This window comes from Iodobacter arcticus, assembly GCF_042664895.1.
Lineage (GTDB): Bacteria > Pseudomonadota > Gammaproteobacteria > Burkholderiales > Chitinibacteraceae > Iodobacter > Iodobacter arcticus.
This window is the reverse complement of the sequence record NZ_JBHTBQ010000044.1, coordinates 341873-399543: the sequence shown is the minus strand read 5'-3', so window position 1 is coordinate 399543 and position 57671 is coordinate 341873. Positions and strand designations below refer to the sequence as shown.

Genomic DNA, 57671 nt, shown 5'->3' with positions numbered 1-57671 from the left:
AAAACTCCGGGCCACCACACGATTTTGCACCCACCGCTACCGTGCGGCACTGGGTGTCCTGAGTACACTGAGCCGTGCCGATTTCTGCCTTAAGCTTCAGCAAAACATCCCCCGCCAAAGCTGTAGTGCTGAGCAGAATTAACAAACTTGCAGCAAGTATCTTCATCATCCCTACCCCTTTTTATGGGCCGCCAATTGCGGATCAGCAGTACATTAAACACAAAAAAGCCCAACAAATGTTGGGCTTTTTCTCTCAACTTTAGATACCGGGCTTACGCCAGAAGTAGCGCCAGACAAATCCAGGCCAGGCAAATACGATAAACATCGCAAAAGTCGTGGCAAAGAAAGGCCAGTTTTGCGCATGAACCGGAGAAAGCCTCCCCTCCAGAACCCTTGCCAGCAAACCCAATGCCACATAAAGCAGAACCAGCTCTAGCAAGCGCCAATGAAAGCCCTTAACCTTTTTTGCCGGAATGCAAAAAATAATGCGTTCAAAGAAAAAAGGCAGATTGGCAGCAATCAGCGCCAATCCACAAAGCAGGTACACATTATTCATTACATGGGCACAGTAAGTGATGAACTAACGGCTTGCGAGAGCACAGACATCAGGCGATCAGGCATCAAGCCCATCACCAGCAACAAGATGCAGTTCACTGACAGCACTAGTCTAGTATCAAAACCAGCCACGATAGGCGCTGTATCTGTTGCTTCGTCAAAGTACATCATCTTCACGATACGCAAGTAATAGAACGCACCAATCAGCGAGAACATCACCGCAACCACCGCCAACCAGACATAGCCTAAATTCACCACGGCTTGTAATACCGATAACTTGGCAAAGAAGCCAACGAAGACCGGAATACCTGCCATAGAGAACATCACAAACATCATCATGCAGGCAAACCATGGGCTGCGTGCTGCTAAGCCTTTGAAGTCATCAATCTTATCGGCTTCAAAGCCTTCACGGGACAGCAACATCACCATACCGAAACCGGCTGCGGCAGTCAGTACATAAACCATAGCGTAGAAGAACGATGCGGCGTAACCAATCGGGCTAGCAACCAAGATGCCTAAGAGCAAGAAGCCCATATGCGAGATGGTGGAGTAAGCCATCATGCGTTTCATGCTAGTTTGAGCAATCGCAGTCAGATTACCAATACCCATAGAGAGTACCGACAATACGATCAACATACCGCGCCAATCAAAGGCGTAGCCTTCCATGCCTTGCGCCAGCAAGCGGATTACAAATACAAAAGCCGCTAATTTAGGCGCAGAACCAATCAACTGAGTAACCGGTGTTGGCGCACCTTCGTAAACATCGGGCACCCACATATGGAACGGGACAGCGCCTAACTTAAAGCCAATACCGGTTACCAGGAACACCAAACCAAAAGCGGCCAACATACGGTTTGCTTCACCACTGGCGATTTTTTGTGCGATGACAAAAACATCCAGCGAAGCAGTTGCGCCGTAAATCATCGACATACCGTAAAGCAGCATCCCTGAAGCTAAAGCCCCAAGAATAAAGTACTTCATCGCCGCTTCTGTGGATTGCACTGAATCGCGCTGTAATGCCACCAAGGCATACAAGGACAAGGACAGCAGCTCAAGGCCCATATAAAGCGTTAAGAAATTAACACTAGAGGCCATGACCATCATGCCTGCCAAGGCAAATAAGGTCAGAGTAAAAAGTTCGCCACGGAACAATCCGCGAACCATGCTGTATTCACGGCCATAAATCAGCACCAAGGCCACGCCCAAGATCATGCCGATCTTGGCGAAATCAGCGATTGGATCACTAATAAACAGGCCATTAAATGCCAGACGCGGGAAGGGCTCATAGCCATTTACAACAAGAAAGGCGGTTATGCCCAACACAATCAGTGTGAGCACATAAGTAATATGGCGCTTGGCATCTGACACAAACAAATCAAGCAGAAGTACCGCACAGCTGGCACATAGCAGGAAGATTTCCGGCATTGCCACCCAAGCATTAAGGCTGGTCCAGGTCATTATTCAACCCTATCAAATAATAGTATGGTGGTCCGAAGGTATGCTCTACCTCTGGATAAAATCGGGGGTTGATCGATAAACCCCCGACTATCTCTAATCAGTGCAATTTGCTTTGTGAAACATGCCAGATCAAATCATTAACCGACACATGCATCACATCCACAAATGGCTTCGGATACAGACCCATGCCCAGCACGGCAACGGCTAACACAGCAAGGATCAGGAATTCACGCGAGTTAACGTCTTTCAGATGCTCAACATGATCATTGGCGACCTCACCGAATAACACCCGTTTATACATCCACAGGGTATAGGCTGCACCAAAGATCAAGGTTGTAGCACCGGCAAAGGCGTACCAGAAGTTCACTTGTACCGCCCCCAGAATCACCATAAATTCACCGGCAAAACCAGAAGTACCAGGTAGACCCGAATTGGCCATCGCAAACAACATCATAAAGCTAGCGAAGATCGGCATTTTATTAGCCACGCCGCCGTAATCGGCAATCTTGCGGCTATGCACTCGGTCGTACATCACACCGATACAGAAGAACATCGCGGCAGAAACAAAGCCGTGCGAGATCATTTGCAGTAAAGCACCTTCAACCGCGTACTGGTTCATTTGCGTGCCACCGGCAAACATAAAGAAGCCCAGTGTTACAAAACCCATATGCGAGATCGAAGAATAAGCCACCAGCTTTTTCATATCAGTTTGCACAAGCGCCACTAAACCGATGTAAATCACCGCCACCAAGGACAGCGCCACAAATACCCATGCATATTCACGTGAAGCATCAGGGGCAATCGGTAGAGCAAATCGCAAGAAGCCGTAAGCACCTAGCTTCAGGGTAATCGCCGCCAACACCATCGAACCACCGGTAGGCGCTTCAACGTGGGCATCTGGCAACCATGTGTGAACCGGCCACATTGGCACTTTCACAGCAAAAGCAAAGAAGAAGGCAATCAGCAGATACGTTTGTACCGACATATCAAGCGGCAAACGCTGGAAATCGGCGATTTCAAAACTACCACCGGTTTTTTGATACAAGTAGATAAAACCAACCAGCGTCAACAAAGAACCGAGCAAGGTATACAAGAAAAACTTAATCGACGCATATACACGGCGTGGACCGCCCCAGATACCAATAATCAGGTACATAGGGATCAGCATGGCTTCAAAGAATACGTAGAACAAGATTGCATCCATGGCGGCAAATGCACCATTGATCAAGCCCGACATAATCAGGAAAGCGGCCATGTATTGCGCGGTACGCTTTTCAATAACCTGCCAACCCGCGAGGATAACCATCAGGGTGATAAAGCTATTTAAAATCACAAACAGCATCGAAATGCCATCAACCCCAAGATGGTAGTTGATATTAAAAGAAGCGATCCAAGGCTTCATTTCTTCGAACTGCATGCCGCCATGCAAAGACTCAAACTGCGTAAAGAGCGGTATGGTTACCAAGAAACTTAGCAAAGCGCCGACCAGCGCCAACCAGCGCGCCGCCGTGGCGTTTTTGTCCCCGCCTGTCGCGAGTACTACAAGGCCTGCCACGATCGGCAGCCAGATCGCGAGGCTTAGAAGATTACCCGTCATAGTCAACCTACTTGTTAATTTAATTCGTAAGGGGGATTCGATCTATTCAAGACCTTCCCCCCCGATCCCCGGCTATAAGCCGGCCATCTAATTAGGCCAGCAGGCCAGCAATCCACCATGTCATCAGGCCAATTGCACCGATAATCATGGCAAAAGCGTAGTGATAGATATAACCCGTTTGCAGCTTACGTGCAGCTGCTGAAAACATGCCCACCAACTTGGCCGTACCATTGACAAGCAAACCATCGATGATAAAGGTATCGCCAACTTTCCAGAACAAAGTACCCAGAACTCGGCCACCTGCTGCAAAACCATTGATATACAGATGATCCATGTAGTACTTCTCATCCAGCAGCTTCTTGATGCCGATCGAGCTAAAGAAGCGATCGAGTGCCGCAGGAATGCTAGGCTTCACTAAATAGAAGTACCAAGACACCACCACACCCGCCAAGGCTAACCAGAATGGCATAGTAGTCAGTGAATGGATCCCCATTGCAACCGCACCATGGAACTCTTCTTTCATGACTTCCATTGCTGGATGCGCTTCGTGATTCACAAAAATCACACCCTTGAAGAAGTCACCATAAAGCATAGGATCGATAGCAAAGTAACCAATCACCAGCGACGGAATCGCCAGCATCACCAATGGCAAGGTTACAACCCAAGGTGTTTCATGCGGTTTCTGTCCCGGAGCCAAACCATGGTGCTCATCTGCATGCCCATGATCATCGTCATGTGCATGAGCGGCATCGTGACTGTGGTGATCATGCGCCTTACCGAAACGCTCTTCACCGTGGAACACCAAGAAGTACATACGGAAAGAATAGAAAGCCGTTACAAACACACCCGCCACAACCGCGAAGTAAGCAAAACCAGCGCCTGGCAAGTTAGAAGCGTGTACCGCCTCAATAATTGAATCTTTAGAGTAGAAACCCGACAAGAACGGCGTGCCGATCAAGGCCAAGGAACCAATCAAAGAAGTAATCCAAGTAATCGGCATGTATTTACGCAAGCCACCCATTTTGCGGATGTCCTGATCGTGATGCATACCAATAATCACCGAGCCTGCAGCAAGGAATAACAGCGCTTTAAAGAATGCGTGCGTCATCAGGTGGAATACCGCTACCGAGTAAGCCGATGCGCCTAAGGCAACCGTCATATAACCCAGTTGCGATAGCGTTGAATAAGCCACAACCCGCTTGATATCGTTCTGGATAATCCCGAGGAAACCCATAAACAGCGCAGTGATCGATCCAATCACCATCACAAAATTCAGCGCCGTATCGGATAGCTCAAACAATGGCGACATACGTGCCACCATAAAGATACCTGCCGTCACCATCGTTGCCGCGTGAATCAGCGCAGAAATCGGTGTTGGGCCTTCCATCGAATCTGGCAACCAAACATGCAGCGGGAACTGAGCCGATTTACCCATCGCGCCGATAAATAGCAAGATGCAAGTCACCGACATCAACGACCAAGTCACATTCGGGAACAGGCTGATGGTGGCGTCTTTTAGCTCAGGCGCTTTAGCAAACACATCCACATAATCGAGCGAGCCAAAGTAAGCCAGTACCAAACCAATCCCGAGTAGGAAACCAAAGTCACCCACACGGTTGATCAAGAAAGCCTTCATATTGGCGAAAGTGGCCGTTGGCTTTTTGAACCAGAAACCGATCAAGAGGTAAGAAACCAAACCCACCGCTTCCCAACCGAAGAAGAGCTGAACGAAGTTATTCGCCATCACCAGCATCAACATCGAGAACGTAAACAGCGAGATATAACTAAAGAAGCGCTGATAGCCTGGGTCTTCTGACATATAGCCGATGGTATAGATATGCACCATCAAGGATACAAAAGTCACCACGCACATCATCATTGCGGTGAGCTTATCAACCAAGAAACCAACGTTAAAATCGACGCCATTAACAGTCAGCCAAGTGTAAACCGTACCGTTAAAGTTATCGCCACCTGAAACCAAGTGGTTCAGCGTATAAGCCGACAACAAGAAGGAAACCGCCACACCACCAATGGTCACGACGTGCGATGCACGTCGCCCAATCGCCCAGCCAAACAGCCCTGCGACCAGCGCACCAAATAGCGGCGCCAGCGGGATTAAGAGATAAATCGTTTTCATATCCATTTGTAATCTAGTCCCCTTAACCCTTCAGGCTGTCGAGATCTTCGACGTTGATCGAACGCAGATTGCGGAATAACACAATCAGGATCGCGAGCCCAATGGCCGCTTCTGCCGCGGCTACCGTCAAGATAAAGAATACGAAAACCTGCCCTGCTGAATCGCCTAAAAACTGCGAGAAAGCAATAAAGTTCATATTCACCGCAAGCAACATCAACTCAATCGCCATCAAGAGCACGATTAAGTTTTTACGGTTCATAAAGATACCGAAAATACTGATGGCAAATAAACAAGCCGCCAGCACAAGATAATGCGTCAACTCAAGCATAGAAACTCTTCCTTAGGCAGCCGGTTTATCGTCACTCGCAGGAACATCTGCAAGCACTTTTACTTCTGCAGCCATCTTCACGATACGCAGACGGTCACTGGCTTTAACACGAACTTGATCACCAGGATTGATGTACTTAGTGCTCTTACGCTTACGTAGCGTTAGGGCAATGGCGGCAATCATACCCACCAATAAAATCACCGACGCTAGCTGAAATGGTAAGAAGTACTGGGTGTAAATCAAACGGCCTAACTCATGCACATTGCTATAACCCGCAGGGCGATCTACCAAGCCAGCACTATCAATCTGACTTGCACCGTGTGTAATGACTAAGACCATTTCCACCAGCATCGTGCCAGCGACCACACCCGCAACCGGTGCAAATTTCCAAAAGCCCTTACGCAGCTCCTCGAAATTAATGTCGAGCATCATCACCACAAATAGGAACAGCACCATGACTGCCCCCACATAAATCAGCACAAGGGAAACAGCAAGAAATTCGGCCTTCATCAACATCCACAGCATGGCTGCGGTGAAGAAAGACAAAATCAGCAGCAAAGCGGCTTGTACCGGATTTTTGGTACTCACAACGCCCAGTGCAGAAGCCAGTAGCACAAAGGCGAAGAAACTAAATAGTGCGATTGTCATTGGACACCTATCAATATTTGACCTTTAACAGTCGATAAAAAACGTAGCGAGCAATCCAAGGGCAAGCCAAGCCGCCCTTGGAGTTCGCAGTAGTTTGGTATCGAGCTGTTAGCGGTATTTGGCATCTTGCGCTTTGCGTTCAGCAATTTCGCTCTCGTACTTATCACCTACAGCCAACAACATGGGCTTGGTGTAGTAGAGGTCGCCCCGTTTTTCGCCGTGATATTCAAGGATATGCGTTTCCACGATGGCATCCACCGGGCAAGCTTCCTCACAAAAACCACAGAAAATACATTTGGTCAGATCAATATCGTAACGGGTGGTGCGGCGTGTGCCGTCCTCACGTTTATCTGACTCAATCACAATCGCTTGAGCTGGGCAAACTGCTTCGCAAAGCTTACAGGCGATACAACGCTCTTCGCCATTGGCGTAGCGACGTTGTGCGTGTAGGCCGCGAAAACGCGGGCTGTACGGTGTTTTTTCTTCTGGGAACTGCACGGTGATCTTGGTCTGGAACATATGGCGGCCGGTAAGCATCAAGCCTTTTACCAGTTCCACGAGCAAGAACGTTTTAAAGAAATAAGCAATCTTTTCCATAATGGTTCCTGTTTATTTCCCTAGCGGCCAGATTGAGAACGGCGTCTGCATCCAAGCGCCCACGACCACAATCCAAATCAAGGTGACCGGGATGAAAATCTTCCAACCCAAACGCATAAGCTGATCGTAACGATAGCGAGGGAAAGTAGCGCGGAACCACAAGAAGCAGAACAGCATAAAGGCTACTTTTAATACCCACCACAGTACCGATGGCGCGCCCAAAATACCCCAGCTTGCTGGGAACGGGCTTAACCAACCGCCAAGGAACATGATCGATGTCATTGCTGAAATCAAAATCATATTGGCGTATTCGGCCAAGAAGAACAGCGCAAAGCTCATGCCCGAGTATTCGACCATGTGACCTGCAACAATTTCTGATTCGCCTTCGGTTACATCAAATGGCGCGCGGTTGGTTTCAGCCACACCAGAAATAAAGTACACAACGAACAAAGGCATCAAGGGGATCAGATTCCACGAAAGAATCGAGCCCCCCGCCATCCCTTGGCCTTGCTGATTGACGATTTCGGTCATATTTAAACTGCCCGAAACCATCATCACGCCAACCAAGGCAAAGCCCATCGCCAACTCATAAGAAATCACCTGAGCCGCAGCGCGCATTGCACCAAGGAAGGCATATTTAGAGTTAGATGCCCAGCCCGCCAAAATCACGCCGTAAACGCCCATCGAAGTAATGGCCATCACGTAAAGCAAGCCGACATTCACATCGGATAAAACATAGCCAGGATAAAACGGCACCACGGCCCAAGCCGCTAGTGCCGGTACCAGAACCATAATCGGCGCTAAAAAGAACAGACCGGTGCTGGCTGCAGATGGAGAAATAATTTCTTTCAGCAGCAGCTTTACACCATCGGCAATCGGTTGCAGCAAACCAAACGGACCGACCCGATTCGGGCCGATACGAATCTGCATATAACCGATGACTTTACGCTCGGCCAATGTCAGGTAAGCCACCGCGCCCATCAAAGGTGCAACGATGCAAACAATCTTGATGAGGGTCCAGAGGACAAACGCGATCTCTGCGCCAAACCACCCTTGTAACATTTCCATATTGGGCGCCCTTTAAGCTTTAGAAACCGAGAGAGGATCGAACATGCCAGCGAGCTCGCGCGTCGCAGCATGGCCTGACGCCACACGAATCACGTTATCTGCAAGGCCAGCATCCAGCTCAACAAACAGTGATGCGGCTTGACCGCCCTGCTCTACTCGCGCCAGATCATTTGTTGCCAGACCTAAAGCCGCCAGTGTTGCCGCATTGGCTTTCAGCGCCGGAGCAGCTTGAGTCGCTTGCAAGCTTGGCGCACGACGCACCAAGGCATCTGCCTGATACATCGCCACTTCACCTAAGCGAACCAAACCGGAAGCGGCCTGAGCTTTAACTGCCACAGCAGCCACGGCTGCATTATTCAAGCGGGCAGCAGTATCACCTGGCAAGGCTTCATCACGAATCTGTTCTGACGATTCGTAATCAAAGCCATTAAAACCAAGCACATTGCCTAAGACGCGGAATACTTTCCAGGCCGGACGAGTCTCGCCTAATGGACGTACCACACCGTTAAAGCTTTGTGGCTTGCCTTCCATATTGACGAAAGTACCGGAGGTTTCTGAGAACGGTGAGATCGGCAAGATCACATCGGCAAAATCTAGCGCACAGCTATTAAATGCCGACATCACCACGACCATTTCAGCCGCTTTCACTGCCGCCAAAGCTTGTGCGCCGTTATGCATATCAAACTCGGTTTCAGCATTTAAAAGAACATAGGCTTTTTTTGGTGTAGCGAAGACATTGCCACCAACCGTTGCACCGATCAACTGAGCACCCACGGTATTAGCCGCTTCGCTCATCACACCCAGTGTTGCGCCAGTTAGCTCGGCCAATGCAGCAGCTGCAGCGTGTAATTCTGCAGCGCGTGGATTGTGCGTTGCAATATTGCCCAGCAATACGGCCGATTTCCCTGCCAGTGTTGCAGCAATCACACGAGCCGAATCAGTGACTTCAACGCCAGCCAAATCGATGTTCGCAGGAGTGGCCTTGCTTGAGTCCGCTTCAACAACCGCCTTAATCACGGCCAACACGCCTTCCACCAACTGATCAGGGCGAACGACAGATTGCGCAGCTACTTTAGTCAGCAAATCATCGCTATGCACATTCACTAAGGAAAGCTTCAAGCCTTTCTTAACGGATTGACGCAGGCGTTGTGCCAGCAAAGGCTGCTCTTGGCGTAATGATGAACCAATCACCAACACCGCTTCAGATGCAGCCAGATCAGCAATCGATTGGCCCAAGTAAGTAGCACCTGCAGTATTCAGGCTGAAGTCTGCATTGCGTAAGCGAGTTTCGACGTTTTCTACGCCTAAACCTGCCATGAGTTTACGCAACATAAACAGCTCTTCAACTGTGCTGTTTGGCGTTGCCACGGCAGCAACAGAAGCAGCACCGTGGTCTGCAACGACTTGTTTCAAGCCATTTGCTACATATTCAAGCGCTGTTTGCCAATCAGTCACTTGCCAAACGCCGCCTTGCTTAATCATTGGCTTTTGCAGGCGATCCGCGCCGTTTAGGGCTTCGTAAGAGAAGCGATCACGATCCGCCAGCCAGCATTCATTAATGGCCTCGTTTTCCAGCGGCAATACACGCATCACCTTGTTGTTCTTCACTTGCACAACAAGATTGGAACCCAAGCCATCATGCGGGCTAACAGACTTACGACGAGATAATTCCCATGTGCGTGCTGAGTAGCGGAACGGCTTGCTGGTCAGCGCGCCAACCGGGCAAAGATCAATCACATTGCCGGAAATTTCCGATTTAACTGTCTTGCCAATAAAGGACATGACTTCGGTAAATTCACCGCGACCTACCATACCCAATTCTTGGAAACCGGCAATTTCTTCGGTAAAGCGAACGCAGCGGCTGCAATGGATACAACGCGTCATATCAGTAGAAATCAGCGGGCCAAGGTCTTTATTGGCAACAACACGTTTTTCTTCTGTATAGCGGGAGCCGGATTGGCCGTAGCCTACCGCCAGATCCTGCAACTGACATTCGCCACCTTGATCGCAAATCGGGCAATCGAGCGGGTGATTAATCAGTAAGAATTCCATCACCCCCTGCTGCGCCTTCACGGCCTGATCAGAGTGGGTCCAGATTTTCATCCCGTCGGTAACGGGGGTTGCACAGGCAGGTAAAGGCTTAGGTGCTTTCTCAACCTGAACAAGGCACATACGGCAGTTTGCGGCTATAGACAGCTTTTTGTGATAGCAAAAATGCGGGATATGTACGCCAACCGAATTGGCTGCGTCCATTACCGTGCTACCACCTGGCACTGTCAGTTTCTTACCGTCGATTTCAATTTCCAGCATGCTCTACTCAATGGCTATTGAATCAAACCCAAGCCTGCAACGCAGTCTTGTGTTCGATAAGGTATTCGAATTCGCTACGGAAGTGCTTTAGCATTCCGCGCACCGGGAAAACAGCTGCGTCGCCGAGGGCACAAATGGTTCGCCCTGCGATGTTATTACCGACACTGTCTAAGAGTTCCAAGTCTTCCGGAACGCCATGACCCTGTGCGATACGATGAACAATGCGATACAGCCAGCCGGTGCCTTCACGACACGGCGTACATTGGCCACACGATTCTTCGAAGTAGAAGTAGGACAAACGCTCAAGCGCTTGCACCATACTGACGGTTTCGTCCATCACGATCACCGCCCCCGAACCCAACATCGAACCCGCTTTAGCGATCGAATCGTAGTCCATTGTGCATTGCATCATGATGTCAGCAGGCAAGACTGGCGAGGATGATCCGCCAGGAATCACCGCCTTCAGTTTTTTGCCATCACGCATACCGCCGCATAATTCCAGCAGCTCTGAAAACGGCATGCCGAGTGGCACTTCGTAGTTTCCAGGGCGATTTACATGGCCAGAAACCGAAAATAACTTGGTGCCACCGTTATTAGGTTTACCTAGCTCAAGGAATTTCTGCCCGCCTTCGCGGATAATGTAGGGTACGGAGGCAAACGTCTCCGTATTATTAATAGTCGTTGGCTTGCCGTAGAGGCCATAGCTGGCTGGGAAAGGTGGCTTAAAGCGAGGTTGGCCTTTTTTGCCTTCCAAGGATTCAAGCAGCGCCGTTTCTTCACCGCAAATATAAGCACCATAGCCATGATGCGCATGCAGCTCAAAGCTAAACTCTGAACCCAGAATTTTATCGCCTAAAAAGCCTGCCTTGCGGGCTTCTTCGAGCGCTTCTTCAAATCGCTCGTAAGCTTCAAACACTTCACCATGGATATAGTTGTAACCCACGGTAATGCCCATCGCGTAAGCACCAATAATCATGCCTTCGATCAGCGCATGTGGATTAGACACAATAATGTCTAAATCCTTAAAGGTGCCCGGCTCGCCCTCATCGGTATTGCAAACGAGGTATTTTTGCCCAGGGAAGCTACGTGGCATAAATGACCACTTCAAGCCGGTAGGGAAGCCAGCACCGCCACGACCACGCAGGCCGGAAGTTTTCATTTGCGCAATGATTTCGTCTTGAGTGATATTTTCACTCAGGATTTTTTTGAGCGCATCATAGCCACCACGCTTAACGTATTCGTTAATACGCCAGCAGTTAGGATCTTCAAAATTGACGTCATCAAATACAACGCCGGTTGTGTAGACGGTCATTATTCGAGCTCCGCCAGTTTCTTATCGATCGCCTCAGGCGTCATATGACTGCACATGGCGTGGTTATTCACCAGCATCACCGGCGCGTAACCACAGGCTCCCATGCACTCCCCTTCCTTCAGCGTAAACTTGCCATCGGCTGTGGTTTCATTAAAACCAATGCCCAGCTTTTGCTTAATGTAATGCGCCGCAGTATAGCCGCCCGAAAGTGCACAGGGCAGATTGGTACACACGGTGATTTTGTGCTTACCAACTGGCTTTAAATCGTACATATTGTAGAAAGTAGCCACTTCAAGCGCCATCATTGGCGCAATGCCAAGATAGTTAGCTACAAATTCGATCATGTCATTACTAAGGTAGCGATGCTCGGTCTGCGCAATACGCAGCGCGCCCATCACGGCAGAGCGCTTGTGCTCTGCTGGGTATTTCGCTACTTCACGATCAATCAATGCTAGGGATTGAGTAGTTAACATCAGCGATCAATCTCCCCGAATACAACGTCTTGAGTGCCGATAATGGCTACCACATCGGACAACATATGGCCGCGCGCCATTTCATCTAAGGACGCTAAGTGGGCAAAGCCCGGCGCACGAATTTTCATTCGGTACGGTTTATTTGCACCATCGGACACCATATAGATACCAAACTCACCCTTAGGATGCTCAACCGCGGCGTAAGCTTCGCCCTCTGGAACATGCATCCCTTCGGTAAATAGTTTGAAGTGGTGAATCAGCTCTTCCATATTGGCTTTCATGCCGCCACGTGAAGGCGATGCCACTTTATGATTATCTACAATCACAGGGCCCGGATTAGCTTTCAGCCATGCCACACACTGCTTGATAATCCGATTGGACTGGCGCATTTCTTCCACGCGAACCAGATAACGGTCATAACAATCGCCGTTTTTACCCACTGGGATATCGAAGTCCATCGCACCGTAAACTTCATACGGCTGTTTCTTACGCAGATCCCACTCCACACCCGAGCCACGCAACATAGGACCAGTCAGCCCCAGTGCTAGAGCGCGTTCAGGTGTAATGATGCCAATACCCACAGTCCGCTGTTTCCAGATACGGTTATCTGTCAGCAGGGTTTCGTATTCATCCACATAAGTCGGGAAGCGATTGGTGAAGTCTTCGATAAAATCGAGTAAAGAGCCTTCACGGTTACCATTTAATTTTTTGATCGCAGCGGCGTTACGTACCTTAGAAGCTTGGTACTGCGGCATTTGATCAGGCAGATCACGGTAAACGCCACCTGGGCGATAGTAGGCCGCATGCATACGTGCACCTGACACTGCTTCGTAGCAGTCCATCAAGTCTTCACGTTCACGGAAGGCGTACAAGAAGATAGTCATCGCGCCACAGTCAATACCGTGTGCACCAATCCACATCAGGTGATTTAGAACACGCGTGATTTCATCAAACATCACACGGATATACTGAGCACGAATCGGCACTTCAATGCCGGCCATTTTTTCAATCGCCATACAGTAGGCGTGCTCATTACACATCATCGATACGTAATCAAGCCGGTCCATGTATGGCAGGGATTGAATATAGGTTTTTGATTCAGCTAATTTTTCAGTACCGCGGTGCAGTAAGCCAATGTGCGGATCAGCACGCTCGACCACTTCACCGTCTAGCTCAAGCACCAAGCGCAAAACGCCGTGTGCGGCAGGATGTTGAGGTCCAAAATTAAGCGTGTAGTTACGGATTTCAGCAGCCACCGTAGTTCTCCTCGCGGATGATACGCGGTGTTGTTTCTCGCGGATCGATAGTGACAGGCTGGTAGATAACACGGCCCTGTTCCGGGTCGTAACGCATTTCTACATAGCCAGAAAGCGGAAAATCCTTGCGGAAAGGATGACCAACAAAACCATAATCGGTCAGGATGCGGCGTAAATCAGGGTGGCCTTGGAACATAATGCCGAATAAGTCGAACGCTTCACGCTCAAACCAATTCAGGCCAGGCCAAACCAAGACCATAGACGGCACAACAGGGAAATCATCGTCGGTACAGAACACACGCACACGCAGGCGCACATTGTGTTTGTAAGACAAAAAGTGATATACCGCTGCAAAACGGTGGCCTTCCCATACTGCGTCTTTGTAAGTGCTGTAATCCACACCGCAGACATCCAGACAGGATTCAAAGTGCAATGCAGCATCATCACGCAAAGCTAAAGCCACTTCTGACCAGACCGCAGCGGGTACTTCGATAGTGACTTCATCCAGAGCACAGACCAGCTTGGCAATATTTGCGCCACCTGTCTCACCCAGAACGGCCTTCAGGCTGTCCATCAGGACGCTAAGTTTACGATCCACTGTTTACCCTCTCACTCGCCAATACACCTGAACGCGCAATCGTGTTAGTACGCTTAATCTTATTCTGTAGCTGAATAATGCCGTAAAGCAAAGCTTCAGCCGTCGGCGGACAGCCCGGCACGTAGATATCAACCGGCACAATTCGATCACAGCCACGAACAACAGAATAAGAGTAATGGTAGTAACCACCACCGTTAGCACAGGATCCCATCGAGATCACCCAGCGTGGCTCCGGCATCTGGTCATAGACCTTACGTAGCGCTGGCGCCATCTTATTGCAGAGCGTACCCGCAACAATCATCAAGTCAGATTGACGTGGGCTTGGGCGAAATACGATGCCGAAACGATCCAAGTCATAGCGCGCCGCGCCTGCATGCATCATTTCTACCGCACAACAGGCCAGACCAAAGGTCATTGGCCATAAGGAACCAGTACGGGTCCAGTTGATTACGGTATCAAGCGATGTGGTTACGAATCCTTTTTCTGAGGACCCAACACTTTCTAAGGATTGAGCATTCATTTCATTACTCCCATTCCAGTGCGCCCTTCTTCCATTCAAAGATAAAACCCACCACCAGTACGGTGAGGAAAATCATCATTGCAAGGAAGCCGAACATGCCGAGCTCTTTAAGCACAACAGCCCATGGCACAAGGAAGGCCACTTCGAGATCAAATAAGATAAACAGGATTGCAACGAGGTAGTAACGCACATCAAACTGCATGCGCGCGTCTTCGAAAGCTTCGAAGCCACACTCGTAAGGCGAGCGTTTTTCAGGATCAGGCCGATTGGTCCCGAGAATCTTGCCCACCCCCCAGCCAAGAACCAGCGGGGCTACGCCCACCAAGAGTCCTACAGCCAGAAACATCAGGATGGGGAAATAGTTAGCGAGCATGGCACTCCCCAGATTTGAAGGTTAAGGATATTTTTATATGTTGTATTCGCCCACATTGCGCGGGCGTTTTGTATCTGGTGCCGACAGAGAGACTCGAACTCTCACAACCGAAGTCACTACCCCCTCAAGATAGCGTGTCTACCAATTTCACCATGTCGGCATTAAAAACAAATTAATCATCCAAAATATTAAAAGCTTATTCCGGAATTTTACTCGGCTGAGCAGGCTGTTGTACCGCTGGTTTTTGCGTGCTCATCACACCCAAATCAGATTTCTTCGATGGGCTAACCAACAACACCAGAGCGAGGCAACTTGCAAAAAACAGTGTCGCTGTAACCGCAGTAGTACGGCTTAAAAAATTAGCCGAACCTGACGAGCCAAACAGACTACCCGCTGAGCCACTGCCAAAAGCAGCGCCCATATCGGCGCCCTTACCGTGCTGCATCAGTACCAAAACGATGGTAGCAATCGCTGAAACCACGTTCAAAATGAGCACGAGTGATTGAATAAGTTCCATTAATTTCTCATTTCTATGCGGCGCGCATTCTAGCCGTTTTTACTTACCTTGACTAGCGCGCTGCCATGCAGATTTCTAAAAACTCGGACGCTGATAAAGCGGCTCCGCCAACAAGTACACCATCTACCCCGTCCACCGCCAACACCTCTTCAGCATTACTGCCTTTTACACTACCGCCATACAGCACGCGGGTGCGAGGTTCTAAAGTTTCCTTGATAAATGCATGCATTTCAGCGATTTGCTCAGATGTTGCAATCACCCCGGTACCTACAGCCCATGATGGCTCGTAAGCAACGGCATAAAGCCCAATCGGCAAACCGCGTAATACGGCTAATTCTGCAGCAATAATTTCTTTATGCCGGCCACTGGCACGCTCTTCAGCATCCTCCCCAACGCAATAAACAGGGAAAAGACCCGCATCTAAGCAAGCACGCAGCTTACGCGCGGCATTTTCGCTGCTCTCGCCAAAGTAACGGCGACGCTCTGAATGCCCCACAATAACCAGCTCGCAACCAATGTCAGCCAACATAGAAGCAGAAACCGCTCCTGTGTAAGCCCCAACATGATACTCGCTGACGTCCTGAGCACCAACCTGAACCTGACTATCTTTCAGTAAACTTTTGGCCAACATGACATAAGGATAAGGGATGCACACTGCAACATTCGGCCCCAGCTTGGCGCGAGCCAACTCAGGCAATACCGAACGAACCTTACCGATGCTGCCATGCATCTTCCAGTTACCAATCACAAGCTGTCTTGTCATACGACGCGAAGCACCCACTTCAAAAGTCCCAGATTGTATTCCCACCCCTACCCCCAGTCAAACCGAGCCATTCGGTTTATTGATTTATGAAACTTGCAAACCTACACTATTGAGACTTGTAATATTTCAGCAACAATCAACAGCTAGCATAGGCACTATTCTTTTCGTCCAAACGTTTTAGCCTTCGGAGTTTCTAGTAATGGCACTTGCACGCAAACTAATTGTCACTATCGGCCTTACTGCCGGCCTGTTCACACATGCTATCGCGGCAGACATTACTGGCGCAGGTGCTACCTTCCCGTACCCGCTGTACGCAAAATGGGCAGAAATGTACAAAGCCAAGACAGGCACCGGGCTTAATTATCAGTCGATCGGTTCAGGTGGTGGCATTAAGCAAATTCAAGCTAAAACAGTTGATTTTGGTGCTTCCGATATGCCATTGAAGCCTGAAGAATTAAACAAGCAAGGCCTCATGCAGTTCCCCACCGTGATCGGTGGCGTAGTGCCTGTTGTGAATATTCCAGGCGTTAAACCTGGCCAGTTAAAGCTTAATCCGCAGGTTTTAACCGATATTTTCCTCGGCAAAATCAAAAAATGGAATGATCCAGCCATTATGGCTCTGAATTCCGGCGTGGCTTTGCCAGAACAGAACATCACCGTTGTTCGCCGCTCAGATGGCTCGGGCACAACTTTTGTGTTTGCTGACTACTTATCAAAAGTTTCAGCAGAATGGAAAGAAAAAGTAGGCGCTAATACCTCAGTTCAATGGCCGGTCGGTGTAGGTGGCAAAGGGAACGAAGGCGTTTCTAACTACGTACAACGCATCAAAGGGGCAATCGGTTACGTTGAATTTGCTTATGCCAAGCAAAACAAACTCGCACACACCCAACTACAAAACCGTGACGGCGCGTTTGTAGAGCCCTCCGAAGAAGCTTTTGTTGCAGCGGCAGCGGGCGCGGATTGGAAAAATGCACCTGGTATGTATTTGCTGACCACGAATTCTGGCGGCAAAACATCATGGCCCATTGCCAACCCTACTTTTATTCTGATGCACAAGAAGCAGGACAAGCCAGCTCAAGCCGCAGAAGTATTGAAATTCTTTGATTGGGCATATGGCAATGACGCAGACAAAGTTGCGCTTGATTTAGATTACATTCCAATGCCAGACAGCGTTGTGAATATGATCAAGGCAAATTGGAAAGCGCAAATAACCGATGGCACAAATCCAATCTGGAAATAAAATATTCATTACGGCGGTAGCAGTTTTGCTGCACGCCTAAACACACAACAGGAGCCGTGATGCTCCTGTTGTGTTGTTATGAAGTATCGGTGGAATGGAGATTTTATAATGCCGAATCAAACTCAACGGATGAAACAGCAGCGTTTACAAGATGCTTTGTTCGTCGGTAGCACTCGTTTTTTTGCTTTTTTTGTACTTGCTTTACTTAGCGGTATTATTCTTTCTTTATTGTACGGCGCAATGCCAAGTATTAAACATTTTGGCTTAAGTTTTATTACATCAGAAGAGTGGAATCCTGTTACCGAGCAATTTGGTGCCTGGCCTTCTATTCGCGGTACTTTAATTTCTTCATTTATCGCCTTGATTATTGCCGTGCCAGTTAGCTTTGGTATTGCTATTTTTCTGACTGAGCTGTCACCAACCTGGCTACGCCGCCCTCTGGGCATTGCTATTGAATTGCTTGCGGGTGTCCCCTCCATTATTTATGGCATGTGGGGTTTATTTGTTTTTGCGCCGCTATTTGCAGATCATGTGCAACCTTGGCTCACAGAAACAACAGAAGGCTGGCCACTTATTGGCGAGCTATTTGTGGGTGCCCCGATGGGTATTGGTATGTTCACAGCAGGCCTTATTCTTTCCATTATGGTCATTCCCTATGTTACATCAGTGATGCGAGATGTATTTGAAGTAGTGCCGCCGATGCTTAAAGAATCGGCATATGGGCTTGGCTCTACTACTTGGGAAGTGGTCTGGAATATCGTTGTTCCATTTACTAAAAACGGAATTATTGGTGGAGTCATGCTAGGTTTGGGGCGCGCACTAGGTGAAACAATGGCGATTACCTTTGTAATTGGTAATTCTCAAGCAAAAATGAATTCACTTTTTGATCCAGCAACTACTATTTCTGCTACCTTAGCCAATGAATTTACTGAAGCAAATGGCGAGCTTTATATTGCGTCATTGATTGAATTGGGCCTGTTACTTTTCTTTATCACCTTTGTGGTTCTGGTGCTCTCTAAATTATTACTGCTGCGCTTACAGCGTAATGAAGGCGCAAACTCGTGAGGCATGCCATGAATATTTATAACCGTCGTCGCACAATCAATTATCTAAGCTTAACGCTTTCCATTATTGCCATGGCCTTTGGCTTATTCTGGCTTTTCTGGATTATGTTTACGCTATTCAAAAATGGCTTGCCCGGTTTGACGTTAGCCACCTTTACTCAAACCACTCCTGCCCCAGGGAGTGCTGGTGGTCTATCTAACGCTATTTTAGGTAGTTTGCAAATGTCTATCGTCGGCGTTGCCATAGGAACACCGATTGGTATTTTAGCCGGTACTTATTTAGCTGAATTTGGAAACAAAGGCTGGCTGGCTCCAACCACTCGATTTATTAATGATATTTTACTCTCTGCTCCATCGATTGTAATTGGTCTGTTTATTTTTGAAATGTACGTTGCACGTGTCCAGCATTTCTCTGGCTGGGCAGGCTCATTCGCCTTAGCTATTTTAGTCATCCCAGTAGTGCTCAGAACCACCGAAAACATGCTACGTCTGGTGCCTACAGCCATGCGTGAAGCGGCTTATGCTTTAGGCGCTCCGCAATGGAAAATGGTGCTTTTGGTAACATTGCGTGCAGCAAAAGCAGGCGTTGCAACCGGTATTTTGCTTGCCATTGCTCGTATTCTGGGTGAAACAGCGCCCCTGCTCTTTACCGCGCTCAATAACCAGTTCTATTCAAATATGAACCAGCCGATGTCTAATTTACCGGTGGTGATCTTCCAATTTGCGATGAGCCCCTATGAAGAATGGCATCAACTAGCTTGGACGGGTGCTTTATTAATTGGCCTCTTTGTACTCGGTTTAAATATTGTTGCACGCGTCATGCTGCGTGAACCGAAACAAAACTAATAAATCAATACGGAATAGCTTAATTATGATAACCAAAAATCCAGCAAAACTTGCCATTAAAAACCTTAACTTTTATTATGGCAATTTTCATGCCCTAAAAAACGTCAATTTAGAGATTCAGGAAGGTAAAGTGACTGCGTTTATCGGGCCTTCGGGCTGCGGTAAATCAACACTATTACGCACATTCAACCGGATGTACGATCTTTATCCTAAATTGCGTGCTGAGGGTGAAATCATTCTGAATGGCAAGAATGTTTTAGACAGCGATGTCGATTTAAATATGTTACGCGCAAAAGTAGGTATGGTATTTCAAAAGCCCACTCCGTTTCCAATGTCAATTTATGACAATATTGCGTTTGGTGTAAAGCTGTATGAAAACCTACCCAAATCAGAAATGGACGATCGCGTTGAATGGGCACTACAAAAAGCAGCGCTGTGGAACGAGGCAAAAGATAAACTAAAACAATCAGGTTTAAGCTTATCGGGTGGCCAGCAGCAGCGGCTCTGTATTGCACGTGCTATTGCAGTTAAGCCTGAGATTTTATTACTCGATGAGCCCACTTCTGCGCTTGATCCTATTTCTACAGCACACGTTGAAGAGCTGGTCCATGAATTAAAACAAGATTACACCATTGCTATGGTGACGCATAATATGCAACAAGCGGCTCGCGTATCCGATATCACCGCTTATATGTATTTAGGTGAGCTGATTGAAGTCGGTGAAACAGACACGATTTTTACCACGCCAAAAGTTAAAGCAACCGAAGATTATATTACGGGTAAATTTGGTTAATTCGCACTTACCCGCACAAAAAGGCAAGCCATGTGCTTGCCTTTTTTATATCAGAATCAATGACGACCATTAAAAAAGGCAGCCTAAGCTGCCTTTTTTATAAGCCAATTAGATTGTTTTAGTTTTTTGCATCAATCTTATTATCAACGTAACGAACGCCTTTCACTTTTTCTGCAATCATCCCTGCCAGTGCAATTTGCTCACCTTCATCAACAGCACCTTCGATCGTTACATCAGCGTCTTTCGCTTTTACTTTTAAATTGAATTTCTGCAATACCAGATCGTTATCCAAACTACCTTTTACTGCGGCAGCCAATGCAACACCTGTCAATTTAGGATCAGAAGGCGCTTTTGCTTCCTGACCTGGTGTTGTGCTGCACGCTGTGAATAAGAAAACGCTGCACAGCAAAATCAGGCTGGTTTTTTTCATTGGTCGATTCTCTCTGATAGATATGGCGATGGTTTGGCCCCGAACGGGCATTTAATTTAAGCAATTCTAAGAGTATTAAGTTACAGAATTGTTTAATTACCATGACAAATCATTAAAAGAATCTCTAAGTATCCTGATTACAACTAAAGTTGAATATTTTTTATCTGAATAGCAGGATGAATAAACATCCACCCTGCCATTTCATTACTCGGCGTTCGCCTCAGCGCTCACCACTTTTGCAATGCGCTCAGCCCAATCGCGGGCAATGACCATATCAATATGCTCAACCATCACCCGCACTACCGGTTCGGTGCCTGAAGGGCGCAATAAAACGCGGCCATCTTCACCCATTGCAGCCTCTGCCTTGCTCACTTCGGCCTTGATAAGCTCCGAAGCATGGCAATCAAAGCCTTTAGCGATACGCACGTTTTTGAGCACTTGTGTCGATAGCACCAGATCATGACAATACTGAGCCAGCGTCTTGCCGCTTTCTTTTAAAGCTTGCAACACTTGCAGGGCCGACACAATACCGTCCCCAGTGGAGTGCTTATCAAGACACAGCAAGTGCCCCGAGCCTTCTCCGCCCACCAGCCAGTTATTAGCCAGCAGCTTTTCTAGCACATAGCGATCACCCACTTTTGCTCGCTCAAAACCAATACCCCGTGCTTTTAAACCATTTTCAACGCCTAAATTGGTCATTAAAGTACCCACCACACCTGCACCTAAAGTGCCTTTATCCTGACGATAGCAAGCCAAGGCATAGAGCAATTGATCGCCATCGATAATCGTGCCATCCCGGTCGATCATAATCAGACGATCGCCATCACCATCGAGTGAAATCCCAAAATCTGCACCTTCAGCCAGTACCGCTTTACGTGCGGTTTCGGGGTGGGTGGCTCCAACTTCTTCGTTAATATTGTAACCATTCGGTGCTACACCGATCTTGACCACTTCTGCGCCCAGCTCATGAAATACATGCGGGGCAATATCGTAAGTTGCACCGTGCGCACAATCAACCACCAGCTTTAAGCCACGCAGATCCAGCTCATTTGGAAAAGTGGATTTACAAAACTCGATATAGCGGCCTGCTGCATCGTCTACACGCCAGGATTTACCAATGCGTTTGGGCGACACGCAAGGCTGATTTTCATCAATTGCTGCTTCAATTGCTAATTCCACATCATCAGCCAGCTTTTTACCACCAGCACCAAAAAACTTAATTCCATTATCGTGATAAGGATTGTGCGATGCAGAAATCACGACACCAGCAGATAAACGTAGCGCGCGGGTCAGATAAGCGATGCCTGGAGTAGGCAAAGGGCCGGTCAGGTAAACATCAACACCAGCAGCATTTAAACCCGCTTGTAACGCGGCTTCCAGCATATAGCCTGACACACGGGTATCTTTACCGATCAGCACCGCAGCATGATCCCCATTGCCACGCTTACTCTCTGCGGCAAGTACTTTGCCTGCGGCATAGCCCAGCTTCATCGCAAACTCGGGAGTAATCGGGTATTCACCCACCAAACCACGTACACCATCTGTTCCAAAATACTTGCGACCCATTTTTCACCCCGATGTTTAATATGTATTTTGACTCACCTTTAGCAGGAGAGTATTGCTCAATAACAAACTACTAACTGGCAACTATTGTAAGGCATGCCAAATCTTTAAAGCATCCACTGTTTCCCTCACATCATGAACCCGAATCACCGCCGAGCCTGCTTGTGCAGCCATCAAAGCAGCAGCAATGCTGGCAGGCATTCTGTCAGCCACGGCCTGACCAGTAATTTGGCCCAGCATACTTTTACGTGAAACCCCGATCAATAAAGGCGTTGCTAACTGACCCAGCAAATCTGGCAAGGCTTTAAACAAAGCGATATTGTGTTCCAGCGTTTTGCCGAAACCAAACCCCGGATCAAGTAATAAGCGATGATGCGAGATCCCGGCAGCTAAAGCAGCATCGCGCCTTGCCGCTAAGTAAGCCGACACTTGCACTACCACATCCAGATAATTAGGCGTGGCTTGCATATTATGCGGATCCCCTTGCATATGCATCAGGCAAATTGCCGCATTACTTTGGGCAAGCAGCCCTAAAGCGCCTTTATCTTCCAGCGCAGAAATATCATTCACCAAATCAACGCCAGCATCTAGCGCTGCACGCATCACCACCGCTTTACGTGTATCAATAGATATGGGCACATTAAAGCTTTGCAGCGCTTTGATCACCGGTATCACTCGGCTTATTTCTTCATCAGCAGGCACAAAAGCTGCACCTGGCCGGGTTGATTCACCGCCGATGTCCAGAATATCGGCACCATCAGCCAGTAGTTTTTCTGCATGGGCCAGCGCCGCATTCATTTGACAGTAATGCCCGCCATCCGAAAAAGAATCGGGTGTGACATTCACAATTCCCATTAAGAGGGGGCGCTGCAAATCCAGCATAAAACGCCCGCATTGCAGTTTTTGCATTTTATTCCTTGTTGTTAAGTTTTCTGCAACAATGGCCAAAGCACTTATTCGGTGTATTTGGCAAAAAAAAAGCGGCCTATAATTAGGCCGCCCATTTTATTGATCACTATCGAGCAATTAAGCTTCTGTTGCTGGTGTAGTAATCACAGGTGTTGCTGGTGCTTCACCACTTGGGCGATCGCCACCACTGGGTGGATTTGGCTTCACTGGCAAAGCCTTAGGTGGCTTTGGTGTACGGCCTTGCATGATGTCTTCGATTTGCTCTGCATCAATGGTTTCCCATTCCAGCAAGGCTGCGGTCATGGCTTCAACTTTATCGCGGTTCTCTTCAAGCAAGCGACGGGCTAAGCCGTATTGCTGATCGATAATGCGTCGAATTTCAGCATCTACCTGCATCATGGTCGCTTCAGACATATTCTTATGCGTCGTTACCGAGCGGCCTAAGAATACTTCACCTTCGTTTTCGCCATAAACCATCGGGCCTAAAGCATCGGTCATGCCGTAACGCGTCACCATATCGCGTGCTAATGAAGTAGCACGTTCAAAGTCATTCGATGCGCCTGTCGTCATCTGATTCATAAACAATTCTTCGGCGATACGGCCACCAAATAAAATTGCAATTCTATCCATCAAATAACCACGATCATAAGCATAGCGATCGGCTTCAGGCAGCTGCATCGTTACACCCAGCGCACGGCCACGTGGAATGATGGTTACTTTATGTACCGGATCAGACTTAGGTAAAAGCTTAGCCACAACCGCATGACCTGATTCATGGTAAGCAGTATTGGTTTTTTCTTCTTCACTCATCACCATGGAGCGACGTTCCGACCCCATCATGATTTTATCTTTAGCCGATTCAAAATCGTCCATATCAACCAGACGCTTCACACGGCGAGCAGCAAACAGCGCCGCTTCATTCACCAAGTTAGCCAAATCAGCACCAGAGAACCCCGGAGTGCCACGCGCAATCACCTGTGCATCGACATCGTTAGAGATCGGCACTTTGCGCATATGCACGCCAAGAATCTGCTCGCGACCACGAATATCAGGCAATGACACCATCACTTGACGATCGAAACGGCCCGGACGCAGCAAGGCAGGATCAAGCACATCAGGGCGGTTGGTTGCCGCAATCACCATAATGCCGGAGTTGCCTTCAAAACCATCCATCTCAACCAGCATCTGGTTCAAGGTTTGTTCGCGCTCATCATTACCGCCGCCCATACCAGCACCGCGTTGACGACCCACCGCATCGATTTCATCGATAAAGATAATGCAAGGCGCATTTTTCTTAGCGTTTTCAAACATATCACGAACACGGGCAGCACCCACACCCACGAACATTTCAACGAAATCTGAACCAGAGATACTAAAGAACGGTACTTTGGCTTCGCCAGCAATCGCCTTAGCCAGCAGCGTCTTACCTGTACCTGGAGGCCCTACCAGCAAGATACCGCGTGGCATACGGCCGCCCAAACTTTGATACTTGCTAGGATCACGCAGGTAATCAACGATTTCTGATACCTCAGCCTTAGCTTCATCGCAGCCTGCTACATCAGCAAAGGTAATCACATTGGTCGCTTCGTCTAACAAACGCGCCTTTGATTTACCAAAGCTAAATGCACCGCCTTTACCGCCGCCTTGCATCTGGCGCATAAAGAACACCCACACACCAATCAAGAGCAGCATAGGGAACCAATTGATGAACAAGTTCATCAAGAAGCTCGGCTCTTCTTCAGCCTTTGCTGCAAACTTCACGTTGTGCTTGATCAGCGTATCAACCATACGAAAATCAAATGGAGCCAGTGTAGAGAATGCCGTGCCGTCGTTACGCTTGCCTTTAATAATCTGGCCGCGAATCGGGTTGCCCTCGATTTCTGCACTAGCAATACGATCAGCCTCTACATCGGCCATAAATTGCGAATACGCCACTTGCCCGCTTGCTTCTTGCTTGCGGGAAAATTGATTAAAGACTGTCATTAGTACCAGACCAATGACGAGCCAGATGGCGATGTTCTTGCCGAGATTGTTCACGGCGCTACTCCTGATTATCCCCGAGGGGATGAAAGAAAAAATTCTACGCGTTTAGGTTTAATAAGCTGTTGGCTTAACACTACCTGCTTCAGGCACTGAAATCCAATATGCTCTATCAGGCTTTTTTCTGCTTACCGAGCAAATAAGTTTCATTGCTACGATCACGCGAAGCCTTAGGATTGCGAGTTACAACACTGGTAAATGTCTCACGCATTGCGGTCATGTACTCAGTAAAACCATAGCCTTGGAATACCTTGACCAGAAAATGTCCATTAGGTTTCAATTGCTCACGAACAAAATCTAAAGCCAGCTCACATAAAAGCATACTACGAGCCTGATCCATTACGGCATTCCCCGTTATATTGGGGGCCATATCGCAAATCACAAGGTCTACCTGACGGCCAGCGAGTAATTCAGTGTACTGAGCCAGTACTTCTTCTTCCCGAAAATCGCCCTGAATAAACTCCACACCACGAATCGGCGTCATATCCAATAAGTCTAGCGCAAAAACGCGACCCGACTCACCTACATTCTGACTTGCGACTTGCGACCAGCTTCCCGGCGCCGCGCCAAGATCGGCAACCCACAGGCCTGGTTTAAATAATTTGTCTTTTTCATTGATCTCAAGCAGCTTGAAAGCCGCGCGTGCGCGGTAGCCTTCTTTTTTGGCCTGATGAACATAATGATCGTTGACGTGTTCCTTCATCCACGCATTACTGGAATTGCTACGAGCCATGAGGTAAAATTGCCTGTTTAGTCAAGGATTTGAAACAATGGAACTCACATCGGATCAGCGTCGCCACCTGAAAAGCTTGGCTCATCATATCGATCCAGTCGTAATGATCGGCAATAATGGCTTGGCAGACGCGGTAATCCGCGAGATTGCTGTTAATTTAGACGCGCATGAACTCATTAAAATCCGAGTTTTGGGTGATGATCGCGCCCTGCGTGAAGAATACCTGCAAAAGATCTGTTCTGAACTAGGTGCATCTGCCGTTCAACACATTGGCAAGCTGTTAGTGGTCTATCGCGCATCAAATAGCGATAAGCCACGGATCGTACTACCCAAGGCAAAAAAAGCCAAATAAACGGGTTTTACATGTATTAGGGCGGCTTAGGTCGCCCTAATCTTTGCGCCATGATGACTTAACGATCGCCATCAGACCAAATGTAAATTATACCAAACACACTCTGCAAAAGATAAATCAAACTGGAAATGGTATGCCACTGAGCCAGACCACCGCCAAACATCCCTTCCGCAGCAGTGCTTACAGCAGGCTTTAAACTGGCAATCAGCGGAAAGATAGCAAACTGATTAACCAGCGTGCATAACAACATCCCCATAACCAGCCAGAATTTTCCACTTTGTAATCCGCGCATGCCCATTTGCCAAACCCACCAAATGGCCAGATACACACCTGCAACAATCCCCACCCAGCCAATCGCGTGAAATAACTTGCCTGCAACCATGCCTGCCGTGGCTTTATCTAAGCCAGCAAACAGCGCAGGCGCTGCGATCACACCAATGGTCCACATACCGCCAATCCACAGTACGGTGAGAAGGTTTTTTAAACCTGAACCTAAGCCCATTGCGTTTCCAGATAAAAAAGCAGTTAAACAATGTTGCGTGAAGCCTAAGACTGAGCAAAAAAACTAAAAGCCGACGTTTATATTTATAAATGCAGGTTTAAAGTCCTTCCTGGCAAAGCAAATCAGGCTTCGCAGCCATCTTTAAATGTATTTCACGTCGAGAACTTCATACTCACGAATCCCGCCAGGCGCCATCACTTCGGCTACATCACCAGCATATTTGCCGATCAGTGCACGCGCAATTGGGCTGGATACGGAGATTTTAAATTCTTTGATTTCAGCTTCTTCGTCCCCAACGATCTGGTAAGTGACTTTGTTGCTGGTTTCTAAGTCTTCCAGATCAACCGTCGCGCCAAACACCACTCGGCCTTCGGCGGTTTCGGCAAGGCTGGCTGGCTCGATCAGCTGGGCATTAGAAAGCTTACTTTCCAGCTCAGCAATACGGCCTTCAACAAAGCCCTGTCTTTCTTTCGCTGCATCATATTCAGCGTTTTCCGATAAATCGCCGTGCGAACGTGCTTCGGCAATCGCTGCAATCACTGACGGGCGCTCTACGCTCTTAAGATTTTGCAGTTCGGCTTTTAGTTTTACCGCACCTTGTACGGTGAGCGGAATTTTTATCATTTCTTTACAGTCTCCATCCAAAAAGAAGAGCCGCCGTCACGAGTGGACGGCGGCTTTTACTTAAGTTCTTGTGAATGATATTTCATCAGAATGAAACATCATTCACGAACCTTAGGGCGTAAATTATCAGTGTTTGATCGTACGATGCAAGCCCTGCAGATCATAAACTCGCATTTCACCCAAATCACGCATCCCGATACACGCCGCTTTTGCACCTGCAATCGTTGTAAACACAGGTAAGCGGGCCTTCATGGCTTCATGGCGAATCGAGTAAGAATCCTGAATGGCTTGGCGACGTTCATCGACAGTATTCACTATCATGCCAATTTCGCCATTCTTGATCATATCAACGATATGCGGACGGCCTTCAGTCACTTTATTCACGCTTTGCACCACAACACCCGCGCCGCTGATTTCTGCGGCCGTGCCCTTGGTGGCAAATACCTTAAAGCCAAGTCCCGTTAAGACTTTAGCGCACTCAACTGCACCTGTTTTATCTCCATCACGCACCGAGATAAATACATTGCCCTGAGTAGGCAAAGCAACACCAGCAGCAAGCTGTGATTTTACAAATGCTTCGGCAAAAGTATCACCGACGCCCATCACTTCACCGGTTGATTTCATTTCCGGGCCAAGAATTGAATCTACGCCTGGAAATTTAATAAACGGAAACACCGCTTCTTTCACCGAGAAGAACGGCGGAATCACTTCCTTGGTCATGCCTTGTGAAACAAGACTCTGACCCGCCATACAACGCGCAGCGATCTTAGCAATTGGCAAGCTGGTGGCTTTTGATACATAAGGCACAGTACGGGACGCGCGTGGATTGACTTCCAGCACAAACACTACGGCGTCGCTTCCCTTGCCCTGAATCGCAAACTGCACATTCATCAGGCCAACCACGTTCAGACCCTTCGCCATTAATACCGTCTGGCGACGTAGCTCATCTTGAATCTCTTTCGACAAGCTAAATGGCGGCAAGGAGCATGCTGAGTCGCCCGAGTGCACGCCAGCCTGTTCGATGTGCTCCATAATGCCGCCGATCAAAACATCGGTGCCATCACAAATCGCATCCACATCCACTTCAATCGCGTCGTTCAGGAAGCGATCAAGCAGCACAGGACTGTCGTTTGATACCTTCACGGCTTCACGCATATAGCGCTCTAAATCAGACTGCTGGTGCACGATTTCCATCGCACGACCACCCAATACATAGGACGGACGAACTACCAGCGGGTAGCCAATTTCGGCAGCCAAAATCAAGGCATCGCGCTCATTACGTGCAGTGCGGTTAGGCGGTTGACGCAAACCTAATTCATGCAATAATTTTTGGAAGCGCTCACGATCTTCGGCGGCATCGATCATATCTGGCGTTGTACCAATGATAGGTACACCGTTAGCTTCGAGTGCGCGGGCCAATTTTAGCGGCGTTTGGCCACCGTATTGCACAATCACGCCTTCAGGCTTTTCGATATTGACGATTTCTAACACATCTTCGAGTGTAAGCGGCTCAAAGTACAGGCGGTCCGAGGTATCGTAATCGGTCGATACGGTTTCTGGATTGCAGTTCACCATGATGGTTTCAAAGCCATCTTCACGCAGTGCCAGCGCCGCATGCACGCAGCAATAATCAAACTCAATCCCTTGGCCGATACGGTTTGGGCCACCACCAAGAATCATAATTTTTCGATTATTAGTCGGCTGCGCTTCGCATTCCTCTTCATACGTCGAGTACATATACGCAGTATCGGTAGAGAACTCGGCCGCACATGTATCCACACGCTTATAAACAGGGCGGATTTTAAGTGCGTGACGTGCTTTACGCACAGCGGCTTGATCGGTATCTAGCAATGAGGCTAAACGACGATCAGAGAAGCCTTTACGCTTAAGGCGACGCATCGTTGCGTAGTCGATCGATTCAACCGCCGTGCCACGAATCGCGTTTTCTTCGATCACAAGATCTTCGATCTGGCGCAAGAACCAAGGATCAATCTTAGTCAGATTAAATACTTCATCCATGCTCATGCCAACGCGGAAAGCATCGGCCACATACCAAATACGCTCTGGGCCAGGATTAGCAATTTCTGCTTCGATCAGGCTGCGATCTGTGGTCATTTCATCAAAACCAGACATGCCGGTTTCTAAGCCACGTAGGGCTTTTTGCATGGATTCTTGCACCGTGCGGCCAATTGCCATCACTTCGCCTACCGACTTCATTTGTGTTGTCAGTTTATTATTGGCTTGTGGGAATTTCTCGAAAGCAAAACGAGGGATTTTAGTCACAACGTAGTCAATCGAAGGCTCGAACGAGGCAGGTGTTTTACCACCGGTGATTTCGTTTTGCAATTCATCCAAAGTAAAGCCAACTGCCAGCTTGGCGGCCACTTTAGCAATTGGGAAACCCGTTGCTTTAGAGGCGAGCGCTGAAGAGCGGCTGACGCGTGGATTCATTTCAATAACGATCATCTCGCCATTTTCTGGATTAGTCGCAAACTGCACATTTGAGCCACCGGTATCCACACCAATTTCACGCAATACCGCCAAAGAGGCGTTACGCATAATTTGGTATTCTTTATCGGTCAGCGTTTGTGCAGGCGCCACGGTGATCGAATCACCGGTGTGCACGCCCATCGGATCAAAGTTTTCGATCGAGCAGATGATGATGCAGTTGTCGGCGCGATCACGCACCACTTCCATCTCGTATTCTTTCCAGCCCAATACCGATTGCTCGATCAGCAATTCATTGGTTGGCGATGCTTCAAAACCACGATCACAAATTTCGACGAATTCTTCGCGGTTATAAGCAATACCACCGCCCGAACCACCCATGGTAAACGAAGGGCGAATCAGCGTTGGATAGCCAACCGTCGCCTGCACTGCAAGCGCTTGTTCCATATTATGTGCAATGCCCGATTTAGGCGTAGACAGCCCAATCTTGGTCATTGCATCTTTAAATTTACCGCGATCTTCGGCCTTATCGATGGCATCTGGCTTTGCGCCAATCATTTCTACGTTGTACTTTTCCAGTACGCCGTGACGCCACAGATCCAGCGCGCAATTCAATGCAGTCTGGCCGCCCATCGTTGGCAGCAAGGCGCATGGACGCTCTTTCTCAATAATTTTTTCAACCATCTGCCAAGTAATTGGCTCGATGTAAGTTACGTCCGCCATATTCGGGTCGGTCATGATGGTGGCAGGATTGCTGTTCACCAAGATAACGCGGTAACCCTCTTCACGTAGCGCCTTACACGCTTGCGCTCCGGAATAGTCAAACTCACAAGCCTGGCCGATCACAATCGGGCCAGCACCAATGATTAAGATGCTTTTTAAATCTGTACGTTTTGGCATTGCTCTACCCTCAAACCACTTTTCGCTAGGCTGTGCAGCCAAAGCTGCACAGTACGCCCTTTACACTGCTGCTTTTTGATCGCGCATCAAGCCAATAAACTTATCAAATAGATAAGCCACATCGGTAGGTCCAGGGCTTGCTTCTGGGTGCCCTTGGAAAGAAAACGCAGGTTTGTCAGTCAAGGCAATCCCTTGCACTGTGCCGTCAAACAGGGAGCGATGTGTCACCGTTACATTGGCTGGCAAGCTGGTTTCATCCACCTGAAAGCCGTGATTCTGGCTGGTGATCATCACATGCTTGCTGGCTAAATCTTGCACAGGATGGTTAGCACCGTGGTGACCAAACTTCATCTTGCTGGTTTTAGCACCGCTGGCAAGGCCCAATAACTGGTGGCCAAGACAAATACCAAACACCGGTAAATCTGCGGCTAGGATTTCTTTAATGGCACTAATGGCGTAATCACAAGGTTCAGGATCCCCAGGGCCATTCGATAAAAAGACACCATCAGGTTTTAAAGCGAGCACTTCACTGGCAGGCGTTTGAGCGGGCACAACAGTTAATTTGCAGCCGCGTTCAGCCAGCATGCGCAAAATGTTGTACTTCACGCCAAAATCGTAAGCAACAACGTGGAATTCTGGATTGGTTTGCTCGGTATAACCCGCGCCCAGTTTCCATTCACGTTTTGTCCATGCGAACGATTCTTTGCAGCTCACCACTTTGGCTAAATCTTGCCCAGCCATAGAGCCAAAGGACTTGGCTTTTTCGACTGCGGCAGCAGCATCGATATTGTCGCCAGTGACAATACAACCTGGCTGAGCGCCTTTGCTGCGCAAAATACGAGTGAGCTTACGAGTATCAATATCTGCAATCGCCACTACATTATTCTTAACGAGGTACTCGCCAAGACTCATATCAGAGCGGAAATTAGAATGTAAAAGCGGCAGATCACGGATGATCAGGCCAGCGGCAAACACGGAATTGGATTCCACGTCTTCCGGGCTTACGCCGTAATTACCGATATGCGGGTAGGTCAAAGTGACCATTTGCTTGGTATACGATGGATCGGTCAGGATTTCCTGATAACCGGTCATCGCCGTATTGAACACGACCTCACCAATGGTTGAGCCATCGGTTCCGATGGAAATACCATGAAAGAGGGTGCCGTCGGCAAGCGCAAGAAGGGCTGGTTTTGACACAGGCGGCTCCTGGGCGTTGCGCCCACAAGATTGAGTTCGGATATTTCTGAGGATGGCAAAACGGGATAGCTTTCGCCATCCCGCATGCACAAAATTGAGCCACATTCTACCGCAAAAGCCCTTATCCATCAACGTAATAAGGCAAGACCATCAGGAATAGATTGCAGGCTTACAGCAGCTTTTCAATCTCGGCACTCAGATCTTCCGGTTTTGTCATGGGCGCAAAGCGATCTACTACCTTACCTTGCTTATCTAGTAAAAATTTACTGAAATTCCATTTCACCGCCTCAATGCCCAATAAACCCGGCTTCTCTTCCTTTAGCCATGTGAAGAGCGGCGCGGCGCTTTCACCGTTCACGTCCACCTTGGCAAACATCGGAAAGTTAATACCGTAGTTAATCGTACAAAAGTCCTGGATCTCCACCTCATTACCTGGCTCCTGTGCACCAAACTGATTGCATGGAAAACCCAGTACCACAAAACCACGACCTTTATACCGCTCATACAGCGCTTGCAAGCCTTCATACTGAGGGGTAAAGCCACATTGACTCGCCACATTCACCACCAAAACCACCGAACCGGCATACTGAGCTAAATCAACCGTTTCCCCTGCTATGCCTTGCACGCTAAAATCACCAAGATTGCTCATCAATTTTCACCTTTTAGGACAACATGTTATTTAACCCATCCCGCGATGAAGCACGCCGCTTTTTTATTCAAGCATGGCAAAAGCATCAAGCGAATGCGCCACTGGCCGACATCGAAAAAATAGTCGCGGGTATTTTGCTGCATCACCCAGAATACCAGCCCATTCTAGCTGAAGAGTACTTAGATAAAGACTGGCCACCTGAATATGGCGAAACCAATCCTTTTTTACATATCAGCATGCATCTGGCAATTGAAGAACAAATCTCGATCGACCAGCCTGCTGGCGTAAAAGCCTTATACCAGCAGCTCTGCGAAAAACTATCACTAGAGCACACGGCCCTGCACGCCATGATGGATGGCTTGGGTGAAATGATGTGGCAAGCCCAAAGAAACCAAACCCCACCCGACCCAGAAGTGTATTTAGAAATATTGCGTTTTAAGGTGGGGCAGTTGAAGTAAGAAGTAACTTACTTAAGCGGTATCAACTCTTGCTTTAGCTCTTTTAAACGTGCCTCAATCGCCGATAAGAGATAAAAATCGCCACCACCTGCGTTTTGCGCCTGCTGCAGCTGCTCTATCGCTGCCGTATATTCACCAAGGCGGCTGTAATACTCGGCTTGGGCTTGATGCTGGCGGATTGCATCGCCCCGTGCATTTTGGATTTTAGAAATACGCTGCCAGATATAAGCATCAGAAGGATAAAGCTCGCTTGCGTATTGGGCGCTGGCTAAGGCTTCATTCAATTGCTGATTGGCAATCAGCGCGTCGATTTCGCCATAAACCAGTGCGCGGCTGGCGGGGAAACGTTTACTGGCTTCTTTAAATATTTGTAACGCGTCGCTTGGGCGCTTTTGTGCCAAGCGAATGCTGCCCGCCAAATATTCTAATGAGGAATGCGTTTTGCCCAAGGCTTGCTTGGCTTTTTGCAAAGAAGCCCATGCGCTATCTGCATCAAATGCCCTTAGCTGCGCCAAAGCCAAGCCATAAAGGTGCGATGGCAGGTGAGCGTATTTTTTTTCGCTCAATGTCTTACGATAATAGTCCAAGGCATCTTGCTCATCCATCTGCAAGAAGCGCGCTTTTTCGCGCACAAATAGGAAATCTAAAGAGTCTTTAAACTGCTGATAGGGCTTATCTTTTAAGCGTGCTTGCGCATCGCTAATCCGCTTATACGTCACCGGGTGAGTACGCAAAAATTCTGGCGCATTGCCCTCCCCTAACCGTGAATTCTTTTGCATGCGATCAAAAAAGGTGGGCATCGCCGCTTGATCGAAACCGGCTTTTTGCAAAGTCTGCATACCAAGCCGGTCGGCCTCTTGCTCAAACATATAGGTGTAATCGAGCTGGCGCTGAATCATATACGCTTGGCTACCCATCAAGCCCGCCATCGCCACATCGCCCTTACCTGCACTCGCGGCCACAATCGCCAAACCCAAAGCCGCCAGCGTGACCCAAGGTGCCATTTTTTGCCCTTCTAAAAGACGGGCAAAGTGATGCTGAGTCACGTGGGCAATTTCATGAGAGAGCACCGAAGCCAGCTCTGATTCATGCTGAGCCAGCACAATTAAGCCGGTATGCACCCCAACAAGACCGCCGGGAATGGCAAAGGCATTGATGCTGCGATCGAGCATTGGGAAAAAAACAAATTGGACTCCAGTTTCGCCACTGGCATCAAGTAAACGCCCACCCAGCTGCCTTAGATATGCAACCAGCTCCGGGTCTTCGCTCATGGCGCCGCTGCGCCGCAACTCACGCATGGCCGACTCGCCAATTTGCCGCTCTTGCAAAGGGCTTAAGCCCTCTTGCGAAGATTCACCCAAATTAGGTAACTGCACCTCGGCCTGCAAAGGGGCTGCGACCAAGCTTGCTGCCAGAATCAATGCCAATAATCGTCGAGACAAATTAAGCTCCTATTAGCCAGCTTGCGGCACCGACCAGCACTAAATAACGTGCGACCTTACCCAACAACATCCACAGCGCAACTTGCCGCCAAGGCCAACGCAGCCAACCGGCCACACCACATAAAACATCGCCTACCACCGGCAGCCAAGTCAGCAATAAACTGATTGGGCCAATTCTCTGCGCCCAAGCTACAGCCTTGCCTTGGGGGGCAGCAGGCAGACGGCGCCCCATCCAAACCGTAAGCAAGCCGCCCAAGGTATTACCCGCCGTAACCACCAATAAGGCGGGAATTAATCCCTGGGAATTAAAATGTAGATAGGCCAACAGGGCCGCTTCAGAATTACCCGGCAGCAAGGTAGCAGATAAAAAAGCCGAGGCAAACAAGCCCGATAGCCAAGCTGGCTCAATGATCAAAAGCGAAAATCTTCTTGGGCATGGGCGCTGATCGCCTTGCTTAAATCAGCATAAAACTCACCCGCCTCACGGGTGCTTTGCCAAACGCCAGCCTGCAAGCGATAGTGATAACCGCCAGAGCGTGCCGCAATCCATAACTCTTGGTTGGCTGAATGGCGGTTTACAATGATTTTGCTACGATCTTCAAATTCGATTTCTAATACATTACCAGAGAGCAAGGTATCTACATCTAGCCCGCTATCATCCAGTGCCGCTTCAATTTTTGCGAATACGCTATCGCTGAGGTCAAGAAACTCGGACTCGGTCATTCAATCTATTCCCTGCATGTTAGAATTGCGATTCTGCCACTAAATACTGACTAGTAGCCAAAATGATACGTGCGCTGTTATTACTATTGACCATTGCCACTCTTACAGCTTGCGGATTTAAAGGTGGCCTGTATCTGCCTGAAAAACCAGCCAGCACCACAGCCAGTGCGCCAGCGGCATCCAAATAGCTCTGGTACTAGGGTTGGCACGCATTTGTGCCCACTATGCGCATCACTAAAGACAAAAACTAAGCAAAAAAGCTGCTTTTCATAGGGTGTGCAAGTCGTTTTTCTTGCGCACCGTCCTTCTGCTCTCCGACTGCGTCGTTGTACACCCTATAAAAACCGATTCGCTCCATGACAAAAACTGTAGTGATACATATAGGGCACGCTTTTGCGCCCACGCGCTCGAATTGAATGACATGGTAATCGCGTGGGCACGATAAAACGCTGTGCCCACCCTACATGATTGAAATGGTTTTCCCCAGCACATGGGTGGTTAAAACAATGGCGGTAGAGGTCGAGCCAAAAGCATTCAGCTCATTAATAATGCGCTGCAAATGCTCTACGTCGGTGGCCAGCACCCGCATCACCGCACCATCCTCACCTGTTACCGTATAGCAATCGATAATTTCTGGGCAATCTGCCACAAATTGCGCGTAAGGCCTGCCTTGCTGGGTGGATAGCCGGATCATGGCGGTAATCTGATAGCCCAAGGCCTTGGGATTAATATCGGCCCGATAGCCGCGAATTACATTGCTGCTCTCTAATCTTTTAATCCGTTCGGAAACCGCAGGCTGGCTCAGATGCACTTGCCGCCCTATTTCTGCATGCGACATACGCGCATCAGTCTGCAAAAGCTGTAGGATTTTCTGGTCAAAAAGATCGATTTTCGGATTCATAAGCAGACTCGATATATTTCCAGTAAAACGCATGGTGAATCCGGTATTTACTTATTAAATACCCTGTATTCCAAATAAATACCTTGCTAGTATAAGTCCATTATATCTACTTACTGCGCCAAAGCCATGATATCAAATAGCCAGATTGCCAAGATTGCCGACCAATTTTCTACCCCTTGCTGGGCCTATGATGCGGCAACTATTCGAGCGCAAATTGCCCGTCTGCGCCAATTTGATGTGATTCGCTTTGCGCAAAAAGCATCAAGCAATATCCATTTGCTCAAACTGATGCGTGAAGAAGGCGTGCTGGTGGATTCGGTTTCGCTAGGCGAAGTAGAGCGAGCGCTGGCGGCAGGCTTTGTGCCAGATAGCCACGCCAAACATGCGCCGATTGTTTTTACTGCCGATCTTTTAGATAAAAAGGCTTTAGCGCGGGTAGTTGAGCTCAATATCCCGGTGAACTGTGGCTCGCCACAAATGCTGGAGCAACTAGGGCTGGCCCACGCTGGCCATCCGGTTTGGCTGCGCATCAACCCCGGCTTTGGCCACGGTCATAGCCGTAAAACCAATACCGGTGGCGAGCAAAGTAAGCATGGTATTTGGTTTGAGCATTTAGCAGAAAGCCTAGCGCTGATCGCCCAATACAAGCTCAAGCTGATCGGCCTGCATATGCATATTGGCTCGGGCGTCGATTACGATCATTTGCAAAGCGTTTGCGATGCAATGATTGCCCAGGTCAAAACCTGCGCTCAGGATTTATCGGCGATCTCTATCGGCGGCGGCTTATCGATTCCTTACCAAGTAGGGGAAGCGATTGTCGATACCGATCACTATTTCCAGATTTGGGATAAGGCGCGTCAAGAAATTGAAGCGCATTTGGGCCACAAGATCAGCATGGAAATCGAACCTGGCCGCTTTTTAGTGGCGCAATCGGGCTGCTTGATTTCTGAGCTGCGTGCGCAAAAGCAAGTCGGGAGCAACTTCTTTGCCTTGGTTGACGCGGGGTTTAATGATCTGGCCCGCCCAGCAATGTATGGCAGCTATCACCGCATCAGCAGTTATGCGCCGGATGGTACACCACGCAGCGGCGCACTTCGCCCCACCGTTGTAGCTGGGCCTTTATGCGAATCTGGCGATGTATTTACCCAGATTGAAGGCGGGGAAGTCACCACTCAAGATTTGCCACATTGTGAAATAGGCGACTTGCTGGTGTTTCACGATACTGGCGCATACGGTGCAAGCATGTCATCCAATTACAATTCACGGCCACTCATCCCAGAAGTGCTGGTTGATGGCGATCAGATCACCCAAATCCGCCGCCGACAAACCGTGCAGGAATTGCTTGCGCTGGAAATGTAAGCACCCTTTTTAATTCCCCTTGTGCGCCTTGCGATAATCCCAAGGCGGCAGGGGCTCGCTTTCTTGCCAAAGCCCTATTTTGCCCAGCCGAGCTTGCTGCTCTAGGCTTTGGTAGCGGTCATAATCAGCGGAGCTTTGCTTCCCTCTGGCAAAGTACTGATAGTGCCAGGCAAAGCCCGCCTTAATTTGCTCACTATTAATATCTGTACTTCCCACGTACAAGACCACCACTTTGCGCTGATAGCGATCGCTATCCATTACCTGCACTTGAACTCGCTTTCGATAAACCCATCGATCCAGATTACGCCGCGCCTCGCTAGCAAAAGGCTGGCTGTATTCGGGGGCATCAATAAAAGCCAAGCGTAGCTGATGCTCTTGGTTTTGATCATCACGGATCACCAGCGAATCCCCGTCCTTTACCTTAATCACGACGCCATTGATTAAGGCCCGACTAGGCTCGTCGGCTCTGCAGGCGGTGAGTAAGAAAAACACCAAACACAATCTAAACATCGCCCGCGCCTTGCTTGCAAAGTTCTGTATAGCAGCTGTGCAGTGTAAAGCTTTACTTCGCCCTGATCGCCCGCCACAACAAGCGCGGCCAGTCTTGCCAAGTTAATACGGGGCGATGACGAAATACATCAGGCTGCACTTTCAGTTTTTCTAAAATCGCATCGCCGCCCAAAATGGTAAGGCGGATTTCTAGGCCAATCCGGCCGGGTAAAATTTTGCCGAGCGGCGCGCCTGCGTGCAGCATTTTCTGGCTGCGCCTCACCTGAAACGCCATTAAGCGCCGCCAGTTTGCATCCACTTCACCTGCGGCAATTTGCGCTTCGCTTACCCCGAAGCGTTCTAAATCGGCTTGTGGTAAATAAACACGGCCATTGGCCCAGTCTTTTTCTACATCTTGCCAAAAATTAATCAACTGCAAGGCGCTACAAATACCATCAGATAAGGCCAGATTGCGCGATGAGGCAAGGCCAAAGATATAGAGCAAAATGCGCCCAACTGGGTTGGCCGAGCGCCGGCAGTAATACATCAGCTCGCCAAAATCAGCAAAGCGATGCTTTGTCACATCTTGTGTAAACGCATCAAGCAGGTCGTGATAAAGCTGGATAGGGATTTGATATTGATGCGTGGCCACAGCAAGGGCTTGATAGCGCGCGGTAAGCGGGGTTTGCTTTGCTGAAATTAAATCTAACTCTGCTCGGCATGCTGCCAGTGCGCTTAAACGCTCTTCTGGCGAGGCGTCCCCCTCATCGGCCAAATCATCGGCATGGCGAGCAAAGTGATAAACCGCCGCCACCGCTTTGCGATATTTGCGGGGTAATACTAAGGACGCAACAGGGAAGTTTTCATAATGCCCCACGGCTTGTTCGGGTGTAATTGCAACCATTAGCTGAACCTAATCTGACACGAAAAGCGCACACCAACAAGGCATGCTATATTTAAGCCGCATTGCCTCAGTTGGGGCATTGGCCCGCGTGTTTATCTTAAATTAAAGGGAATCTCATGAAAAAATGGCTTATTGCCTTGCTAAGTGCCTTTGCTCTTAGTGGTATGACTCTTGCTGCTGTAGATATTAACACCGCCAGCCAAGAACAACTGGAAGCGGTTAACGGGCTTGGGCCTGCTAAAGCCAAAGCGATTATCGAATATCGCAGTAAAAATGGCCCGTTTAAAAGCGCAGAAGACCTAAAGAAAGTTCCCGGCATTAAAGATGGCGTTTTCAATAAAGTAAAAGCGGAAGTATCAGTGGGCGGCAAAATGGCAGCGCCTGCAGCCGCCGCTAAAGTAGAAAAGATGGAAAAGCCCATGAAAGCCAGCCAAGCCGCAAGCAAAATGGAAAAAGCCGATAAGGCAGTAAAAGCCAGCATGCCTGCTAAAAAATAAGCAGCACAAATTACAAAAAGGCACCTGAGGTGCCTTTTTTTATACCTATTTCTATTTATACGCGCCAAACCCTCAGTATTTTTTACGCCCTAGGCCCAATCATCCCAAAGCATTTTTAACTTGAACCGCGCTCGCTCTCGTGGAATGCTGTGCCATCTTTCGCACTAAAATGATGACTCATAATGACAGATAGCCGCGCTTGGGTTGCCCGTGCAATTCGCACTATTGAAGCTGATTTTAATCGCTCTGCAGATACCCATTTAATCCCGCTTAATTTACCGGGTTTTCCCGGCATTGATTTCTATTTAAAAGATGAATCAAGCCACCCCACGGGCAGCTTAAAACACCGCCTGGCACGATCACTCTTTTTATATTCACTGGCCAATGGCTGGATTAACGCCAAAAGCACCGTGATTGAAGCATCAAGCGGCTCGACTGCGATTTCTGAAGCATATTTTGCACGGCTTTTAGGGCTGCCCTTTATTGCGGTGATGCCTGCATCCACCAGCCCTGAAAAAATCGCCGCCATTACTTTTTACGGTGGACTGTGCCATTTAGTCGATGATCCAACCACGCTACACAGCGAATCGCTCAGGCTTGCCGCAGAAACCGACGGCCACTTTATGGATCAATTTACCTACGCCGAGCGCGCCACCGATTGGCGAGCCAATAATAATATTGCCGAATCTATTTTTGCTCAGATGGCACTTGAGCCTCACCCTATTCCTAAATGGATTGTCGCCAGCTGTGGCACAGGCGGCACATCAGCCACTTTGGGGCGCTACGTGCGCTATCGCCAGTACAGCACGCAAATTGCCTGCGTAGACCCGGATAACTCGGTATTTTTTGATGCATTTTGCAGCAAAGATCGCAGCTTAAGCTTGCAATGCGGCTCCCTCATCGAAGGCATTGGCCGCCCGAAAGTAGAAGCATCCTTTATCCCCTCAGTAATCGACAGCATGTTTCAAGTGCCCGACGCGCTATCAATTGCCGCCACGCGCTGGCTCGCTGAAAAATTAGGCCGCAGAGTGGGCGGGTCCACTGGGTGTAATTTGGCTGGCGTACTGGCTTTGGCGCTAGAAATGAAAGCCGCTGAGCAAAGCGGCAGCATCGTGACCCTGCTTTGCGATAGCGGCGAGCGCTACGCGCATTCTTATTACAACGATGCATGGCTGGCAGAACGAGGCATTGATATTCAGCCTTGGCTAGAACAGCTCAAAGCGATTACCGAACGAGGTGAGGCGCTGAGTTTACGGCGGGCGGATCAGGGCTAGGGAGGAAGAGGCCGCTAGTGTTAGCTACGAAAGCGCCACCTCAGCATAAAACCCAAATCTTAAACCACGGAGGAAAAGGAGAACACGGAGGGCCACGGAGAAAAACATATATAAACAAGGTTTTCTCCGTGAAACTCCGTGTTCTCTGTGCCCTCTGTGTTTCAAGATTTGGGTTTTAGATGGCGTTTTCGCGGCTCAATACACCATGGCATACCACACAAAAGCAAGCATTGAATTATCGTAGGGCGGGTGAAACCCGCGTATTTTTCAGCATCACTCGCGGGTTTCACCCGCCCTACGAAAAACATTTCGCTTAAGTTGATAGGATTGTATTTACCCCACTTTACCCCTATCAACCAAATCTCCCCTGACGCATCCATTTGGTGGCAATCCACTTTTCGCCTTTAAGTACAGGGTTGCCACCATGAAGAGTTAAAGGATCAGTTTGGCTTTGGCTATTACAGTATTCAAAATAAACCGCCGAGCCTTTTTTGGGCGCAACAGCCAAGCCCAGCTCAGGAAAAATAGTTTCGCCGCCCTCATCCACATTATTTAAATACATGACTAAAGTGGATACACGCTGGCCGCCATTTTTTAGATGAACCTGGCTGCCTTGATCCGCAACTGGGAAATAATCAAAGTGCGGTTTGTATTCGCCGCCAATTTTGTAATTTAAAATTTGTAGACCTTCACCATTTTCAATCGGCCAGTGCATCACATCAGCAATCCGGCGATCCAGCCTAGCGATAAACTCGTTTTCATTCACAGTAAAAAAAGTACCAAAGCTGCTGCGATCATCGATGACTTCTTCAGCCCCCGTTTGCGGGTCCACAATGGTAGAGCGTTTTAATTTACTTTTAGATAAACGCACTAACTCGTCACATTCTTCCATCGATAATAAATCGTCCAAAATAGCCACAATCGGCTTGCCCACCCTTGCCGTTACCCTAACGATGCGATCATGGGTATGAATCACCCCGCCTTCCATCGGAAACCGAGCTGGTTCCGCAATATAAGCAGCAGCCGGCACAGCCGCCGTTTTAGTCTGAGTTGATACATTAGAAAAATGAAAAACCACGGCATTGGCAAAAATGGGATCAAACCCTTTGCCTGCCATCACTTCAACCAGTGATTGCGGTACGCAACCCCTAGCTAAATTATCAACAATCCAATTTTGCCAGTCTGCTGTAATTTGCGTGTCCATCGCCCCATCCTCATATTGATTTATTTGTAGTGACATTCTTACAAGACAAAGGCAGTGCTGTCATCCTTATTTATCCTGACGTTGCAAACAGGCCAAGACAAGCAAGAAAACAACATTTCGTAAAGCTGATCAAATACTTAAAGCATAAGTAGGATAAGAAAAAACTACCGAATATAGCAATGAAGCGAATACCGTTTATCAGCCAGAAAACAACATCCGGACGCCCTTTACCCGATTTCATTTGCCTTGCAAATGAAGTTTGCCCGGAGCAGCAAGCGCGGGCTGTGTTAAAATTAGCGCCTTGATTTTTGCAGACGTGAGACTTGGCTCGCAATGGAACTTTCCGCTCTTACCGCCTTATCCCCGCTCGACGGTCGTTATGAAAAACAGCTCGCCGATTTACGTCCTTATTTTAGCGAATACGCGCTGGTTAAAAACCGCGTTACCGTTGAAATTGCTTGGCTAAAAGCCCTCGCCGCAGAAGCGGCCATTGAAGAGATTAAGCCTTTCTCTGCAGCCACCATCGCTGAACTTGATGCGGTAGTCGACCAGTTTTCACCAGAGCACGCTCTGGAAGTAAAAACGATCGAACGCACCACCAACCACGACGTAAAAGCCGTGGAATACTGGATGAAAGAACGCTTATCCGGCAATGCCGAAGTCAGCGCTGCAAATGAATTTATTCATTTTGCCTGCACTTCAGAAGACATCAATAATCTGAGCCACGCCCTGATGTTAAAAGGCGCGCGTGATGCCGTGATGTTGCCAAAGCTCAAAGAAATGGTCAGTAAGCTCAAAGAGCTGGCTCACGATTTAGCCGATGCCCCAATGATGAGCCGTACCCACGGTCAGCCAGCAACTCCGACCACGATGGGCAAAGAAATGGCCAATGTGGCCTACCGCCTTGAGCGCCAGCTGGTTCGCATCGAAAAAATCGAACTGCTTGGCAAAATCAATGGTGCCGTAGGTAACTACAATGCCCACATTTCTGCCTACCCTGATTTTGACTGGGAAAGCTTCTGCCGCCGCTTTGTAGAAGGCTTGGGTATCAGCTTTAACGCCTACAGCACGCAAATTGAATCGCACGATTATATGAGCGAGCTGTACGACACGTTTACCCGTGCCAACACCATTCTTATTGATATGAACCGTGATATCTGGGGCTATATCTCGCTGGGCTTCTTTAAACAGCGTGTGAATAAGAACGAAATTGGCTCCAGCACGATGCCGCATAAAGTGAATCCAATTGACTTCGAAAACTCCGAAGGCAATCTGGGCATGGCTAATGCGATGCTGACCCATCTATCGCAAAAACTACCAATCAGCCGTTGGCAACGTGACCTGACCGACTCCACCGTACTGCGGAATATGGGTGTAGGTTTGGGCTATAGCTTGCTGGCTTACGGTGCCTGTTTAAAAGGCCTGAACAAACTGGAAGTCAATCGCCAAGCCATGCTGGATGATTTGAACGCCAACTGGGAAGTGCTGGCTGAGCCGATTCAAACGGTGATGCGCCGTTATGCCGTGCCTAATCCTTATGAGCAGTTAAAAGAACTCACACGGGGGAAAAGCGGTATTACCCGTGAAGCATTAGCGGTGTTTATTGATGGTTTAGAAATTCCTGAGCAAGAAAAAGCCCGTCTGAAAGAGCTGACACCATGGAACTACATTGGTAAAGCTGTAGAACTCGCGCAACGGATCTAAAATCCAATCTGAACGGGCGCCACAAGCGCCCGTTTTTCTGCCAAGCTAGCATCTTACTTACGCCTTTTTGATGCGCAAGGCACGATATTGAATGTCGGAGACAATGGTGAAACGTAAAGTATTACTGGGTAGTGCAATCACAGCCGCCATCCTATCCACAGCCTATATTGGCGGTGCTTATGTGGCTGGGCAAGCCGCTGAAAAAACACTAAAAAAACAGCACGAATGGCTAAGCAGCCTGCCCTACTTTATTGTAAAAAATCGTGAATATCAGCCCGGCTGGTTTAGCTCGAGCGAAAAAACCACGCTACTGCTTAATCCTGAGCTTTATCGCTTTTTTATTGAGCGTGCAGGCACCGAGCTGCCTAAATTTGAAGTGACTTATACCCAGAAAATTAAGCACGGCCCCTTCCCACTGCTCGGCAGCTTTAATTTGCATCCTTATAAAGCAGTGGTTGAATCTGAATTTATTTTTTCTCCAGAAACACAAAAGTTTTTAACCCAATTCTTTGGCACACAAAAGCCTATTCATATAGAAAACCGAATTGGCTTTAATGACGATGGTGTTATTTCTGTAAAAGTACCGAGCTTTGATTATGAAGAAGCCATTTCTGGCGTAAAAGCCAAATGGAAAGGCTTTGATGCCACCCTCAATTACGGCGGTGATTTTAATAGCGTCAAACTCATTGCCAATGCACCTGGTTTATCTGGCGAAGCTAAAGGCAAGCTATCGTTTGCCTTTAATGATTTAACTTTCGGCTTTGATCATATACGCGGCAAAACAGGTGTCATGCTCGGCACAACCACAGCCAATCTGGCTGGCTTTGATATGCTGCTTTCAGAAAACACCCCGATTAAGCTCAAGCTGGAAAACCTGAAATACGCGGGCAATATTGTAGAGACAGGCGAGTTTATTAACGGCGGTGCAAATATCAATTTAGCCAAGCTCATCCTCGACGATCAGCCTTATGGCCCTGCCGAACTGCAAGCCACAGCCAGCCATTTGCACGGCCCAACGCTTGCTAAGCTTGCTGATGAATTTACTGCGCTACAGAAAAAACAACTGAACCGCGATGAATTCTCTGCCGAGTTAGTCAAGCTGGTTAAAACTCACGGCATGCCGCTGCTTACGCACGACCCCCTGCTGGCGATTAAAAAGTTTGACGTTAAGCTCCCCGATGGCTCTATCCGCTTTACCACCGAAGTGGGCCTCAAAGGCTTCAAACCGACCGACCTTGATAAACCGGTTGAATTTGTAAGCAAGCTCCACGCCAAAGCCGATTTCTCTGTGCCGCGCAAAGTGATCGAAACCATGGTGATGTGGCAAGCCCGTAATATGTTTGGCGGCCCAGATAGCGGCGTAGCAGCAGACGATCTCGATTATCTGGCAGGACAATTTGTAGAAGGCCAGATCAACAAGCTCACCGATCAAAACCTGATCCGCAGCGAAAACGGCCTGCTCTCTGCCAAAGCCTCATTAGAAAAAGGCGCTTTCATGCTCAATGGCATCAATGTGCCACTGCCTTGGCAACAGCCTGCAGAATCTGTTACTGAGCAATAAGCTTTAGCCCACAAAAAAACCGCCATCCAATGATGGCGGTTTTTTTATGGCTAAACATTACAAATATTAATGCAACTGCGGATTCACTTCAGTAATTCCGTGCCCAATAAAGAGCTGGGTAACATCCACTTGGTCGAACTGGTATTTCTCGTTGCAAAATTCGCAGCCCACATCCACATGGCCGTGTTCGGCGAGTAAGCCTTCGATTTCTTCTTTGCCTAGCATTTTCAGCATGCCGCCTACGCGCTCTCTGGAGCAGGTGCAGGCGAAGCTTGGGAATACGGGGTCAAAAATACGGACTTTTTCTTCGTTATACAGGCGATAGAGTGTTTCGCGCAGCGGCAGGGTCAGTAGTTCTTCGTCTTGAATCGTTTGCGATAAGGCGGTGACTCTGTCCCAGCCATCCTCGTCTCCTTGGCCTTCTGGTAGTTTTTGAATCAACAAGCCACCGGTCATTTCGCCGTCGGCCGCCAGCCAGATTTTGGTATCAAGCTGCTCTGAGCGCTGCATATAATTTTCGATGATTTCAGCCACGCTCTGGCCTTTTTCAAAGCCCACAATGCCCTGCCATGTTTCGCCCTCTTGCGGATCGATCATGATAGAAAACTGGCCCTGGCCGATCAGTTCAGCCAGCGTGGCATCGCTAGGAATCAAGCCTTCCCAACGCGCTGTAGCGCGCATGGTCATTTCACTAGTACATTCCACCACCAACATTTTAAGTGGGCCATTGCCACGCAATTGCATCACTAAAGTGCCATCAAGCTTAATGGTTGCTGTGAGTAAGGCGGCAGCGGAAAGTAGCTCGCCAATGCGCTTTTGTAAAACCGGCGGGTAAGGATGACGAGTCAGAACCTCTTTATAGGTTGCATCAAGCTGAACAATTTCGCCGCGCACCGGCAGGCCATCAAACAGAAAACGCTCTAGTGAATCTTTCATTTTTACTCTCGACTTAAAAAGCTGTGACTCAAAATATTGAGTCACAAGTATTATTTTCCAGTTTTAGTCGCGCCAGATTGCACGCGTTCAACGGTATAGCTAGTCATTGGCATAGATGAACTCACGTCAAAAGCACAGCCTGCTTCAATCCCGATACGGGCGATATCAGCCGCGCTTAAATCAGGGTTATCGTAAACGGCATTCATCGCGCCAATTGCATAATCACGGCCACTGCCTATGCCCCAGAAACGCTGGTATTCATAAACTTCACGCAGGCTATAAACAGCAAAAATACCGTGAGGATTAGCCAGCAGCACGGTCATTTGGCTGGATTCGTAGGGATCGTCGTCTTCTTCGTCTACTTTTAGAAAGAAGTCGTCTTTAAGCTTGGGGTGTAGCTTTCTGAAGCTTTCAAAAATAGCGGGTCTGTCGCTAAAATCCAGATTTTTTACTTTTTTAAGCGCCGCTTGCAAAACTAAATCGTGAGCAGCACTGCCTGCAATCGAAAAATATCCATCGTGCGCAGCAAAAATTTTATTCCAGCAAGCATCGTCCCCTGCACCTAGCCGAGTATCACCAAAAGTAGATTGGCTATCCGCCGCAATGGCGATTTGATCGCCTTTTTTAACGACAACTACCGTGGTCATTTATTTTCCTTATTAACGCAGTTCTAAAAAAACCTGTAGACACAGAGATAAAAATCAGACCACAGAGCACACAGAGAAAATCTTTATCTCATTAAAATAACGTAGCCTCAGCTGATTTTTTTCTCCGTGAACTGTATTGCCCCTCTGTGTTCTCTGTGTCTACAGATTTTTTTAAGAGAGTTATTCCAATTAATCTTGTTCTTCAATCAACTCAATCAGGCGAATCAGCGCATGGCGTACTGTTTGCATACGCACGTCGCGCCTGTCGCCATCAAATAATTCTTGTTCGGTGATAATTCCTGCCGGCCCGGCAAAAGCAAAGCAGACTGTACCCACCGGCTTTTCAACGCTGCCCCCCGCAGGGCCTGCCACACCGCTGACGGCAACTCCCCATTCAGCGCTGGCTAAATGACAAGCGCCTTGCACCATAGCGGCTACGACGGGCTCGCTCACGGCACCCAGCTTGGCAATAAAATCAGGCGGGACGGCAAGCATATCCATTTTGGCTTCGTTGGAATAAGTAATAAAGCCACGCTCAAACCAAGCCGAACTGCCTGCCACATCGGTAATTGCTCCGGCAATCAGGCCACCAGTGCAAGATTCTGCGGTTGTTACGCTCTGACCGCGCGCCAACAGCACGCGGCCGAGCTGAGTTGCTAATACCAACATGGGGGTGACACCTTTAGATTTCAAATAAAAACAAATGTGTAGGGTGGGCAGGATTTTGTGCCCACGCGTAAGGCTTATCCATCCGCATGGGCTAAGCCCAAGGCGTCATTCCGGATCGGCGGGAATCCAGCTGCACTACTGGATCCCCGATAAAAACACTCGGGGATGACGGGCTATTATCGTCGCTCTTAGATAATGTCTATGAAGGACACAGCCCACCCGACCCTTTTCAAACCGCCGCGGGAACGATTCCCACAGGCTCTCGAATAAAGTTTTCGCGGTAAAACTTCAGCTCATCAATCGATTCTTGGATATCCGCTAAAGCGGTATGTGCGCCGCGCTTTTTAAATTGCTTGGCGATTTCTGGCTGCCAGCGTTTGCACAGCTCTTTGAGTGTGGATACGTCCAGATTACGGTAATGGAAGAACTCTTCCAAAGTAGGCAGGTATTTCACCAAAAAGCGGCGATCCTGATGCACCGAATTACCACAGAGTGGCGATGCGCCTTTAGGCACGTATTGTTCCAAAAAGGCAATGAGTTGCGCTTCGACTTCCGCCTCAGTAAAGGTCGATGCTTTTACTTTATCGATTAAGCCCGATTTACCATGAGTGTTTTTATTCCAATCATCCATTGCATCTAAAATGCTATCGTCCTGATGCACCACAAATACGGGGCCTTCGGCAATCATATTCAGATTGCTATCGGTAATAATGACGGCAATTTCGATCACGCGCTCTTTCTCGGGATCAAGCCCAGTCATCTCCATATCAACCCAGATGAGGTGGTTCTTGTCTTGTGGCATACTTGGCCTTATTCAATCACACAAAAATGCTATTTTACCCGCAAATGAACGCAAATCAGTTCTCCCTCCTCTTTCTGTTTGCTTTAACGGCCAGCGTCATATTGCAACTCTGGCTGGCGATGCGCCATATCAACCATGTAAAACGCCATAGAGGCAGCGTTCCTGCAGAGTTTATCTCTGAGATCACCCAAGCCTCGCATCAGCGCGCGGCCGATTACACTGTGGCAAAAACACGTTTTGGCATGATCGTTACCCTGTTTGAAGCCATGCTTTTAGGCGCATTTACTTTGGGTGGCGGGATTGAATGGATTAATCAACTGATCTCAAGCTGGTTTAGCTCGCCACTTTGGGGCGGTGTCGCCCTGATTATGGGCATTACCCTTATCCATAGCTTAATCACCCTGCCGTTTACTTTAATTTCCACTTTTAAAATTGAAGCCAGTTTTGGCTTTAATAATATGAGCGCCAAACTATTTATTGCCGATACACTTAAAACCACCGCCGTAGCCGCCGTAATTGGCCTGCCGCTATTAGCTGGCGTGCTTTGGCTAATGGAGCAAATGGGCAGCTATTGGTGGCTATGGGTTTGGGCCGTATGGGTAGGATTTTCACTTTTATTAATGTGGGCGTTCCCGACGTTTATTGCGCCTATTTTTAATAAATTTGAGCCGCTATCTGATCCAGATTTAAAACAGCGTATCGAATCACTCTTAAGCCGCTGCGGTTTTAAAACCAATGGCATTTTTGTAATGGATGGCTCCAAACGCTCCAGCCATGGCAATGCTTATTTCACCGGCCTTGGTAAAGCCAAGCGAATTGTGTTTTTTGATACCCTGCTCAAGCATTTAAATGCCAGCGAAGTGACCGCCGTATTAGCCCATGAATTAGGCCACTTTAAGCATCGCCATATTGCCAAACGGATGCTGTGGACCTTTGGCCTGATGCTGGGCATGCTGTGGGTTTTAGGGCAATTAAAGCAAGAATTATGGTTTTATCAGGGTCTTGGCGTAAATAGCCAATCCACCGCTACCGCCCTCTTGCTATTCTTTTTAGTGATGCCGGTTTTTACTTTTATTTTTGCCCCGCTCAGCTCAATGTCATCGCGCAAGCATGAATATGAAGCCGATGCCTATGCAGCAGAACAAGCATCAGCCAACGATTTGATTAACGCATTGGTGAAGCTTTATCGCGACAATGCCGCCACACTCACGCCCGATCCTTGGCACAGTCTGTTTTACGATAGTCACCCCCCTGCAGCATTACGCATCGCGGCCTTGAAAAAACTAAATTAGACTAATTACTAATCATTCATCCCCCAGAGAGAGAATTAAAAATGTCACTCACTACAGAAAATTGCCAAGATGGCGCAGCTAAGCTCAGCGAAGTAGAAGCAGAAATGCTGTCTACCGATCTGCAAGACTGGATCGTGACTGATACTTATCTAGAGAAAACATTTCGCTTTAAAAACTTTTACGAAACCATGGGTTTTGTAAATGCCGTGGCTTGGATGGCCAATCAGCAAGATCACCACCCCGATTTAGACGTTAGCTACAGCCGCTGCCGCGTGCGCTGGAATACTCATTCCGCCAACGGCATCAGCCGTAATGATTTTATCTGCGCCGCACGTTCGGACGCACTCACATTGAAAGCGAATTCATGACAGAAACAGCCCGTATCGTCGCTAGCCACGGCAGGTCTTATATCGTTGAATGCACTCATGGCCAGCGCCTTCGGGCCAGTACCCGTGGCAAAAAAACGGATTACGCCTGTGGCGATTTAGTCGACATCCAGATATTGAACGATGAGCAAGCGGTGATTGAGCGCGTATTAGAGCGTAAAACCCTGCTTTATCGCTCTGATGCTTGGAAAAGCAAGCTGATCGCGGCCAATGTCACCCAGCTGATTATTGTGCTGGCATCCGAGCCTAGCTTTTCTACCGAGCTGATCAGTCGCTGTGCCATTGCGGCAGAAGCAGGCGGTATTCAAACCCTAATCTGCTTAAATAAATGCGATTTACCAACAGCGGCGGCGGCAAAAGAGCGACTGCAATACTTTGTAAATCTGGGCTACAACGTGGTTGAAATTTCTGCGCTGGATAATATCGCCCCGCTGCGTGCTTCTTTAGTTGGGCATATTTCGGTATTGGTGGGGCAATCAGGCATGGGCAAATCCACCATTACCAATGCGCTACTGCCAGACGCCAATGCACGAGTGAATGAGATTTCTATCGCGCTGGACGCAGGTAAGCACACCACCACCAATGCCACGTTTTATCATTTGGATGCAGAATCGGCGCTGATTGATTCGCCAGGCTTGCAGTCCTTTGGTTTGGCGCATATCACGGCGCAAGATTTACCGGCTTATTTTCCAGAATTGAGAGAGCGCATTGGCACTTGCCGCTTTCACAACTGCCGCCACCGCCAAGAACCAGATTGTGGCATGCGCGCAGGGGTAGAAGAAGGCACAATTAGCCCACAAAGGCTTGCCCTGCTGCATCGCTTACAAGATGAATTAAGTGCAGGTGAACGCTATTAAATTAAGCAAATCAAAGCTATATTTATTTGAGAAAGACACAGCCTAGACTAAGCTATAAAAGAAGAAATTAAGCCATCAGATTAAATAAGATATAGATACGTAAGTATCATATTAAAAGATAAAGCCCCCATGCTTTACTCTGCCTGATGCTTGATTTCTTATTTTATTCAATCAGCCTGAGGTGGGTAATGAGTAAAGCAACTACGGTGCGCCGGCAGTTTATTAGCCTGCTTTTACTTATTGTTTTATTACTAATCACCCAAACAGCCATCATTTGGCATATTTCTTCTGAAATTCTAATCAATGGCCCGCGCTATCAGCGCATTATCGCGAGCAAAGATTTAACCACCGATATCCTGCCGCCCCCTGCCAATTTAATAGAAACCCACTTACTGGCACATCAATTAATCAATAGCATTGATCATGCACAGCGTGTGCAGCTAACTCAGGACTTAAAAATAGCCGTAAAGAATTTTGAAATACGCCAGCAATATTGGCAAAACAGCGCATCCCCACCCTCCATTGTTAACGCCATGCGTAACTCGGCTTATCCCCCGGCACAACAGTATTTAGCCCTACTGCAGCAACAACTACTGCCTGCAATAGAAAACTATGACAGCCTGTCTTTAAAGGAAGCCGCGCTTAAATTGCAAGCGCTCTATGACGTACATCGTAAAGGGATCGATACCGTTGTTCCACTTGCGCTCGCCTACCAGCAAGAAGAAGAAAAAATAGCCACCCTTACTGCCCAAAAAAGCAGCCAACTTGCCTTGGGCTTGCTTGTCATTACACTTGTCATGATCTGCCTTATTGTGGCGTCTACTTATCGCAAAGTGCTGCGTATTTTAGAGGCCGAGCCCGCAATGGCCAATGTGATGACGCATATTGCGGCTGGCAATTTGCAAGTTGTAACAGCACTGACCCCCAAAGATACAACAGGCTTGCTAGCAGGAATAAAAGCGATGGGCATGCATTTAAAGCAAGTCATTGAAGACACGCAAAACTGTGTTTCCGCGCTTTCAACGTTATCAGCCCAAATTAGTATGACGGCCAAAACACTCAATCACTCCAGCTATGAATTAGCCACAGGCATTGAAGAAAGCACCGCTACCTTGGGCCAGCTCACGCACACCACCCGGCTTACCCTCAAAAATAGCCTGCAATCGGTCAGACAATCTGAAGACGCGGTTGAAGCATCCAAGCATGGCGCTTTAATCGTAAGAGAAACGGTAGGTGTGATGAAAAATATCGCAAAGAAAGTCAGCATCGTCGACGATATTGCCTACCAGACCAATCTGCTCGCCTTAAACGCCGCCATAGAGGCCGCACGAGCCGGAGAGCATGGCAAAGGATTTGCCGTAGTGGCGGTAGAAGTACAAAAACTGGCGCTACGCAGCCAAACTGCCGCTTCTGATATTGAGGGTTTGGCGCAAACGAGCATTGAAAAATCGGACGCGGCCATTCAGGCGCTCGATCAAATTGAAAACGCAATTCAACGCACAGCCGAACTCATTTCACAAATATCAGCCTCGGCCGCAGATCAATCCAGCGCGATTGAGCAAATCAGCTCAACCGTACAACAATTCGGCTCAATATCCAGCATGAATTCAGAGCTTGCTACTCAACTCACCGGCTCATCAGATGAAATCAAAATACAAACAGAATTAGTACAAGAAAAAATACATTTTTTCAAACTCTGAGCACAATATCAGCGCAAAGCCCTTACTCTGCTGCCGCCTTAGCTTCTTACTGATCCTCTGTAGCTGAAAGCAAAAACCCTATATATTTTAAGAAAAATCAGAAATTATTTACAATAAACGTAGTTCTCTCTATGACTAGCCAAGCAAAGTAGGCAAAATTAGCCTCTAAATTCTTATTGTGATTTGCCATGGTTGCCGTTACCCGCCCGCTTGCCCAATCCATTGCTGAAGCAGCAGACCCCGATCGCTGGCTGAGCGCCCTTACTGAGCGCTACCCGCCCACCGATATCGTACGCATACGGCAAGCGCTGGATTGGATATTCGAGCAATACGGCCAACATATCCATACCGATACCGGCAGCTCTCTGTTTCAGCACGCCGTAGCCAGCGCATCGATTGTGGCGGATTTACGCCTTGATGCAAATTCGGTGATCGCCACCCTATTATTTGCACTACCTACCCAGCTTAACCAGCCCATCGAGCTGATTAACACCCACTTTGGCCCCGATGTCACCCGGCTGGTTGATGGTGCCAGCAAGGTCAGCAAATTACGCAGCCTGGCCCACCCCATGGGTGGTAAATCGGCAGATGCCGCACAGCAGATTGAAGCCGTGCGCAAAATGCTGATCGCTATGGTAGAAGACATCCGCGCCGTACTGATCAAGCTGGCATGGCGCACACAAACCATGCACGAACTAGCCCGTGCCCCAGAAGAAACTCGCCGCCGTATTGCCCAAGAAACGCTCGATTTATTTGCCCCTCTCGCCAATCGCCTTGGGGTATGGCAAATCAAATGGGAATTAGAAGACTTAGGCTTCAGATATCTGCACCCTGATACCTATAAAAAAATTGCCAAGCTATTAGACGAGCGCCGGGTTGATCGGGAAAAGTTTATTGATGGGGTGCTCAATACACTCAGAATTGAGCTTAATCATGCCGGTGTAAAAGCCGATTTAATGGGGCGGCCTAAGCATATTTTCAGCATCTGGAAAAAAATGCAGAAAAAAAAGCTCGATTTCTCCGAGCTTTACGATATTCGTGCCGTGCGTATTCTGGTTCCCGATTTAAAAGATTGCTATACCGCACTCGGTATTGTGCACAATCTTTGGCAACCTATTCCAGGCGAATTTGACGATTATATTGCCCACCCCAAAGGTAATTTTTATCGCAGCCTGCACACGGCCGTGATTGGCGAAAATGATAAAGCGGTTGAAGTACAAATCCGCACCATAGAAATGCACGAGCACGCCGAATACGGCGTGGCCGCACACTGGCGCTATAAAGAAGGCGGCCAGGGCGATGCGCGCTATGAAGAAAAAATTGCTTGGTTACGCCAGCTCTTAGATTGGCGCGAAGATATGGCCAGCGAAACGCAATTCGCCGAGACCTTTAAAGCCGAGCTATTTGACGACACGATTTATATCCTCACCCCCGCAGGCCGCGTGATTACCCTGCCTAAGGGCAGTACTGCCGTTGATTTTGCCTACCATGTGCATACCGATTTAGGCCATCGTTGCCGGGGTGCCAAAGTAAACGGTCAGATTGTGCCGCTCTATACCGCTTTAGAAAACGGCCAGCGAGTAGAAATCTTATCCACCAAAGAAGGCGGGCCAAGCTTAGACTGGCTGCATCAGGGCTATGTAAAAAGCCACCGCGCCGCCAGCAAAATCCGTCATTGGATACGCCAGCAGCATCAGGATATCGCCCTTGAAGCAGGCCGCTCTATTTATGATAAAGAAGCCGCCCGCTGCGCCGCACGGGATGCAAATCAAGACAGCATCGCAGTTAAATTAGGCTGCAAGCATATTGAAGAGCTGTACGCCGCGCTTGGCCAGGGAGAGATTTCTCAGCGCGAGCTCAACCAAGCATTCAGAGAAAGCCTAGCGCCGATCGAGCCCATCACCGAGCAGCCTAATGACTTTATTAAAGCAGCAAGAGCCAATGGCAACGGCGAAGGTATTTTAATTGAGGGCGTCGATAAACTAATGACCCTGCTGGCCAAATGCTGCAAACCCGTGCCCCCTGATCATGTTATGGGCTTTGTGACCAAAGGCCGGGGCATCTCGATTCACCGTAGTGATTGCAGCACACTTAAGCGCCTAGCCAGCGCCGCGCCGGAACGCTTAATTAATGCCGACTGGGGAATTCAGCGCGGCCATGTATTTGCGACCGATTTATTAGTAGAAGCCCATAATCGCAATACGCTATTGCGCGATTTAAGCGACATCATGTCGCGCGAGCGGATTAACGTCACCGCAGTGAATACGCAAAGCAAAGATCAACGCGTCATGATGCGCTTTACTTTAGAAATCAGAGACGCCGAACAATTACAAAGAATCTTAATTAAATTGCAAGATGTAAATGAAGTCATCCGTGTGATACGCGGGTAATACCTTAGATCAGTGAAAGCTAATTAATCCTGGCTTTTGCTCTTTTATATGTAATAATTAACATGTAAATACTCACAATAAGCGCTTGCTTTTTTAATGCGAATTAAGATTTATTCGCAATTTGATTGCTCCACCCAGCCGCTTTCTCTATCCAAACATGTTATTTGCATAAAAGAGCCCAATCATGAATCAATCTCTTAAAGTAAAATTGATTGTGTTTATTTCATTATTAACGCTTATTTCTGGCACTATACTTACATATGGTAGCTATTTAAAAATGCGTCATGAAATGATCAATGTCAGTTTGCATAATGAAATTATAGGGATTAGCACCGGCTACAACGTGGTGCTTCGCAACTGGGTAGCGGAGAAACAGAATATTGTTTCTGGCTTGGCAGAGGCATTAGCAAAAGCAGAGGACCCTGTTCCTGCTTTATATCAAACCGAAAAAAGTGCCAAATTCGATTTAGCCTATATCGGCACTCCTGATAAAAAATTTATTAGCGGTCATGTCGTTAATATGCCCGCCGATTTCGACCCCACTTCTAGGCCTTGGTATAAACAAGCAGTAGCCGCAGGCAAAACCATCCTCACCCCGCCTTATGTGGATGCAGAAAGTAAACAACTGATTCTTTCTTTTGCCTCACCGGTAAAAGGCGATGCAGGCTTTAAAGGCGTAGCTGCAGTTGATATCTCGCTTGAAGGCGTTGTAAAAGATGTTTTAAATATCAAGCTCACCGGCAATGGCTATGCCATCCTTGCAGATAAAGCAGGACAAATTTTAGCGCATAGCGAAAAAGATAAACTCAATAAGCCTACTACGGATATATCCAGCGACCTAAGTGCCAGCAATATGGCCAGCATTGCAAACTCACGCGAGCTGGCTGAAATCAGTATTGCGGGTGAAGACAAATATGTTTTTGTACAGCCGGTTGAAGGCACCGATATCAATCTGATTCTGGTGATTGATAAACAGATTATTTTAGAGCCACTTAATCAATTAGTGTGGCAAGCCGTTGCAGCTTTAGTCATTCTCTTAATTATAGTGATCCCTGTTGCCGGATTTCTCATTAGCAAAATGCTCAAAAGCCTAGATAAAGTGCGTATTGCCATGCAAGAAATTGCCCAAGGCGGCGGCGATTTAACCCGCAAAATTGAAATTGATGGCAACGATGAAATTACTGCCACGGCACAAGCCTTTAACCGCTTCACCGATCAATTACGCACCATGTTTATTGATATTCGCAAAGAAACAGAAAACCTCACGACCGGGATAGGCTCAATCAATTCTGTACTCAATGATCTGGCTAATGATTCTCAGCGGCTTTCAGATTTATCTGCATCTAATGCCGCTACCATTGAAGAAATCACCGTCAGCATTTCGCATATTGCCGATAATTCCAGAGATGCCAATCAGCTTGTCACCAGCACCGGTGCACTGTCTGGCCAATCTGCATCCACAGTGAAAGAAGTGGCCAATGAAGTGGGTAAATCGGCAAAAGAAGTCGGTGATTTATCCAGCCTGCTCGACAGGCTCAACCAAAGAGCCCAAGACATTAGCGGTATTATTCGGGTAATTAAAGAAATTGCCGATCAAACTAATTTGCTAGCGCTCAATGCCGCGATTGAAGCTGCCCGCGCAGGTGAGCAAGGCCGTGGCTTTGCGGTAGTGGCAGATGAAGTACGCAAGCTCGCCGAGCGCACCTCATCGGCCACCATTGAAATTACCGGCATGATTGACGGAATTCGAGGTGAAACAGGCATTGCCGTTAATAATATGCAAACCACTATCACGGCAGTGCAAAGCGGCGTGAACTTATCTGAAGAAGCCGCAGCCAAAATTGGTACGATTCGTGAAAACATGGATGAAGTGATGGCCAAAATTGGCGAAATTGCCCATGCCACACTCGAGCAACAAAATGCCACCACGGCCATGGCGCAAAGCGCAGAAAACATCACCAACCAAATGCAGCAATCCGATTCTAACCTGCAGCAAGCCACCAAAACCGTGCATGATCTGAATGAGCTGGCCGCCTACCTCACCAAGCAGTTTGGCCGCTTTAAACTTTAAGCAAATTAATATTTTAATCAACAGCCCCTGGCATGAACTGCACCCCAAAAGTTGGACACCCGTCCATATTTTTGGGGTGTTTTTATGTCCAAGTACACAACGCAATTCAAGCTTTCTGTCGTTCAGCAATATTTAACTGTCCAAGCAGGTCTCAAAACGATCGCCAAGCAACATGGCATCGAGCAGGCCATGTTTCGTCGCTGGGTGAGGTCGTTTCGCCAGCATGGCGAATCGGGTTTAGCGCCCAAATACAGTCATTACAATGCCGCATTCAAGCTCTCCGTGCTCCAGCACATGTGGGACAATCATCTTTCCCAGCAGGAAACTAACGCTTATTTTGATATTCGTAGCCCCACTTGCTTGAATCAATGGAGCGCGCAGTATGACGCTGGTGGAATGGCTGCCCTTGAACCCGCGCCTAAAGGTCGAAAGAAATCACCCATGCCCATCGCTGAAAATAATACGGCTCCCCTGCCGATTGATGATGAAACGCGTAGCCGTGAAGAACTCATTGCAGAAAACAAACGCCTCCGTTTAGAGGTGGCCTACATAAAAAAGTACAATGCCTTAGTTCAAGCCAAAGCCCAATCGGCGCAGCAGAAACC

At 48.3% G+C, this 57671-nt stretch carries 58 protein-coding genes and 1 tRNA gene (1 of these 59 cut by a window edge); 19 read left to right on the top strand and 40 right to left on the bottom strand.

Translation table 11 applies throughout. The features are described 5' to 3' along the window. The 19 genes from ACFQNF_RS19260 to tpiA all read right to left on the bottom strand — a co-directional run. Positions 1–169, bottom strand: partial view of a hypothetical protein gene (locus tag ACFQNF_RS19260; protein WP_380189737.1) — the 5' portion only. Its footprint begins 188 nt before the window's first position; only the first 169 of its 357 coding nucleotides appear in the window; its start codon is at positions 167–169; the stop codon falls past the left edge of the window. A gap of 90 nt (positions 170–259) precedes the next feature. Then, positions 260–556: a DUF2818 family protein gene (locus tag ACFQNF_RS19255; RefSeq protein ID WP_046352274.1), complete on the bottom strand. Its 297-nt coding sequence runs from the start codon at positions 554–556 to the stop codon at positions 260–262. Beyond that, positions 556–2013, bottom strand: a complete 1458-nt coding sequence (gene nuoN / locus ACFQNF_RS19250) for an NADH-quinone oxidoreductase subunit NuoN (protein ID WP_380189735.1) — start codon at positions 2011–2013, stop codon at positions 556–558. The genes ACFQNF_RS19255 and nuoN overlap by 1 nt, the downstream gene beginning before the upstream one ends. 97 nt (positions 2014–2110) lie before the next feature. Next, positions 2111–3610 (bottom strand): NADH-quinone oxidoreductase subunit M, encoded by a 1500-nt coding sequence (locus ACFQNF_RS19245; RefSeq protein ID WP_380189733.1) that lies wholly within the window; start codon positions 3608–3610, stop codon positions 2111–2113. A gap of 91 nt (positions 3611–3701) precedes the next feature. After that, entirely contained in the window at positions 3702–5753 is a 2052-nt protein-coding gene (nuoL, locus tag ACFQNF_RS19240; RefSeq protein ID WP_380189731.1) for an NADH-quinone oxidoreductase subunit L, read from the bottom strand. Between the two features lie 16 nt (positions 5754–5769). Continuing rightward, a complete protein-coding gene (gene nuoK / locus ACFQNF_RS19235) occupies positions 5770–6075 on the bottom strand; it encodes an NADH-quinone oxidoreductase subunit NuoK (RefSeq protein ID WP_046352278.1) in 306 nt (101 codons plus the stop codon). 12 nt (positions 6076–6087) lie between these two features. After that, positions 6088–6723, bottom strand: coding sequence for an NADH-quinone oxidoreductase subunit J (locus ACFQNF_RS19230; RefSeq protein WP_380189729.1), 636 nt, complete (start codon positions 6721–6723; stop codon positions 6088–6090). 108 nt (positions 6724–6831) lie between these two features. Further along, on the bottom strand, positions 6832–7320 hold the full coding sequence (nuoI, locus tag ACFQNF_RS19225; protein WP_046352280.1) for an NADH-quinone oxidoreductase subunit NuoI: 489 nt from the start codon (positions 7318–7320) through the stop codon (positions 6832–6834). A 12-nt stretch (positions 7321–7332) separates the two neighbouring features. Beyond that, entirely contained in the window at positions 7333–8388 is a 1056-nt protein-coding gene (gene nuoH, locus ACFQNF_RS19220) for an NADH-quinone oxidoreductase subunit NuoH (RefSeq protein WP_380189726.1), read from the bottom strand. A gap of 12 nt (positions 8389–8400) precedes the next feature. Then, positions 8401–10698, bottom strand: coding sequence for an NADH-quinone oxidoreductase subunit NuoG (gene nuoG / locus ACFQNF_RS19215; RefSeq protein WP_380189724.1), 2298 nt, complete (start codon positions 10696–10698; stop codon positions 8401–8403). Positions 10699–10720: 22 nt separating this feature from the next. Continuing rightward, on the bottom strand, positions 10721–12010 hold the full coding sequence (gene nuoF, locus ACFQNF_RS19210) for an NADH-quinone oxidoreductase subunit NuoF (RefSeq protein ID WP_380189723.1): 1290 nt from the start codon (positions 12008–12010) through the stop codon (positions 10721–10723). Continuing rightward, positions 12010–12483, bottom strand: coding sequence for an NADH-quinone oxidoreductase subunit NuoE (gene nuoE, locus ACFQNF_RS19205; protein ID WP_046352284.1), 474 nt, complete (start codon positions 12481–12483; stop codon positions 12010–12012). The genes nuoF and nuoE overlap by 1 nt, the downstream gene beginning before the upstream one ends. Next, complete coding sequence (locus ACFQNF_RS19200) at positions 12483–13739, bottom strand: NADH-quinone oxidoreductase subunit D (protein ID WP_380189720.1); 1257 nt, start codon at positions 13737–13739, stop codon at positions 12483–12485. Before ACFQNF_RS19200 ends, nuoE begins: the two co-directional genes overlap by 1 nt. Further along, positions 13729–14313, bottom strand: a complete 585-nt coding sequence (locus ACFQNF_RS19195; RefSeq protein ID WP_380190003.1) for an NADH-quinone oxidoreductase subunit C — start codon at positions 14311–14313, stop codon at positions 13729–13731. The genes ACFQNF_RS19200 and ACFQNF_RS19195 overlap by 11 nt, the downstream gene beginning before the upstream one ends. Positions 14314–14326: 13 nt before the next feature. Then, the gene (locus ACFQNF_RS19190; protein WP_380189718.1) at positions 14327–14857 is read right to left on the bottom strand and encodes a NuoB/complex I 20 kDa subunit family protein; all 531 of its coding nucleotides are present in this window, start codon (positions 14855–14857) and stop codon (positions 14327–14329) included. Positions 14858–14861: 4 nt separating this feature from the next. Beyond that, positions 14862–15230: an NADH-quinone oxidoreductase subunit A gene (locus tag ACFQNF_RS19185; protein WP_046352288.1), complete on the bottom strand. Its 369-nt coding sequence runs from the start codon at positions 15228–15230 to the stop codon at positions 14862–14864. Positions 15231–15305: 75 nt separating this feature from the next. Then, positions 15306–15390, bottom strand: a tRNA-Leu gene (locus ACFQNF_RS19180). A gap of 36 nt (positions 15391–15426) precedes the next feature. Continuing rightward, positions 15427–15747 carry a preprotein translocase subunit SecG gene (gene secG, locus ACFQNF_RS19175; RefSeq protein ID WP_046352289.1) on the bottom strand — a complete coding sequence of 107 codons (321 nt, stop codon included), beginning with the start codon at positions 15745–15747 and terminating at the stop codon, positions 15427–15429. A 52-nt stretch (positions 15748–15799) separates the two neighbouring features. Further along, positions 15800–16510, bottom strand: a complete 711-nt coding sequence (gene tpiA / locus ACFQNF_RS19170; RefSeq protein WP_046352290.1) for a triose-phosphate isomerase — start codon at positions 16508–16510, stop codon at positions 15800–15802. Between the two features lie 199 nt (positions 16511–16709). Between tpiA and pstS the strand changes: the two genes are divergently transcribed. The 4 genes from pstS (at position 16710) to pstB (ending at position 20453) form a co-directional block, all read left to right on the top strand. Further along, positions 16710–17750 carry a phosphate ABC transporter substrate-binding protein PstS gene (pstS, locus tag ACFQNF_RS19165; RefSeq protein WP_380189715.1) on the top strand — a complete coding sequence of 347 codons (1041 nt, stop codon included), beginning with the start codon at positions 16710–16712 and terminating at the stop codon, positions 17748–17750. Between the two features lie 108 nt (positions 17751–17858). After that, the gene (gene pstC, locus ACFQNF_RS19160) at positions 17859–18815 is read left to right on the top strand and encodes a phosphate ABC transporter permease subunit PstC (protein WP_046352292.1); all 957 of its coding nucleotides are present in this window, start codon (positions 17859–17861) and stop codon (positions 18813–18815) included. Positions 18816–18823: 8 nt separating this feature from the next. Then, positions 18824–19660, top strand: a complete 837-nt coding sequence (gene pstA, locus ACFQNF_RS19155) for a phosphate ABC transporter permease PstA (RefSeq protein WP_380189713.1) — start codon at positions 18824–18826, stop codon at positions 19658–19660. 25 nt (positions 19661–19685) lie between these two features. Continuing rightward, positions 19686–20453: a phosphate ABC transporter ATP-binding protein PstB gene (gene pstB, locus ACFQNF_RS19150; RefSeq protein WP_380189711.1), complete on the top strand. Its 768-nt coding sequence runs from the start codon at positions 19686–19688 to the stop codon at positions 20451–20453. A 118-nt stretch (positions 20454–20571) separates the two neighbouring features. Here the strand turns inward: pstB and ACFQNF_RS19145 are convergent, their stop codons facing one another. From ACFQNF_RS19145 to rlmE, 5 genes are all read right to left on the bottom strand, one after another. Further along, on the bottom strand, positions 20572–20883 hold the full coding sequence (locus tag ACFQNF_RS19145; RefSeq protein WP_380189709.1) for a BON domain-containing protein: 312 nt from the start codon (positions 20881–20883) through the stop codon (positions 20572–20574). A 204-nt stretch (positions 20884–21087) separates the two neighbouring features. Continuing rightward, on the bottom strand, positions 21088–22449 hold the full coding sequence (glmM, locus tag ACFQNF_RS19140) for a phosphoglucosamine mutase (protein ID WP_380189707.1): 1362 nt from the start codon (positions 22447–22449) through the stop codon (positions 21088–21090). A gap of 81 nt (positions 22450–22530) precedes the next feature. Further along, positions 22531–23355 carry a dihydropteroate synthase gene (gene folP / locus ACFQNF_RS19135; protein WP_380189705.1) on the bottom strand — a complete coding sequence of 275 codons (825 nt, stop codon included), beginning with the start codon at positions 23353–23355 and terminating at the stop codon, positions 22531–22533. A gap of 117 nt (positions 23356–23472) precedes the next feature. Beyond that, entirely contained in the window at positions 23473–25392 is a 1920-nt protein-coding gene (ftsH, locus tag ACFQNF_RS19130; RefSeq protein WP_380189703.1) for an ATP-dependent zinc metalloprotease FtsH, read from the bottom strand. A 115-nt stretch (positions 25393–25507) separates the two neighbouring features. After that, positions 25508–26128: a 23S rRNA (uridine(2552)-2'-O)-methyltransferase RlmE gene (gene rlmE / locus ACFQNF_RS19125; RefSeq protein WP_380189700.1), complete on the bottom strand. Its 621-nt coding sequence runs from the start codon at positions 26126–26128 to the stop codon at positions 25508–25510. Between the two features lie 37 nt (positions 26129–26165). Here rlmE and yhbY point away from each other — a divergent pair, with 37 nt between their 5' ends. Then, a complete protein-coding gene (gene yhbY / locus ACFQNF_RS19120; protein WP_380189698.1) occupies positions 26166–26480 on the top strand; it encodes a ribosome assembly RNA-binding protein YhbY in 315 nt (104 codons plus the stop codon). A gap of 58 nt (positions 26481–26538) precedes the next feature. Here yhbY and ACFQNF_RS19115 read toward each other — a convergent pair whose 3' ends face one another. The 5 genes from ACFQNF_RS19115 to ACFQNF_RS19095 all read right to left on the bottom strand — a co-directional run bounded on the left by ACFQNF_RS19115 (position 26539) and on the right by ACFQNF_RS19095 (position 32800). Further along, the gene (locus tag ACFQNF_RS19115; protein ID WP_046352300.1) at positions 26539–26982 is read right to left on the bottom strand and encodes a DUF4149 domain-containing protein; all 444 of its coding nucleotides are present in this window, start codon (positions 26980–26982) and stop codon (positions 26539–26541) included. 141 nt (positions 26983–27123) lie between these two features. Then, positions 27124–27606, bottom strand: coding sequence for a transcription elongation factor GreA (greA, locus tag ACFQNF_RS19110; protein ID WP_046352301.1), 483 nt, complete (start codon positions 27604–27606; stop codon positions 27124–27126). 126 nt (positions 27607–27732) lie between these two features. After that, entirely contained in the window at positions 27733–30954 is a 3222-nt protein-coding gene (carB, locus tag ACFQNF_RS19105; protein WP_380189695.1) for a carbamoyl-phosphate synthase large subunit, read from the bottom strand. Between the two features lie 60 nt (positions 30955–31014). After that, complete coding sequence (gene carA, locus ACFQNF_RS19100) at positions 31015–32151, bottom strand: glutamine-hydrolyzing carbamoyl-phosphate synthase small subunit (RefSeq protein WP_380189693.1); 1137 nt, start codon at positions 32149–32151, stop codon at positions 31015–31017. A 169-nt stretch (positions 32152–32320) separates the two neighbouring features. Further along, positions 32321–32800 carry a glutathione peroxidase gene (locus ACFQNF_RS19095; protein WP_380189691.1) on the bottom strand — a complete coding sequence of 160 codons (480 nt, stop codon included), beginning with the start codon at positions 32798–32800 and terminating at the stop codon, positions 32321–32323. Positions 32801–32823: 23 nt separating this feature from the next. Here ACFQNF_RS19095 and ACFQNF_RS19090 point away from each other — a divergent pair, with 23 nt between their 5' ends. After that, positions 32824–33258 carry a DUF1841 family protein gene (locus tag ACFQNF_RS19090; protein WP_380189689.1) on the top strand — a complete coding sequence of 145 codons (435 nt, stop codon included), beginning with the start codon at positions 32824–32826 and terminating at the stop codon, positions 33256–33258. Positions 33259–33266: 8 nt separating this feature from the next. Here the strand turns inward: ACFQNF_RS19090 and ACFQNF_RS19085 are convergent, their stop codons facing one another. The 3 genes from ACFQNF_RS19085 to cyaY are packed head-to-tail and all read right to left on the bottom strand — an operon-like array spanning position 33267 to position 35423. Beyond that, entirely contained in the window at positions 33267–34700 is a 1434-nt protein-coding gene (locus tag ACFQNF_RS19085; protein ID WP_380189687.1) for a M48 family metalloprotease, read from the bottom strand. A 1-nt stretch (position 34701) separates the two neighbouring features. Next, entirely contained in the window at positions 34702–35115 is a 414-nt protein-coding gene (locus tag ACFQNF_RS19080) for a YqaA family protein (RefSeq protein ID WP_380189685.1), read from the bottom strand. Then, the gene (gene cyaY, locus ACFQNF_RS19075) at positions 35112–35423 is read right to left on the bottom strand and encodes an iron donor protein CyaY (protein WP_380189683.1); all 312 of its coding nucleotides are present in this window, start codon (positions 35421–35423) and stop codon (positions 35112–35114) included. Before cyaY ends, ACFQNF_RS19080 begins: the two co-directional genes overlap by 4 nt. A 62-nt stretch (positions 35424–35485) precedes the next feature. On the opposite strand from cyaY, the gene lptM reads away from it, so the two are divergent. Further along, positions 35486–35611: an LPS translocon maturation chaperone LptM gene (gene lptM / locus ACFQNF_RS19070; RefSeq protein WP_156455205.1), complete on the top strand. Its 126-nt coding sequence runs from the start codon at positions 35486–35488 to the stop codon at positions 35609–35611. A gap of 272 nt (positions 35612–35883) precedes the next feature. Here lptM and ACFQNF_RS19065 read toward each other — a convergent pair whose 3' ends face one another. After that, the gene (locus ACFQNF_RS19065; protein ID WP_380189681.1) at positions 35884–36324 is read right to left on the bottom strand and encodes an Lrp/AsnC family transcriptional regulator; all 441 of its coding nucleotides are present in this window, start codon (positions 36322–36324) and stop codon (positions 35884–35886) included. A 126-nt stretch (positions 36325–36450) separates the two neighbouring features. Between ACFQNF_RS19065 and lysA the strand changes: the two genes are divergently transcribed. Beyond that, positions 36451–37683 (top strand): diaminopimelate decarboxylase, encoded by a 1233-nt coding sequence (gene lysA, locus ACFQNF_RS19060; RefSeq protein ID WP_380189679.1) that lies wholly within the window; start codon positions 36451–36453, stop codon positions 37681–37683. A 9-nt stretch (positions 37684–37692) separates the two neighbouring features. Here lysA and ACFQNF_RS19055 read toward each other — a convergent pair whose 3' ends face one another. Both ACFQNF_RS19055 and hpnC read right to left on the bottom strand, forming a co-directional pair. Beyond that, the gene (locus ACFQNF_RS19055; protein WP_380189677.1) at positions 37693–38193 is read right to left on the bottom strand and encodes a thermonuclease family protein; all 501 of its coding nucleotides are present in this window, start codon (positions 38191–38193) and stop codon (positions 37693–37695) included. A gap of 52 nt (positions 38194–38245) precedes the next feature. Further along, entirely contained in the window at positions 38246–39076 is an 831-nt protein-coding gene (hpnC, locus tag ACFQNF_RS19050; protein ID WP_380189675.1) for a squalene synthase HpnC, read from the bottom strand. Positions 39077–39192: 116 nt separating this feature from the next. Between hpnC and ACFQNF_RS19045 the strand changes: the two genes are divergently transcribed. Together ACFQNF_RS19045 and ACFQNF_RS19040 are read left to right on the top strand one after the other, a co-directional pair. Beyond that, the gene (locus ACFQNF_RS19045) at positions 39193–39573 is read left to right on the top strand and encodes a ComEA family DNA-binding protein (protein ID WP_380189673.1); all 381 of its coding nucleotides are present in this window, start codon (positions 39193–39195) and stop codon (positions 39571–39573) included. 182 nt (positions 39574–39755) lie between these two features. After that, positions 39756–40847: a PLP-dependent cysteine synthase family protein gene (locus ACFQNF_RS19040; protein ID WP_380189671.1), complete on the top strand. Its 1092-nt coding sequence runs from the start codon at positions 39756–39758 to the stop codon at positions 40845–40847. Positions 40848–41199: 352 nt separating this feature from the next. On the opposite strand, the gene ACFQNF_RS19035 is transcribed toward ACFQNF_RS19040, so the two are convergent. Then, positions 41200–42051, bottom strand: coding sequence for a 2OG-Fe(II) oxygenase (locus ACFQNF_RS19035; RefSeq protein WP_380189669.1), 852 nt, complete (start codon positions 42049–42051; stop codon positions 41200–41202). Positions 42052–42384: 333 nt separating this feature from the next. Here ACFQNF_RS19035 and purB point away from each other — a divergent pair, with 333 nt between their 5' ends. Both purB and ACFQNF_RS19025 read left to right on the top strand, forming a co-directional pair. Further along, entirely contained in the window at positions 42385–43755 is a 1371-nt protein-coding gene (gene purB, locus ACFQNF_RS19030) for an adenylosuccinate lyase (RefSeq protein ID WP_380189667.1), read from the top strand. Between the two features lie 91 nt (positions 43756–43846). Then, on the top strand, positions 43847–45316 hold the full coding sequence (locus ACFQNF_RS19025) for a YdgA family protein (protein WP_380189665.1): 1470 nt from the start codon (positions 43847–43849) through the stop codon (positions 45314–45316). 66 nt (positions 45317–45382) lie between these two features. Here ACFQNF_RS19025 and hslO read toward each other — a convergent pair whose 3' ends face one another. The 4 genes from hslO to orn all read right to left on the bottom strand — a co-directional run bounded on the left by hslO (position 45383) and on the right by orn (position 48370). Further along, positions 45383–46252 carry an Hsp33 family molecular chaperone HslO gene (gene hslO / locus ACFQNF_RS19020; RefSeq protein ID WP_380189663.1) on the bottom strand — a complete coding sequence of 290 codons (870 nt, stop codon included), beginning with the start codon at positions 46250–46252 and terminating at the stop codon, positions 45383–45385. A gap of 50 nt (positions 46253–46302) precedes the next feature. After that, positions 46303–46899, bottom strand: coding sequence for an MFS transporter (locus ACFQNF_RS19015; RefSeq protein ID WP_380189661.1), 597 nt, complete (start codon positions 46897–46899; stop codon positions 46303–46305). A gap of 189 nt (positions 46900–47088) precedes the next feature. Further along, positions 47089–47568, bottom strand: a complete 480-nt coding sequence (locus ACFQNF_RS19010) for a CinA family protein (RefSeq protein ID WP_380189659.1) — start codon at positions 47566–47568, stop codon at positions 47089–47091. Positions 47569–47797: 229 nt separating this feature from the next. Beyond that, entirely contained in the window at positions 47798–48370 is a 573-nt protein-coding gene (gene orn / locus ACFQNF_RS19005; RefSeq protein WP_380189657.1) for an oligoribonuclease, read from the bottom strand. A 44-nt stretch (positions 48371–48414) separates the two neighbouring features. Here orn and ACFQNF_RS19000 point away from each other — a divergent pair, with 44 nt between their 5' ends. The 7 genes from ACFQNF_RS19000 to ACFQNF_RS18970 form a co-directional block, all read left to right on the top strand. Further along, a complete protein-coding gene (locus ACFQNF_RS19000) occupies positions 48415–49662 on the top strand; it encodes a M48 family metallopeptidase (protein WP_380189655.1) in 1248 nt (415 codons plus the stop codon). 41 nt (positions 49663–49703) lie between these two features. After that, positions 49704–50030, top strand: a complete 327-nt coding sequence (locus ACFQNF_RS18995; RefSeq protein WP_046352321.1) for a 4a-hydroxytetrahydrobiopterin dehydratase — start codon at positions 49704–49706, stop codon at positions 50028–50030. Further along, complete coding sequence (gene rsgA / locus ACFQNF_RS18990) at positions 50027–50905, top strand: ribosome small subunit-dependent GTPase A (RefSeq protein WP_380189653.1); 879 nt, start codon at positions 50027–50029, stop codon at positions 50903–50905. The genes ACFQNF_RS18995 and rsgA overlap by 4 nt, the downstream gene beginning before the upstream one ends. Before the next feature lie 188 nt (positions 50906–51093). Beyond that, positions 51094–52605 (top strand): methyl-accepting chemotaxis protein, encoded by a 1512-nt coding sequence (locus ACFQNF_RS18985; protein ID WP_380189651.1) that lies wholly within the window; start codon positions 51094–51096, stop codon positions 52603–52605. Between the two features lie 188 nt (positions 52606–52793). Beyond that, a complete protein-coding gene (locus tag ACFQNF_RS18980) occupies positions 52794–54995 on the top strand; it encodes a RelA/SpoT family protein (RefSeq protein ID WP_380189649.1) in 2202 nt (733 codons plus the stop codon). A 184-nt stretch (positions 54996–55179) separates the two neighbouring features. Further along, the gene (locus tag ACFQNF_RS18975) at positions 55180–57066 is read left to right on the top strand and encodes a methyl-accepting chemotaxis protein (protein ID WP_380189647.1); all 1887 of its coding nucleotides are present in this window, start codon (positions 55180–55182) and stop codon (positions 57064–57066) included. Positions 57067–57150: 84 nt separating this feature from the next. Continuing rightward, the coding region (locus tag ACFQNF_RS18970) for a transposase (protein WP_380189645.1) at positions 57151–57671 on the top strand (521 nt) is incomplete at its 3' end.

Bases quoted from the DNA above. Each gene is read 5' to 3' on its own strand.
- purB (WP_380189667.1), top strand. From the start codon at position 42,385: ATGGAACTTTCCGCTCTTACCGCCTTATCCCCGCTCGACGGTCGTTAT.
- ACFQNF_RS19045 (WP_380189673.1), top strand. From the start codon at position 39,193: ATGAAAAAATGGCTTATTGCCTTGCTAAGTGCCTTTGCTCTTAGTGGT.
- ACFQNF_RS19245 (WP_380189733.1), bottom strand. From the start codon at position 3,610: ATGACGGGTAATCTTCTAAGCCTCGCGATCTGGCTGCCGATCGTGGCA.
- nuoG (WP_380189724.1), bottom strand. From the start codon at position 10,698: ATGCTGGAAATTGAAATCGACGGTAAGAAACTGACAGTGCCAGGTGGT.
- nuoF (WP_380189723.1), bottom strand. From the start codon at position 12,010: ATGACCGTCTACACAACCGGCGTTGTATTTGATGACGTCAATTTTGAA.
- rsgA (WP_380189653.1), top strand. From the start codon at position 50,027: ATGACAGAAACAGCCCGTATCGTCGCTAGCCACGGCAGGTCTTATATC.
- nuoN (WP_380189735.1), bottom strand. From the start codon at position 2,013: ATGACCTGGACCAGCCTTAATGCTTGGGTGGCAATGCCGGAAATCTTC.
- carB (WP_380189695.1), bottom strand. From the start codon at position 30,954: ATGCCAAAACGTACAGATTTAAAAAGCATCTTAATCATTGGTGCTGGC.
- nuoK (WP_046352278.1), bottom strand. From the start codon at position 6,075: ATGCTTGAGTTGACGCATTATCTTGTGCTGGCGGCTTGTTTATTTGCC.
- ACFQNF_RS19015 (WP_380189661.1), bottom strand. From the start codon at position 46,899: ATGACCACGGTAGTTGTCGTTAAAAAAGGCGATCAAATCGCCATTGCG.
- pstB (WP_380189711.1), top strand. From the start codon at position 19,686: ATGATAACCAAAAATCCAGCAAAACTTGCCATTAAAAACCTTAACTTT.
- ACFQNF_RS19255 (WP_046352274.1), bottom strand. From the start codon at position 556: ATGAATAATGTGTACCTGCTTTGTGGATTGGCGCTGATTGCTGCCAAT.
- ACFQNF_RS19010 (WP_380189659.1), bottom strand. From the start codon at position 47,568: ATGTTGGTATTAGCAACTCAGCTCGGCCGCGTGCTGTTGGCGCGCGGT.
- ACFQNF_RS19000 (WP_380189655.1), top strand. From the start codon at position 48,415: ATGAACGCAAATCAGTTCTCCCTCCTCTTTCTGTTTGCTTTAACGGCC.
- nuoE (WP_046352284.1), bottom strand. From the start codon at position 12,483: ATGTTAACTACTCAATCCCTAGCATTGATTGATCGTGAAGTAGCGAAA.
- ACFQNF_RS19065 (WP_380189681.1), bottom strand. From the start codon at position 36,324: ATGAATCCGAAAATCGATCTTTTTGACCAGAAAATCCTACAGCTTTTG.
- ACFQNF_RS19190 (WP_380189718.1), bottom strand. From the start codon at position 14,857: ATGAATGCTCAATCCTTAGAAAGTGTTGGGTCCTCAGAAAAAGGATTC.
- glmM (WP_380189707.1), bottom strand. From the start codon at position 22,449: ATGGGTCGCAAGTATTTTGGAACAGATGGTGTACGTGGTTTGGTGGGT.
- nuoL (WP_380189731.1), bottom strand. From the start codon at position 5,753: ATGGATATGAAAACGATTTATCTCTTAATCCCGCTGGCGCCGCTATTT.
- tpiA (WP_046352290.1), bottom strand. From the start codon at position 16,510: ATGACAAGACAGCTTGTGATTGGTAACTGGAAGATGCATGGCAGCATC.
- greA (WP_046352301.1), bottom strand. From the start codon at position 27,606: ATGATAAAAATTCCGCTCACCGTACAAGGTGCGGTAAAACTAAAAGCC.
- yhbY (WP_380189698.1), top strand. From the start codon at position 26,166: ATGGAACTCACATCGGATCAGCGTCGCCACCTGAAAAGCTTGGCTCAT.
- pstC (WP_046352292.1), top strand. From the start codon at position 17,859: ATGCCGAATCAAACTCAACGGATGAAACAGCAGCGTTTACAAGATGCT.
- cyaY (WP_380189683.1), bottom strand. From the start codon at position 35,423: ATGACCGAGTCCGAGTTTCTTGACCTCAGCGATAGCGTATTCGCAAAA.
- ACFQNF_RS18995 (WP_046352321.1), top strand. From the start codon at position 49,704: ATGTCACTCACTACAGAAAATTGCCAAGATGGCGCAGCTAAGCTCAGC.
- ACFQNF_RS19145 (WP_380189709.1), bottom strand. From the start codon at position 20,883: ATGAAAAAAACCAGCCTGATTTTGCTGTGCAGCGTTTTCTTATTCACA.
- ACFQNF_RS19230 (WP_380189729.1), bottom strand. From the start codon at position 6,723: ATGACAATCGCACTATTTAGTTTCTTCGCCTTTGTGCTACTGGCTTCT.
- ACFQNF_RS19185 (WP_046352288.1), bottom strand. From the start codon at position 15,230: ATGCTCGCTAACTATTTCCCCATCCTGATGTTTCTGGCTGTAGGACTC.
- pstS (WP_380189715.1), top strand. From the start codon at position 16,710: ATGGCACTTGCACGCAAACTAATTGTCACTATCGGCCTTACTGCCGGC.
- hpnC (WP_380189675.1), bottom strand. From the start codon at position 39,076: ATGGTTGCAATTACACCCGAACAAGCCGTGGGGCATTATGAAAACTTC.
- ACFQNF_RS19055 (WP_380189677.1), bottom strand. From the start codon at position 38,193: ATGTTTAGATTGTGTTTGGTGTTTTTCTTACTCACCGCCTGCAGAGCC.
- nuoI (WP_046352280.1), bottom strand. From the start codon at position 7,320: ATGGAAAAGATTGCTTATTTCTTTAAAACGTTCTTGCTCGTGGAACTG.
- ACFQNF_RS19195 (WP_380190003.1), bottom strand. From the start codon at position 14,313: ATGGACAGCCTGAAGGCCGTTCTGGGTGAGACAGGTGGCGCAAATATT.
- ACFQNF_RS18985 (WP_380189651.1), top strand. From the start codon at position 51,094: ATGAGTAAAGCAACTACGGTGCGCCGGCAGTTTATTAGCCTGCTTTTA.
- ACFQNF_RS18975 (WP_380189647.1), top strand. From the start codon at position 55,180: ATGAATCAATCTCTTAAAGTAAAATTGATTGTGTTTATTTCATTATTA.
- orn (WP_380189657.1), bottom strand. From the start codon at position 48,370: ATGCCACAAGACAAGAACCACCTCATCTGGGTTGATATGGAGATGACT.
- ACFQNF_RS19115 (WP_046352300.1), bottom strand. From the start codon at position 26,982: ATGGGCTTAGGTTCAGGTTTAAAAAACCTTCTCACCGTACTGTGGATT.
- ACFQNF_RS19025 (WP_380189665.1), top strand. From the start codon at position 43,847: ATGTCGGAGACAATGGTGAAACGTAAAGTATTACTGGGTAGTGCAATC.
- ACFQNF_RS19095 (WP_380189691.1), bottom strand. From the start codon at position 32,800: ATGAGCAATCTTGGTGATTTTAGCGTGCAAGGCATAGCAGGGGAAACG.
- hslO (WP_380189663.1), bottom strand. From the start codon at position 46,252: ATGAAAGATTCACTAGAGCGTTTTCTGTTTGATGGCCTGCCGGTGCGC.
- ACFQNF_RS19040 (WP_380189671.1), top strand. From the start codon at position 39,756: ATGACAGATAGCCGCGCTTGGGTTGCCCGTGCAATTCGCACTATTGAA.
- rlmE (WP_380189700.1), bottom strand. From the start codon at position 26,128: ATGGCTCGTAGCAATTCCAGTAATGCGTGGATGAAGGAACACGTCAAC.
- lysA (WP_380189679.1), top strand. From the start codon at position 36,451: ATGATATCAAATAGCCAGATTGCCAAGATTGCCGACCAATTTTCTACC.
- pstA (WP_380189713.1), top strand. From the start codon at position 18,824: ATGAATATTTATAACCGTCGTCGCACAATCAATTATCTAAGCTTAACG.
- nuoH (WP_380189726.1), bottom strand. From the start codon at position 8,388: ATGGAAATGTTACAAGGGTGGTTTGGCGCAGAGATCGCGTTTGTCCTC.
- ACFQNF_RS18980 (WP_380189649.1), top strand. From the start codon at position 52,794: ATGGTTGCCGTTACCCGCCCGCTTGCCCAATCCATTGCTGAAGCAGCA.
- folP (WP_380189705.1), bottom strand. From the start codon at position 23,355: ATGCAAAAACTGCAATGCGGGCGTTTTATGCTGGATTTGCAGCGCCCC.
- ACFQNF_RS19035 (WP_380189669.1), bottom strand. From the start codon at position 42,051: ATGGACACGCAAATTACAGCAGACTGGCAAAATTGGATTGTTGATAAT.
- secG (WP_046352289.1), bottom strand. From the start codon at position 15,747: ATGGAACTTATTCAATCACTCGTGCTCATTTTGAACGTGGTTTCAGCG.
- ACFQNF_RS19090 (WP_380189689.1), top strand. From the start codon at position 32,824: ATGTTATTTAACCCATCCCGCGATGAAGCACGCCGCTTTTTTATTCAA.
- lptM (WP_156455205.1), top strand. From the start codon at position 35,486: ATGATACGTGCGCTGTTATTACTATTGACCATTGCCACTCTTACAGCT.